This is a genomic window from Ruegeria sp. N10, assembly GCF_056531545.1.
This window is the reverse complement of record NZ_JBQFLY010000015.1, coordinates 1-55903: the sequence shown is the minus strand read 5'-3', so window position 1 is coordinate 55903 and position 55903 is coordinate 1. Positions and strand designations below refer to the sequence as shown.

Here is a 55903-nt window from a genome sequence, read left to right as displayed (position 1 = left end):
AGGTCGACTTGCCCGCGCCGTTATCGCCCAGCAGGCAGTGGCATTCACCCGGTTTGACGTCGAAACTGACGCCCGCCAATGCGATGATGTTGCCAAAGTGCTTCTCGATATCCTTCATTTCCACGATGGGGGCCTGATCGCCTGCCGCATCGCCATGGTGGAACTTGGTATCTTCGGTCATATCAGCGCTCCCCGGTTACGCGTTTGCGGATCGCGTTGTTGAACAGAACGGCAATCAGCAGCATCGCGCCCAGGAACACCTGGAACCAGTCCTGATCGAAATCCGTATAGGTCAGTCCGATGACAACCATGCCAAAGATGATCGAACCAAAGAACGCCCCGATGGCCGAGCCATATCCGCCCGTCAGCAGACAGCCCCCGATCACGGCAGCGATGATCGCCTCGAATTCTTTCTGGAAACCACGCCGTGCGTCGGTCGAGCCCGCGTCGATCACCGTAATGATGGCCACCAATGCAGCGCAACAGGCGGTCAGCATGAACAGAGACACCTTGATCTTGCTCACGGGAACACCGGAATTCGATGCCGCAGTGCTGTCACCGCCCGCCGCGAAAATCCAGTTCCCCGCCGGGGTTCGCAGCAACACATAGGTGGCGGCCAATGCCAGCACGATGAACCACAGGATTTCGACCGGAACGCCGGGCACCTTGGGTGCTCCGCTTTTGAAGGTGTCAATCATGCCGTTGGCCGCCAGCCAGGTAAACAAGCTGCCAAAGGCTTCGCCCGAAAAGAACGGTGCCAGCCAGTCGTTTTCAACCACGTCACGCACACCGCGCAACTGGGTCGACCCTCCGGTCGCCGCTTTGAGGCCAACAAGGGACAAGCCACGCAGAATGAACAGGAAAGCCAGCGTCACGATAAAGGACGGCAGGCCAGATCTTATGACGATATTGCCGTTCACTGCTCCGACGAATGCCGCGAATACAAATGTCATGGGGATCGCAATGATCAGTGGCAGATGCCATGTCACCACGCAGACGCCGAAGAACAGGCCCGCAAACGCCACCATCGATCCGATGGACAGATCAAACTCACCACCGATCATCAGAAGGGCCGCACCGATTGCTAGAATGCCCAGCTGTGCCGCAGGTGTCATGAAATTCATGACCCCGGCCAGGGTAAACATCGAATCGTCTGCTGTGATGGCAAAGAAGATGACCACCAGAACGACACCGGCCATCGCACCGAGTTCGGGCCGTTTCATGAGCTTGGTCATGAAAGGTTCTTTCTTGACCCTTTCGTCCCCGGCGATTTGCGCTGAGTCACTCATCGTTTCCTCCCACTTGGGTGGGAGCGGCGCCACCGCGCCGCCCCGTTTAGTTCAGGTTGCGGTATGGATCAGCGGATGCCCTGCGCGGACAGCTCGATCACCTGCGCGGCCTTGTCCTGAGTGATCAGGTTCGGACCCGAAGGAACGTTGCCACCGGGCATCAGGCCGTATTTGGCGTGCAGGCCCATGAAGTTCACCGACAGGTACCCTTGCAGATACTGCTGCTGGTCAATGGCAAAGGCCGCGTCGCCATCCGCAATCGATTGCAGGAAGTTGGCCGACAGGTCGAAGGATGCAACGTTCACATCACGGCCCGACGCTTTGACAGCGGCAACAGTCGGCTCACCGGCCGAGCTTGCACCCAGCGCCATAACCGTATCGACGGCTTCGTTAGCAGCAAGAGCAGCCGAGACCTTCGACTCGATTTCCGACGGATCGTTCGAGGTCGGCAGAACTTCGACATTACCGCCAAAGCCTTCCGCGAAACCTGCGCAACGCAGGTCCAGCGCAACGTTGCCCACTTCGTGGTTCACACAGATCGCGGTTTTGCCCCCCATCGAAGCCAGTTGTTCACCCGCAGCTTTCCCGGCGTCAAACTCGTCCTGACCCACGTGCAGCAACGCACCCAGCTGTTTCGACACATCCGACCCCGAGTTGATCGAGATCACCGGGATGCCTGCGGCAACGGCACGTTCGATTGACGGGCCAAGCGCATCCGCATCCGGGATCGAAACGATCAGGCCATCAGGTTCCTGGTTCACCGCAGCGTCGATCAGCTGCGACATGGCCACCATGTCGAAGGTTTCCGGTGCGCGGTATTCCACATTCACACCGACATCCTTGCCAGCCTGTTCAACACCGTTCTTCACGACGTTCCAGAATGCGTCATTGGCCTGGCCATGCGATACGACCACGATGTCCTGCGCAAGAGCGGGTGTAGCCAGGGCCAGTGCCCCCGCGGCAAGTGCACCTTTAACGAATTTCTTCATTTCAGTTTCCTCCCATTGGTTCAGTCTGATCTTCTGTTGGGGTACCGGCCCCAATCATCCGGCTGTGCCGAATCTCAGTGGCTGCGGCTCAGGGCCGAGCTGTCGTTAGTTTGAAGAATTTTGGTCATTTTGCAACCGGTTTCAAAATTTCCTCCATCCGGACGGGCATTCCCGTCTGCGCTGACAGGGTCGCGGCCTCGGCCATCGCCAGCGCCGCCACACCATCCTGCAACGTGACGGGAACGTCGGAACCGCCGCCGACAGCATCAACAAATGCGGCCCATTCCACGCGGTAGGCCGGCATGTAGCGTTCCAGAAAGAAATAAGTCGGCTTCGCGCCCACAACGCCATTTGCCGTCGATTTCACGACGGTGTTTTCCAGCATGTTATGCGCCTGCAACAACCCTTCCGAACCCAACAATTCGACCCGCTGATCATACCCATAGGCCGCCCGGCGCGAGTTCTTGATGACCGCAATCCGGCCGTCTGCGTAAGTCATTGTGACCACAGCCGTGTCCACATCGCCTGCCGCGCCGATCTCTGCATCCACAAGCGACGATCCCACCGCTGTGACGGTCTGGGGCACATCCCCCATCAGAAAGTTCGCCATGTCGAAATCGTGGATCATCATGTCCCGAAACAGTCCACCGGACACTTTTACATAGGCGACCGGTGGCGGGGCCGGGTCAAATGACGTGATCGACAACAGTTCGGCCTTGCCGATTTCACCTGCGTCCAAACCGGCCTTTAAAGCCGCAAAATTAGGATCGAACCGCCGGTTAAACCCGATCATGACAGGTTTGCCGCGCCCCGCGACGGCTGTCAGACAGTCCTGTGCCCTCTGAAGGCTCAGATCGACGGGCTTTTCGCACAGAACGGCTTTGCCAGCGCCCGTGGCCGCCTCGATCAGGTCGGAATGCGTATCCGTCGGCGTTGCAATCAGAACCGCGTCAATCTCGGGATCAGCGATAATTTCTTCTGAACTGCGTGCCTCGGCCCCATATTCATCCGCGAGGCTGTTCGCCGCCTCGGGCAGCGCATCGGATATCGCACACAGCCTGCTCCCCGGATGGGAAGATATGGCCTGCGCATGAACGCGCCCAATACGCCCGGCACCCAGCAATCCGACCCTCAACATGCAGCTCTCCCGAATCTTGTTGTTGTGCGTAACAATGATTTTCTTTGCAACCGGTTGCAATATATTTTTTGCATCACCCCCGGATTTGCCAGCGGCTTCTACAGCCTCAACACGAATACCGCGCAAAAAACCGGTCTGATCTCAACAGGATTGCACTGCCTGACACGCATATTTCCGCGCAAATACCAACCTACGGGAATCCCCCAATATCGCCGCACGGTGAATCACGTTAGATTGTACGTAAGGAACACATACTACCACTCTGTGACCCCCTTAGAGGGGCTGGCATGACCCCCTCGTCCAGCCCCTCATACCACACCAAACAGCCACAAGATCACGACGCGCCGACCAAAGCAGGCACTTGTCCGGAATTGATCTGGTTTGCAAATGGCGATCCCTGAAGGACTCGAACCCTCAACCTGCTGATTAGAAGTCAGCTGCTCTATCCAGTTGAGCTAAGGGACCGCTGCGCCCTTCTTGCGGTTTTTACCCGCGGGGTTCAAGAGGCAAGCGCATGAATGCGCTGTTGGGATCGTCAACATACCCAAAGATAGGCCCGCAATAGGAATATCCCAGCGACTCATACAACTTGCGGGCGGCATCATATTCGCGAAGATGGCTCGCCCCGGTCTCAAGAACCAATGCCGCACACCCCTCTGCGCCAGCCTGTTCAGCCAGATGCACCATCAGAACGCGCGCCAGCCCGCGCCCTCTTGCCTGCGCCAGAATATGCACCGATTTCACTTCGGCGGTTCCATCGGGCAGCGCCTTCAGCGCACCGCACCCCAATGGCTGCTGTCCGTCAAAAATGGCCCAGAACCGCACCCCCCGCCCGGCCAATGCTTCGGCGTCCATCGTGTGGTTGCTATCCGCAGGTCCCGCAGTTTCGCCATGGGCAAAATGCGCCTCCACTATCGGGCGCAATACGTCCGATGTCGGGTCAGCCTCGCGGATTTCGATCATTCAGTGCGTCCAGGGGCCACGCCGGTCGGTTGCGAAATTCTCGCCATAGCCCCGCGCGCGCAGATTGGGCTTGCGCTTGTGCGGCTCGCTGACCTGCGCATCGATACCGTGGGCCTTGGCATAATCCAGCGCCTCTTCCCGCGTGTCGAACTTCAGGCGTACCTGAGCCTGCGTGTCACTGGACGACGTCCAGCCCATCAGCGGATCAACCTCGCGCGCCGAGGCCGGGGCGTATTCCAGAACCCATTTGCGGGTCTTGGCCATCCCCGAGGTCATCGCATTTCTTGCGGGCTGGTAGATCCGTGCGCGCATGTCGCCTCTCCGTACTCACTTGGCTGAGCCCGTTTATGCGTCAGAGCGCGCCCGGGGGCAAGATTGCAATTGTCGCGGCCCTCGCCTGCGAACTCATGCCAGAAACTGTCATCAGGTCGGAATAGGGTCTCGCCAAACAAACCCAAGAACATCACACCGTCTCACCCGTCGCACGGCCTCAGACCGCATAGCGGGCAATGAATCCGGATCGGCCCTTGCAGTTGGACAAAATAAGAACAAATGTAAGGGCCTGACGCCTGGAGCCTACCAATGCCTTACGCCCATTCCGACAAGACCCAACTGACCACCGAAGACGTGCGCGCGCGTCTGAAACTGGAAGGCGGCAAGCAATTCGTGATGCATACCGAATTCAATCCGGCGGGCGATCAGCCCACGGCGATCAAGGAACTGGCGGGCGGCGTGCTGGACGGGGAACGCGATCAGGTGCTGCTGGGCGCGACCGGGACGGGCAAGACCTTCACCATGGCCAAGGTGATTGAAGAAACCCAGCGTCCGGCCATCATCCTCGCCCCCAACAAGACATTGGCGGCGCAGCTATATGGTGAGTTCAAGGGCTTCTTCCCCGAAAACTCGGTGGAATATTTCGTGTCCTATTACGACTATTACCAACCCGAAGCCTATGTGCCGCGCTCTGACACCTACATAGAAAAAGAATCCCAGATCAACGAACAGATCGACCGGATGCGCCACTCGGCCACGCGGGCGTTGCTGGAACGCGATGACGTGATCATCGTCGCCTCGGTCAGCTGCATCTACGGTATCGGCTCGGTCGAAACCTACGGGGCGATGACGCAGGATCTGAAGGTCGGTCACGAATACGACCAGCGGCAGGTGATGGCCGATCTGGTGGCCCAGCAATACCGCCGTAACGATCAGGGGTTTCAGCGCGGCTCGTTCCGGGTGCGGGGCGACAGTTTGGAAATCTGGCCCGCCCACCTCGAAGACCGCGCCTGGAAACTGTCCTTCTTCGGCGAGGAACTGGAACAGGTCACCGAATTCGACCCGCTGACCGGTGAAAAGACCGACACGATGGACCATATCCGGGTCTATGCGAATTCCCACTATGTGACGCCGAAACCGACGATGCAACAGGCGATCATCGGGATCAAAAAAGAACTGCGGATGCGCCTCGACCAGCTGGTCGGCGAAGGCAAACTGCTCGAGGCGCAGCGGCTGGAACAGCGCACCAATTTCGATCTGGAAATGCTCGAGGCCACCGGCGTCTGCAACGGGATCGAGAACTATTCGCGCTATCTGACCGGCCGCGCACCGGGCGAGCCGCCCCCGACCCTGTTCGAATTCATCCCCGACAACGCCATCGTCTTTGCCGACGAATCCCATGTCAGCGTGCCGCAGATCGGCGGCATGTACCGGGGCGACTATCGGCGCAAGTTCACGCTGGCCGAACACGGGTTCCGCCTGCCGTCCTGCATGGACAACCGGCCTTTGAAGTTCGAGGAATGGGATGCCATGCGCCCGCAATCCGTCTTCGTCTCGGCCACCCCCGCCGCGTGGGAGCTCGACCAGACCGGCGGCGTATTCACCGAACAGGTGATCCGCCCCACCGGCCTGCTGGACCCGCAGGTAGAAATCCGCCCCGTGTCGATGCAGGTCGACGACCTGCTGGACGAGGTGCGCAAGGTCGCCGCCGATGGCTATCGCACATTGGTCACGACGCTGACCAAACGCATGGCCGAGGATCTGACCGAATACCTGCACGAACAGGGTATCAAGGTGCGCTACATGCATTCCGATATCGACACGCTGGAACGGATCGAGATTTTGCGCGACCTGCGTCTGGGCGCGTTCGACGTGCTGGTCGGCATCAACCTGCTGCGTGAAGGGCTCGACATTCCCGAATGTGGGCTGGTCGCCATTCTGGACGCCGACAAGGAAGGCTTTCTGCGGTCCGAGACCTCGCTGGTCCAGACCATCGGCCGCGCCGCGCGCAACGCCGATGGCCGGGTGATCATGTATGCCGACAAGATCACCGGTTCGATGGAACGCGCGCTGGCCGAAACCGACCGCCGCCGCGCCAAGCAGATGGCCTATAACGAGGAACACGGCATCACGCCCGCGACCGTGAAAAAGAATGTCGAGGATGTTCTGGCCGGGCTTTATGAGGGCGACGTGGACATGAACCGCGTCACCGCCACCATCGACAAACCGATGCACGGTGCCAATCTCGAGGCGCACCTGAACGGGCTGCGCGACCAGATGCGCAAAGCCGCCGAGAACCTGGAATTCGAAGAGGCCGCTAACATCCGCGATGAAATCAAACGCCTGGAAGCGGTCGATCTGGCCATCGCCGACGACCCCATGGCCCGCCAATGGGCGGTCGAGAAAGCCTCGGAAGATGCCGTGAAATCGCGTGGGCGGTCTACGGCTGGACGGCCGGGGCAAAGGGGTGGGAATGTTAAGCGGCGGAAGAGGTAGGTTAAAACGCAACTGACGGTTGCAATTTGCCTCAAAGCAGGAAATCTATCTTCTTAGACAATCGGTTTAGGAAAGTTTTTTGATCACGCTTCTTATTGTAGTTGGACTGCTCGGAACAATTTCACTCCTAGCAATGGTTTGGGTATGGGTAAGTGTGCTCGCAGGATGGCGCGAAGCGTCGCCCGGCAGAAGTATATCAATGCTATGGTTCGTGCTCCTTTTGATGATCATCTGGGGACTTGGAGTAGATTCGAGCTTTAGCGGCTTACGAATGCTGGCGCTCGCTGTATGGCCCGCCTCAATCCTATTTTTACTGGGAGATGCTTTAACCGCGAGACTTTTTGTTTTTTTCTTTGCGGCGTTGATTTTACTGTTTTTGGTGGCCGCAGCCGCTGCGATCATGCCGGGCAAGGCAAAAATACCGACTATTATTGTTGGCGCAATGCTTACAGTGATAGGTCCGGTCGCGTTGCAAAGCCTGCAAGTGCAATGGCAAATGAAAAGATACGCGAAAGCATCCGAGTTACGCATCATAGAACGTTCGTCTTTGTTCAAGTCCATTCGAGAACGCTCCGACGGTTACCAGTCCCCACATGGCGTCGCGTGTAACAGCGAGAATTGGCCGTTTCTTTGGAGTTATCGGCACAGAGACTGGATCGCAATGCCGTCCAACACCCGTTACGGCGGTGATACTAAGGAAAGAGTTATGAGCGTTTGCCTGAGTAGGTAAGTCACATCCCACACTCCACCCTTGCAGCCCAGCGCGCACTGCTCCACGTTTGAATTCACAAATTGTGTTTCCAAGCGGTTGCCATGACGAACCCGAACACCCTGGCCAGACCACATGAGGTCCAAATCGCTGTTCTCTCCAAATAAAAGAAAGGGCGGGTCTATCCCCGCCCTAACCGCTACCCCTTATCCCAATGGGCAATCACGTCGTACCCAACCGGCGTCGGTGGGCCTTCCATGAATTCGGCGAAATGGCCCCACAACTCGGCCACTTTGGGTGCGTTTGCGTTCGAGGTCGCCTCGCTTTCGACCACCGAGATCACATAGCCTGAACCATCCTCGTTCATCACGTTGGTAAAGCTGTGCATGCCGGGCATACCCATGATGTCGGATTTCAATTCATTCATCTTCGCCGTCGCCGCCTCGCGCGTACCGGGCTTCATTTTGTATTGGGTAATTCGTGCAAACATCACTTTCCTCCGTCGTCTGGCGAAATTGCCATGTAACACGGCCGGAACGGCCCCGCCGCGCGCACCCTAGCACGACAACCCGAAATCTCGCATTGATACCGGCGATTTGCGCCGATTTTCAACCATACACCGCACTGCATCCGGGCGGCTGTCCCTTCAGGGTTGCAGCCTCGCCCCCAGTGCGGTTGTTTTTGCACCGATGGATGCTTGATCCCAATCAATGTCGAAACGCGAATGCGTCGGCAAAGTGGGTCCCATGCAAACACAGAACCCAACCGGAATTGACGCCTACAAACCCGCCCAGATCGCCGAGCTGGTTGAAACCGCTGGTGTTGCCAAGGCACATCTCACGGTCAGCCAGACACTGACTCTGGCGATACTCGCGGGCGTGTTCATCGGCTTCGGCGGGGCCGCCTATACCATGGTCATGACCGGCGTTGACCCGGGGTTTGGACCAGCCCGGTTTCTGGGTGGCGTCGTGTTCTCGCTGGGCCTGATCCTTGTGATCGTCGGCGGGGCCGAGCTGTTCACCGGAAATGCCCTGATGACCATCGCGGCGGTGGACCGGAAAATCTCGCCGCGCGCCCTGCTGCGCAACTGGGGCCTCGTGTATCTCGGGAATTTGGCCGGGGCCATCGCGCTGGCTCTGGCCTTCGCTGCAACCGGTTTGCTGGACGGGCCCATGGGGGCCACCGCATCAGCAATCGCAAATGGCAAGGCCGACCTCTCGGCCACCCAAGCCTTTACGCGCGGCGTTCTGTGCAACGCGCTGGTCTGCCTTGCTGTCTGGCTGAGCTTCGCGGCCAGATCGGTGGTGGGCAAGGTCATGGCGGTACTCTGGCCCATTGCAGCGTTTGTCCTGTTGGGGCTCGAGCATTCCGTCGCCAATATGTACCTGCTGCCGCAAGGCGCGCTTGCGGGTGCCGACCTCGGTTTTGGCGCGGCCATGGGTAACCTGTTCTGGGTCACGATCGGCAATATTGTCGGCGGCGCAGGCGGCGTCGCGCTTGCCTATCGCTTTGCCTATCTGCGCAATACGCCCGGCTGAGCACGCGGTTTATCAGGTTTAGGGCAGGGATATCCCCACACTCCACCCTTGCACCCCGCCCCACCCTCCTCCACGTTTGAAATCACAAATTGTGATTCCAAACGGCTGCCATGACGAACCCGAAAAACCTGCCCAGCGCGCATGAGGTACAAAACGCCATTCACAGGGTGCGCGGCACCCGTGTGGTGCTGGCCGAGGATCTGGCGCAGTTCTACGGAAAATCCGTCAGTGCCTTCAATCAGGCCGTCTCGCGAAACACCGACCTGTTCGAAGGCTACCGCTTTCAGCTGACCGATGCCGAGGTTGCCGATTTGCAATCACAGAATGTGATATCAAAACCCAAAGGCCGCGGCGGGCGGAGGGTCAATCCGTGGGTCTATACCGATTACGGCGTGGCCATCGCCTCGGCCCTGTTCAAGGATCCGCGCGCGATCAAGATCACGCGGATGATCACCGAAGCCTTTGTCGATGGCGCGAACGCCCTGGCCGAGGTTCCACGCAACCTGCCGGAAATCCTGCCCCCCGAACAGACCCCCGCCCCGCTGCTGCCCAATGGCGACCAACTGCGCGAACTGGCCGAAAACATCCTCGATTCCGGCCAGCAGAGCCTTGTCGATTACATCGCCAACCCCACCACCAAACGCCAACAGGCCGTGGCGGTGATCATGAAGACGCTGGCCGAAACCGCCGGGGAAGAGGTCCGCACCCAACAGGAACGCCTGCGCCTGCGTATCGCCGAACGGCTGGCCACCGGCGATTATGCCAGTGACGACGACCGCAAAGGGTTGTTGGAACTGCTACAGGCGATGAAAGGCTAGACCCTTCCCCCGAATTCAGGGGCGCACGAATTTGGCGCTTCCCACCGACCGTTCGCGCGGCTTCGGCTGGTCCTGTGCCTGCACGGTGGTCGCGCGTGGCAGCTCCAGCTCGGCATACCCGCAGGCCACCCCGTCACCATCCGGGTCGTTGCGCTCATGATAGCCCGGCTGCCCTGCGCGGAATGGCCCGATCCCCATGGCCTGTGTCGCATCACATCCCGCCAGCGCGATCAGGTGGATCACCGCCTCGTCCCGCTCATAGCCCGAGGTGCGCAGAAAGACGCCCGTGGCAATCAGCGCGGTCGTCAGCGGCAGCAGCAGAACCATGATCAGTATCCGCAGCGGGGACAGCGCCTGCCGCCGCGCCGCCTCGGCGCGCAGATGCCGTTTGGCCGAGCGCGGGTTCAGATCAGGTGCTTCCTGCGTTAGTTTCTTGAACAACATGCCCCGACCCATAAGGGCAATATGTGGCAAAGCCGAGGCAACGCAGTTCCACCGGGTTCAAAAAATCTGGCCCGGCCCAAAACCACCGCCCGCACAGGCACAATTTTGCTTACTGCCAGTGATGTCCGGCCGTCACCGAACCACATGCACCGCACAAGGGGCGTGGCGCACAATATGGGACGCAGTGGACCCCAACAGCAGATCCTGCATCCCCGGCCGGTGCGAGGCCACGATGATCAGGTCCGGGTGATGTGCCTCGGCCCAGTCCAGAATGGTCCGGCCGGAATGCCCTTCGACCACCACGCCCGTTGCATTCGGCAATTGCGACGCCAGCGTATCCAGCTCTGACTGAATCGCCTTTCGGGCCTCGGTCAGATATTCCGCCGGCATGTACGAGATTGCATAATTCGGAATATGCTCAACCACATGCAGCAATGTGACCTGCGCGTCCGGCGTGGCCAGAACCCGGGCCAGTTTCAACGGTCCGGACGTGTCTCTTTCAGCATCGAAAGAGATCGGAACGAGAATGTTGTGATACATAGCATGCGCCTCCGTTTTGCAGGCTTACTTTGAAACAGACATGTACGGCAGGCTTTGATTCAGGTCAGGTAGAGCCAAATGTCTCTGCAACGTCATACATGACCGGCTCAAAGCTCTTGCACAGCTCGTTGATCTTGCGGTTGCGGTCGCGCATCTCGGGGGTCCGCAGCATGGCCAGGAAATCCTCGCGACGTTGCCATTGCGAATAGTTGGCAATCCGGGTTTGCGCATCATTCACATGAAGCCCCGCAGAAACAAAGCCGGGCTGCTTCGAGATGAACTCGGAATAGGCGTCGGTCAGCGCCTCCAAAAGGTCCTGACAGGTGCCGGGCGTCATTTCAAACGTGGTGATAACTGTCTGAACACTGGCGTTTTTGGCGATTTTCGGCATCGGGATTCTCCATTTCTTTCCCCAAGCCTAGCACATCAGATTGAAACGTCGCCTATTTCCTTGCCGCTGCGCCAATCCGCGCTTTTCTGCGCCCGTTTGTCAGGCGGCTGGCCACCCGGTATGGGCGACCAGCCGCTGTTTCAACGCTCCATGCGCATCGTGACCGAGACTTCGCCTTTCAGGTGATCCGGCCAGCGCAGAATAAGACTGTCGCCACTGACCCCTTGTTCGGTCAGAACATGAGGGGCCGAATAGACAAGGTTGTTGAACACCCCGGTCAGCGACCCGATGGCAGTGACCCCGTCGCAGCCACGCGCCCGGCCGCCAAATGGCAATTCTCCGTTTGCCGAAACCGCCCAGATATTCGCAACCGAGTTCTGCTGGCTGCGGACGCGCAGCGGGTTCGAGGATCTCTTGCCAATCCCGTGATAGGTATTGTTGTGGTAGGTCACGTTCGAATGCCTGTTATTGTCCAGATCGGCAAAAGACGTATCGACCCGTTCCGCCCGCTCAATCGAACCGCTGGTGGCGCGGAACTTGTTGCCAGTTACCGTCACGCCATTCAGGTAATGGCCAGCGCCATAGGGGCGGATGATGATATAACTGAACCAGGCCGGTGCATCGCTTGAGAAAAAGATATTGTCCGTGATGCTCATCGAACTGAACGAGAATCCACTGGTATAGGTGGGTGCCGCATCGCGTTCATTGGTCCATTCGATAAAGCAGTTGTCGACATAGTTCTCGGCAATGGTCGAGGTGTTGTAGGTGCCGATCATGATCAGCCCTGCGGTGCGAACCCCTTGCGGGATGCCATCGCCCTGGAAGAAATGGTTGCCCAGAACCAAGTTGGTACCGCCGCCCAGAACGGCAAAATGCTTGAACCGCACCGCCCGATTGTGACGCAGCTTCACGTCGTTCGAGTTGGTGTTCAGCCCGATGGAATTCCGGTCCGTCACGTCAAGCGCTTCTTCTGAGGACAAGAACTGGCAATTGTCGATCAGCAGCCCCTTGCACCCCGTCGCGGTCGAGGTCAGTCCCCGATCCTTGGGGCGACTGATAAAACAGTCCTTCAACGAAAATGTGCTGCCCGAGGCCGCCAGACGAATGCCGCTGCACCGGCTGTTGCACTGAAACTCGATCTGTTCCATGCCGAATTTCCGCAACGTATCGAAACCGCTGAAATCCAGCAGGTATTTGAACGACTGAAAGGTAAAGGTCTGGGTACCGGCGGCGTCATAGATGGGTGCACTCAGGGTTATCTCACCGGCACCTATGTTTTTCGAGCGCACATAAACCTCGCGCCCGACACCACTGCCCTCAACCAGCGATCCTACCGGAATATTGGCCACATTGGCGACATTGGTCAGACGTGTCTTGTCCAGGGGGTCATAGGTGGCGACAGAGGTGAAGGTTTCTGTGTCCCAGGCGGTACCGCTTTTGACATCGAACTGCCCGTTACGGATCACGCGCCGCGTGGAAAAGCCGCTTTGCTTGTTGGGAACCGCAGCGGCCATGTCGATCGGCGCGGAAACGGAAATCTTGCGCCCGCCCAGATCCAGCGAGTCATGATCCGAATTGTTCAGCAGAGCCTGAAACGCCTTCTTGAAGGCCAGCTCCTCATCTCCGAACGCCTCGATATATGCGGGCAGATGGAAATCCTTGGTCAGCAACAGCATCTTGTCATCCGGCATGGTGACGGTGCCTTCGAATTCAATTTCCGCATCGATGCTGGTGTTCTCCGCAAGGTGATAGCTGCCTTGCGGAACAAAGACCCGGCGGCCACCGGCGGCCTGATCCGCCGCCTCAAACGCAACCGAGTCATCCGTCACACCGTCACCAACGGCACCAAAGTCGCGCACATCGACCAGGCTGATCATCTCGCGCAGAAAGAACCCGGTGACATCGGTGATCTCAAGATCATCGACGCGCACCAGCGCGCCGTTGGCCCCTTCGATATCCAGGCCGAAATGCCCGTAAAGGGCGGCCAGCCCCCAGGGCATGTCCACGCCCGGGCGTTGGCCGGTGCCGACAATCGCGGTGATCTCGTGAACCGTGCCATAGCCCGACAGCTGGGTGGCCGGCCCCTGCTCCACAACACCGGCCACATGCGCATCGCCCGCGCCACCGGCCCAGGCTGCGATGCGCACCGACGGCAACGGTCCACTGATCGCCTTGACCCGGGCTTTGATCTGCAAATAGCAACCGGGCAGGATCGGCGTCTGCCCCATGTAACGCAATTGCTGCGTTGTGTTGACCTTCAGGATCTCAAGACAACCGGCAAAATCCGCATCCGCCGGAACAAACGCGCCCGTGCCGGACCCGCCATATGTGGGCGATCCGGGCGTTCCGTCCCCCGCAGACCAGACGGTCAGACCATTCGCGAATTGAGGCGGCATGAACACGATGCCGTCGGTGATTGCCTTGTTCATTGAAAACCCTTTCCCAATCGCGCCGCGCAAATCCGGCGACGCGTTCAAACCCCGTGTTCAGGTCCGCCCCGAACGCGACAGTCTGGATATCGAAAAGGAATTAACCACGGCTCATCTCACCGTGACGGTGGTGTTGCCTCAGGCCGCAGGGTCGGCGGCACCCAACAGTTGCACCCCGTTGATCTTCCAGCCTTCCGTCAGCGGGATCATCTGATAGTCCAGAAGATGCACCCGCCCGTTACCGTCCGTAATCATCACCTTCTGCCACAGCGCGCCATCAACCTCGCGCAGTTCCAGAAAACGCACATCGGCAGGACGCCAGACCATGGGATAGCCATTGCGCACCATCGCGCCGAAATTGTCGGGGTTTCGAAACAGACGCTGGATGCTGGGGCTGGCAAAGGTGAAGGCGGTCGCAAAGTCATCCGCCCGGAAGGCCTGTATCTGCGCCGCGATATTGGCCTCGATCTCGGCACTCTGCGCAAACGCGCCCGACGCCAGCCCGGCGCTCAGGGATAATGCAAGCAATAATTGACGCATGGGGCCACCTCCTGTGCCAAGGATAGCCCCATGCCGGTTCAGGTCAAATCAGACCAGCTCTCCGGCCAGTGCCTTGTCGATCAGCGCGATGGTCTCGGGCACGCCGTAAAGCGCGATAAAACCCCCGAAGCGCGGCCCTTGCGAGGCCCCCAGCAGCACCTCATAAAGCGCCGAGAACCATCCTTTCATTGGATCAAACCGCTCGCGGCCGATGGCATAGACCACCGATTGCAACGCTTCATCCTCGGTCGGGCCATCATACGCCTCAAGCGCCGCTTTCAGAGCTTCCAGCGCCTCGCGCTCCTGATCCGTCGGCGCGCGATGCTTGCGCGTCGGCTTGACGAAATCGTTGAAGTACCGCACGGCGAAACCAGCAGCCTTGTCCAGATCGGGATGGCTCTCTGCCGTTGCCTCGGGCGCATAGCGGCGAATAAAGCCCCACAGCGCCTCCTTGTCTTCGGCACCGGAAACCGATGCCAGATTCAGCAGCATCGCAAAGGGAACGATCAGGGTCGATTCAGGGACGTCGCCGCCGTGAATATGCCAGACCGGGTTGTTCAACTGTGCCTTCAGGTCCTGCCCCGGATAGGCGCGCAGCTGCTGATGATACTCATCATAGGCTTTCGGGATCACGTCGAAATGCATCCGCTTGGCCGTCTTGGGCTTTTGGTACATGAAATAAGCCAGCGACTCGGTCGGCGCATAGGTCAGCCATTCGTCAATCGACACACCATTGCCCGACGATTTCGAAATCTTCTGTCCGTTCTCGTCCAGAAACAGCTCATAGCTGAAATGCTCGGGCGCGCGGCCACCCAAGGCCCGGCAGATCCCGTCATAGATCTTTTCGTTGGTCGCGTGTTCCTTGCCGTACATCTCGAAATCAACGCCCAGTGCCGCCCAGCGCGCCCCGAAATCCGGCTTCCATTGCAGCTTCACGTTGCCACCGGTCACGGGAACGGTCCATTCCTTGCCGTCTTCATCATCGAAGGTAACGGTATAGGTTTCGGCGCAGACCTTTTTCATCGGCACATACAGAACCCGCCCGGTTTCCGGGTGGATCGGCAGGAAGATCGAATAGGTCTGCTGGCGTTCTTCCCGCAGGCTTTTCAACATGATGGCCATCACGTCGTCGTAGCGTTCAACCGCACGCTTCAGAATCTCGTCGAACTGGCCCGAGCGATAAAAGTCGCGTGCCGAGTAGAACTCGTATTCGAACCCGAAGGTATCAAGGAACCGGCGCAACATCGCGTTGTTGTGTTCGCCAAAGCTGTCAAATTCGCCAAACGGATCAGGAACCGAGGTCAGCGGGCGCTGCAAATGCTCTTCCAGCGCCTCGGGGTTCGGCACGTTGCTGGGAACCTTGCGCATCCCGTCCAGATCGTCCGAAAAACAGATCAGCTTGGTCGGGATATCCGACAGCGCTTCAAAGGCGCGCTTGACCATTGTGGTCCGCGCCACCTCGCCGAACGTGCCGATATGCGGCAGGCCCGACGGGCCGTATCCGGTTTCAAACAGCACATACCCCTTTTCCGGAGCACCTTTCTGATAGCGTTTAAGCAACCGGCGCGCCTCTTCAAAGGGCCAGGCCTTGGACGACATCGCGGTTTCGCGCAGTTCAGACATTTCAATGTGCTCCATTGGGGAAACGGTCGCGGCTGCACCACGCAACCCGACCGGCTCCTCCTATTGTGCCAGTGCAGCATGAGTCAATAAAGCACCCGTGTTTTAACTGCCCGGAACCCGTGGAAAACCGCCTTGTCACGGGGTTTTGCCGCTAAATGACTGTACTGCCCGCCCTCAGCCTCTGATCCACGCCCGGAGCGTCCGCAATCCCGTACCGGTTTTTCCATCCGCAAGCCTTACTCCAGCCACACTCATAAGATGGGTTTGGCGCGCGAAACATAAAAGACACGGGCGACAGGCTTTGACCTGACCCGGATATTTCACGTGTTTGCATTGCGGTGCTACGATGGAAAGACGCCGGGAAACCTCCCCGGACCAAAGGAAACGAGATGCGACGCGAAACCACCAACCTGATCCGCTTTGTGCTCGAGGATATCGTCCCGCCGATCCTTCGCGACAGCGCCGCTTTTCACTGGCTTGCGCGCCGTGTCTGGGGGGAACACATTACCCGGCTGGCAGCGTTCCGCGAACGCGCGCCTTTTCTGACGGACGAAGAATACGAAACGCTCTACCGGGAACACCCGCGCGTGCATGATGGTACTGACAATTCCGACGCCTGCATTGACCGGATCGCCAGCGACATTGTTGGCAACAGCATCTGCGACGTCGGCTGCGGCACCGGGGCTCTGCTGCAACGCATCCGCGCCCTGCGCCTGGACATCACGGCCATGACCGGTGTCGATTTCGTTATCGATGACGCTGAAGCCATCGAAAACATCAGATATGTTGCCGCCCGGATCGAAGACCTGCCTTTTGAGGATAACAGTTTCGACACGGTCATCTGCACCCATGTGATCGAACATCTGCTGGATTACCGCCGTGCCATCGCTGAATTGCGCCGGGTCGCGCGCAAGCGGGTTATCATCGTGGTCCCGCGCGAACGGGAATATCGCTACAGCTTCAACCCGCATTTCAATTTCTTTCCCTACACCCACAGCTTTCTGCGCGCCGTGCATCCCAGCCCCAGCCTTCACACCTGCGAGGATATCGGGCGTGACATCTATTACTGCGAGGATCGACCGACCGAGGAATCCACCGGAAAGCCCCTCAAGGATCAGGCTGCATGAGCGCAACCGCACCCACAGCACTGGTCTGGACCGGGCTGCTTCTGACACCTGTCATGATTTCGGTCGGACAGGTATTGTTCAAACTCGCTGGCGGGCGGATCGAGGGTCGCACCGCGACCGGTGCGATGGGGCTGTTGCATACCCTGCTCGACCCTTTCTTGCTCGTCGCGCTGGCGATTTACGGCACTGCAACGATACTCTGGATTTACGTCCTCAGGCATGTGCCGCTGTCGCAGGCCTATCCGTTCATGGCCCTCAGCTTTGTCTTGGTCCCCCTCGCCTCGTGGCTGTTCTTCGGGGAAACGCTGGGGCTGCGCTATTGGATCGGGGCGGGCCTTTTGCTCAGCGGTATGGCGATTATGAACACCTGACCGGTTCAACCTGCCGCACAGTTGGGGCAAAACAAGATGTTGAACCTGCCCTGCCCCCCTTCTATCCTGCGCCATTGACGAACCCCAAGCAGGATGCACCGAATGACCGAGCAAGTTCCCCACCCGATGTCCCCACAGGATTGCCTTGTGGCGATCATGGTTGCGATCTCGGCCTCCGACGAAAACATCCGAACTGCCGAGCTGGTCAAGATCGAGGTCGCCGTGAACATGTTGCCGGTCTTCGCCGGGTACGACATCGACCGGATGCGCCACGTGTCGCAGGTCGTGTTTGACCTGTTCGAACAGGAAGACGGGCTGGATGCGCTGTTTGGCCTGATCCGGGACAACCTGCCCGAACGCCTGAACGAAACGGCCTATGCTCTGGCCTGTGACGTCGCTGCCGCTGACGGAACGCTGGCCGAAACCGAACTGCGCCTGCTGGAAGAAATCCGGTACGAGCTGAACATCGACCGCCTGCACGCGGCCGCGATCGAGCGCGGGGCCAGGGCGCGCCATACCGTCTGACGCCCGCTTCAGGCGGGTTTCAGGTTTCAGCTTCCATAAAGTGACCCCCAGCGCTCCAGCAAAGCGCGCTGCAATTTTCGCGATCTGCTGTTCCAGCTGCGTGCACCGTCCGGGCGCTCACGCTGCGCGCGTGGGATCGTTGCGCGATGGTCCACGTCGGCGGTGAATATCGCAAAGGCCAGATCGACCCCGTCCGCAGTCGTCAGGAAACCGCCCAACCCGGATACAAAGTTCAATGTCCCTGTCTTGGCATCAACCTTGATCGGGTGGTTCTTGACGGGCCGCCCGTTCCGGTCGGTCAGTGCAAAAGGTTTCATCAAGGGCCGCAACATCCCCGACTTCTGTGTTGCGACAAGGGCCGCAACCAAATCCTCCGGTACCATGCGCGAGGCATCGCTCAGACCCGAATGATCGACCATGGCGATTCCTGTCACGCCGAAACGACTGGCGGCCCACCGGTTCATCTCGGCTGCCGAATCCGCCAGGGTGTGCGGGTTAACACCGCGCGCCCTGGTCGCGGCCAGCCCGACCATCTCGGCCGTCAGGTTGGTCGAGTATTTCAGCATCCCGCGCAGGACACGATCCAAACTGTCGCTGCGATGCACCACAAGATCGACACCCTGCACGCTCTGGCGTGTCACCTGAACGCGCTTCAAAACGATCCCGTTCGACCGCGCCAAGGTGCGAAATACATCGCCCGCGTACAAAGCGGGCTTGCGCACCGGCAACCAGCGGGCCCCGCCATTGCCCAGCGCGCCCTTGGCCACGGTCCAGCGATCCTGCCGCGCGCTTGCCTGATAGGTATAGATCGGCAGGCTACGATCCTCGACCCGCATGGCCGAGACATCCACCGCAGGCACATAACGCTCGCTGCGGGCATCCATGGTTATGTCATAGCCACTCCCTGCGCGTTTCCATTCGAAATGGACGCGATTGAAGTTCAGGGAAATGCCGCTGACGGCCGGGCTATAGCCCACATGATCCGGCTGCTCGGGATCGATGCTGAACACATAAGGCAACGCCCCGTCGTAAACCCTTAACGCGCCGCGCACTTCGATAATCCCGGCCTCGCGCAAATTGGCCGCCATCGTAGCCAGCGCATCCGTATCCAGCAGCGGGTCGCCGCCCCCAACCAGAATCAAATCGCCGTGCAAAACGCCCTTCTCGATCCGGCCATCCGCCACCAGACGGGTCTCGAACCGGTGTTCCGGCCCCAGAACGTCCAGCGCATAAAGCGCGGTCATTGCCTTTCCGACGCTGGCCGGGGGCAGACTTGCGCCCTCGCCAAACACTTCCAGCTGCGCCCCGGTCGCCACATCCGCAACCGCAAACACAACCTCGCCCTTCAGGCCTGCTGCGGCCACCAATCGCTCGGCACCGCTTAATATGACCCCGCGCGCCTGCGGCCTAAGCGATACAAGCGGCGCCTGCGCAAGGCCCGCTGCCGGGATCAGGGACGCCCCTAATCCCCCCAGAAATAAACGACGTGAAAAACGACCAGCCATAGCCGAATTAAAATCCCACAGATCAAAAGCACACAACCACCGTGTTAGATTATGCGCCCGTTGGGGCTATTCCGGCAACACTTCTGCGCCCCATTCGCCGCGTGTCCGGAGTTCGGTCGAACTGACATCGATCATCGGCACGTTCACGAAACACCAGGCCGGAGCCTGCGCCTGCCCCAAAAGGTGCCGCGCCTGCCCGTCAATCCGGTACTTCGCATAAACCCGCGCCGCAGGTGACATCCGGGCCGAGATCCGCTCACCCGGCCGCGCCACCACGCCCACCGGCACAGTGTCCATGATCAGCCGCCAGTCTTTCCAGCGATGAAACTGCGCCAGATTGTCCGCGCCCATCAGCCAGACAAACCGCACCTGCGGGTAAAGCCGCCTGAGCGCTGTCAGAGTGTCCGCCGTTGCCCGCGTGCCGACCAGCGCCTCGATATCCGTCACGTCGACCTTCGGATGCTGCATCACCCGCCGCGCTACCGTCATCCGCCGCGCGATCGGCGCAGGCCCCCGATCTTTCAACGGATTGCCGGGTGACACCAGCCACCACACCCGATCCAGCCCAAAGGCCTTCATCGCCTCACGCGTCACATGCACATGGCCCTGATGCGGCGGATCGAATGACCCGCCGAACAACCCAACGACCTGCCCGGGCCGCGCGTAAGGGATGTCGTACCGCTCCATAACCTGCTGATGTTCAGAACCGGGCCGCGTTGTCAATCAATCGGTTGCACGGCGTCGCCCAGCGCAACCCGCCCCGGCCTGACAACTTCGGCGCACCATCCCCCATGCCCCCGCACGGCAGAATAGCCGCCCTTGCCCAGCGCCTCTTCCATCCGGCTGCATGGCGCACAGATCACGGTAAAGCGCAAAACCGCCTCACCCACCTGCACCTCACGCCCCTTGAGCGCGGCCAGATTGATCCCCGAAACCACCAGATTGCGCCGCAGGGTTTCGGGGGCAACCGGTCCTTGCCCCAGATAAGAGCCAATGGCCGCCAGATGCTCCCGCTGGATCAAAGAAACCGCCCGCTTACCCGCACGGCCCCGGTCACCGTCGAGCCCATCGGCCGAGACCACCGCCTCCCTCACCACCTCCACCCCAACCCGCCGCTCGGGCCGGACGCCAATCCACTCCACCCGCCCCGGTTGCGCCCAGCCTGATATCAGTTCCGCCAGTTCCACCACTTCATGCCCCTCATACAGCCCGGCAAACCTAGCCCATGCAGATACGGGACGAAATTCACAAAACCACCAGCTTGCCCCGCCCGCCCCGCTCGGATATCCAGCGTTTCAACCCAATTTCCCGACCCAGAGGACGCGACATGGCCGCCTATCAATATGTCTACCACATGCAGGGTGTCTCCAAGACCTATCCCGGTGGCAAGAAGTGCTTTGAAAACATCCACCTCAGCTTTCTGCCCGGCGTGAAAATCGGTGTTGTCGGCGTCAACGGCGCGGGTAAATCGACGCTGATGAAGATCATGGCCGGGCTCGACACCGACTTCACCGGTGAGGCCTGGGCCGCCCAAGGTGCCAAGGTCGGTTACCTGCCGCAGGAACCGCAGCTGGATGAATCGCTCACCGTCCGTGAAAACGTGATGCTGGGCGTCGCGGCGAAAAAGGCCAAAGTTGACCGCTTCAACGAGATCGCCATGGAGATCGCCGAGAATTACTCGGACGAGCTGATGGAGGAAATGACCACCCTGCAGGACGCGATCGACGCGGAAAACCTCTGGGACCTCGACAGCCAGATCGACGTCAGCATGGAAGCGCTGCGCTGCCCGCCGGACGATGCCAACATCGCCAACCTCTCGGGCGGTGAGAAACGCCGCGTGGCGCTCTGCAAGCTGCTGCTGGAAGCGCCCGACATGCTGCTCCTGGACGAACCGACCAACCACCTGGACGCCGAAACCATCGCATGGCTGCAACAGCACCTGATCGACTACAAGGGTACCATCCTGATCGTCACCCACGACCGTTACTTCCTGGATGATATCACCGGCTGGATCCTCGAACTCGACCGCGGCCGCGGCATTCCGTACGAAGGCAACTATTCCGCATGGCTGGAACAAAAGGCCAAACGGCTGGAGCAGGAAGCCCGCGAGGACAAATCCAAGCAGAAAACCCTGCAGCGCGAATTGGAATGGATGCGTCAGGGCCAGAAGGCCCGTCAGGCCAAATCCAAGGCCCGGATCAACGCCTATAACGAGCTGGCCGAACAGTCCGAACGCGAAAAGCTGACCCGCGCCCAGATCGTCATCCCCAACGGCCAGCGCCTCGGCGGCAAGGTGATCGAGGTCGAGGGCCTGTCGAAGCACATGGGCGACAAGCAACTGATCGAAGGGCTGGATTTCGCCCTGCCCCCCGGCGGCATCGTCGGCGTCATCGGCCCCAACGGCGCGGGTAAATCGACGCTCTTCAAGATGCTCACCGGTCAGGAACAGCCCGACAGCGGCACCATCACGCTGGGCGACACGGTCGAGCTGTCTTATGTCGACCAGTCCCGCGACGACCTGAAAGACAACGACACCGTGTGGGAGGCGATCACCGGCGGCGCCGAGATCATTCAGCTGGGCGACGCGCAGGTCAATTCCCGCGCCTATTGCTCGTCCTTCAACTTTAAGGGCGGCGACCAGCAGAAAAAGGTCTCCTTGCTGTCAGGGGGTGAGCGCAACCGCGTCCACATGGCCCGCCTGCTGAAAGAGGGCGGCAACGTCCTGCTGCTGGACGAACCCACCAACGACCTCGACGTCGAAACCCTGCGCGCACTGGAAGACGCGCTGGTCGATTTCGCTGGCTGCGCGGTCGTCATCTCACACGACCGCTTCTTCCTCGACCGGATTTGTACGCATATTCTGGCGTTCGAGGGCGACGCCCATGTGGAATGGTTCGAGGGCAACTTCGAGGATTACGAAGAGGACAAAAAGCGCCGCCTGGGACCGGACGCGCTGGAGCCCAAGCGGTTGAAGCATAAGAAGTTTGCGAGGTGAGGGTTTGAACCACATCTCTAAGGACAGGAGTGAGTAGGCTTCGACCACACCGATTAAACCCACCTACACGAACTATGATGTTAAATCTGGGCCTTCCGTTGCCGCTTTTTGAGTACTGATGGTTCGACTATTTAGCTTCTGCCTAGCTCAGCATGTAGCATGAGCCCTTCCTCATACACTATCCTGTCGAGTTCCTTGATCATGTCCCCAAGGAACCCGACAGTACTAAGCTGAAGGGCCCGCGCGATTTCTGATGGCCTCTTGCCCTCGACGCTTCGAGAAAAAAGATCCGGCGAAATCGAATTGAAATCTTCATCTCCATGTATATCCTCCCAAATTTTCAATGTTCTTCCATACAATTTTTCTCTTGAGATATATGTTACTAGTATACTTTGCTTTCCCCCAAATCTTACAAAGAATAGACCATCCAATGTTGGTATTGGCACCGTCGACTGATGACCTAGAAGGTTTATAGTTGAAACCCATCCAGAAATTTTTCTGATAAATCCACTAACCTCCCTAAGTGATTTTGCGCCACCCCTTAGATACAATCGCTGCAACGCGTGATTTGAAATGACAGAATGCGGGCTTTCGCAATGCGTCCAACGGCCCAAAGTTTCTTGGTCAAAAAAGTGATTTCGCAAAACTAAACGTGGAAAATCCCCCTGTTCTTGGTGCGCAACCATAAATCTAAGTTTGCGATAGTTTTTTTGGCATTGAAATCCAAATATTTCGTCTTGAAAAGGTCTCCTTAAAGACAAAACCAATCTCTTTCGGTCTCGTTGGCTGTTGTCCTTCCAATTCAATTTTCTCATTTCTTTTTCTGAAAACCTAAGGAAATCGCCTTCAAACAACTGGCACTCCTCAACGATTTGACGGGCATGACCTTTCGCCAAATAATCTTTCTCTTTCAATAGATAACTCCATGATTCTGCTGATCTCACCAGTCAGATGGCTAACAGCTCATTGCAATTCAAGACGTGATAGCAAACGTAAGTTGAGCACTCGCACCCCTCACACCAACCCGTAGGCCGGGCTTCAGCCCGGCACCCCTCGAAACACCCGCACCTTTACCAACATCCGCCGATGAATGGCCTCAAAACCCTTCAATCGTTCTGAGGGGAATGGTGGATGCCGGGCTGAAGCCCGGCCTACGGGGGGTGTTCGTTGTATCACGGCTCTCCGAACGCGCCGTCCGTCACACCGCCGCTCCATTCCGGATCAACCCGACCTGCGCGGATATCACGATGGATCGACGAATACGGCCAATCGGTTGCATGCTCCACCAACCCCCGGTGTCCCATATCACAGCATTCAAGGATGGTTGCAGACGCGGCGCTTACCCGAACCGGTTGCCACGCAGCCGTCCGACGCCGAGCAACCCCGTCAGCGCCCCAAGCAGCAGCAGCCAACTGGCCGGAAGCGGCACGGCCGAGACGTTCACGTCCACCGGCGTTTCTTCGGACCCGGGCTCATTGCACCACAGCTCGCAAAACTCGGGTCCGGATTCCGCCACGACCTCCGTCCGTTCAGTCAGTATCTCGGGCAAATGCTTGGGTCCTCCAAGCTCGACAAGACGAGGGCGTCTTTCCTTACGGCGCGGGTTCTCCTTCGCGAAGACCGGAGCCTTCAGCTCGTGTTCAAATTCGAACATGTTGTAGAGTTTGAGCCCGCCTTCACGCGCGCCCGGCATCGAACCCTCTGTCCCAAATGGAACAGTCAGGGCTTGCGAGGCACCGGCCCAGCACATCAGCGTTATCGTGAATACAACTTTCATATACGCCCCCACGCCTGCTTGATAGTATAGCACCGGATCGCAGATTTTCCAAACATAGTGATTGGCAAATTAAAACCGTCAGTTGTGAGCGCACCCCCCGCTCAACCGATCAGAATGGCGCTGGTCCTGAACACGTGCCTGCAACCAAAAAGTGTCCCCCTCCCGCGCAGGCGTGGCATGTGGTGACCGCTCCGCATGGCCGACCGGGAAGGTGTGGGTCCGGGTTCTCATTGCCGTCGCGCGCGTCAACAGACAGGGTGACCAGAGCACCCGGAATGCTGTCAAACACCGCCAAAATCAGCCTGAAACCCATCGGCGGATTCTTGTACAAATTGGGCTTTCTGCCCTCTGGCCCTAGTACAATCCGTACAAACCACTCTTGCCACAGGCTTACCTCAATGCCATATGCAGGGTGCTAACGTTTTTCTATTTCGACCTACTGTCTCCTTCTACGGCGCTCAGTCTATCGATACAGACATACGACGCCAGGCTGCCGCAACTCCGTGGGCAGCACCAAACAGGAGACACGGATATGCCAGCAGGCACCGTAAAATGGTTCAACACCACTAAAGGCTACGGCTTTATCGCGCCCGAAGATGGCGGCAAGGACATCTTCGTCCACATCTCGTCCGTCGAACGCTCGGGCCTGACCGGTTTGGCCGACAACCAGAAAGTCACGTACGAACTGCGTTCGGGTCGTGACGGCCGCGAGAGCGCCGACAACATCCAGCTTGCATAAGCTCTTGAAAGGGTGAGAGAAATTCCTCACCCTTTTGTTCAACCGCTGCCGTTTCAGGTGGCCGATTGATCACATCACGGATGCGTGATGCTTGCCCCAGAATTGACCAAATAACATATCATGATGAAACTGGTTCTTGGGTTTCATTGGTCAATTGATGAGGGTTTCGATGTTTACACGCCGAGTTTTTCTGGCCGGAACAGCAGCCACGCTGCTGCCGGGCATCGCCAGCGCCAAGAAAGCGGTCGAGTATGATCCGACACCGCAATTCGTGCGCATCAAAAAGCAGTTCCTGCCCGGGCAGCTGCTGGTCGCCCCCCGTTCATTCTATCTTTACTATGTCACCGAACCACGCAAAGCGATCCGCTATGGCTGCGGTGTCGGCAAGGCAGGTCTGGAATTCACCGGCACCGCTACTATCGATGTAAAAAAGGAATGGCCGACCTGGCGCCCGACCCAAGAGATGATCCAACGCGATCCGGTGGCCTATGCAAAATTCAAGGACAATGACTATGTCCAGCCGGGAGGTGGGGATAACCCCCTCGGCGCGCGTGCGATGTATTTGTTCCAGAACGGTGTCGATACCTATTTCCGAATCCATGGCACGACCCAGCCACAAACCATAGGCAGGGCGGTGTCAAACGGGTGTATTCGGATGCTGAATGAACATGTCATCGATCTGTATAACCGGGTCCCTATCGGAACGGTGGTCACGGTCGTCTGATCGCCACAGCGGGGATGGCTAACCTTCCCCGCCCGCCTGCGTCACAAGTTGCAACACAGAGGGGCCCAGCGCTTCGACGATCTTCGCCACCCCGGCCGCATTTGGATGAATGCCGTCCGATTGCATGAATTGCGATACGGCTGCGGGGTCACCCTCCGCTGCAAGCCCTTCAAAGAAACTGCTGAAAAACAGAACTTCAAACTCCTGCGCCAGTACAGGGTACATGCCATCGAATGCCTGCTTGTATTCAGCGCCGTAGTTGCCCGGCGCCTGCATTCCGATCAACAAGACAGGAACCTTTGTATCGCGTGCAACCTGAAGTATCTTGCGCAGATTGGCTTGCGAAACTGCAGGATCGATCCCGCGCAACACGTCATTCCCGCCTAAGGCAACGATCAGTCCGTCCACATCGGGTGTCAGGGTCCATTCTACCCGCGCAGCGCCACCCGCCGTTGTATCGCCCGAAACGCCTGCGTTGATAACGCGAACATCTTCGCCCTTCGCCTGCAACCAACGGTCAAGCTGGGGAACAAACCCGTTCTCTTCCACCAGCCCGTAGCCTTGCGTCAGCGAGTCCCCAAGGGCTGCAATCGCCACCTGATCGGCTGTGGCCGCAAAACCGCAGAACACAAATGGACTTGCCATCAAAACCTTGCGCAATACGGTGATCACTCCATATCCCAAAAACCGCTCCTTTATCGGGAAGACCCATGACGCCTGCTGTTCTCGCTCTTCAGAATGCCGCTTTATCGCTGGATGGCAATGCCGGGCGGGTCGATATTTTGCATGACATCACGTTGACCGTGAACAGGGGGGAAACGCTGGGGCTGATCGGGCCATCGGGGTCGGGAAAATCGTCGCTGTTGATGCTGATGGGTGGGTTGGAACAGGCAACAAGTGGTCAAATCTTGGCCTTGGATCAGAATTTGACAAGCATGGACGAGGACACCCTGGCGCGGTTTCGGCGCGACAACATGGGCGTGGTGTTTCAGAATTTCCACCTGATCCCAACGATGACCGCGTTGGAGAACGTGGCGACACCGCTGGAACTGGCGGGGCACAAAGATGCGTTCGACCGTGCCGAGACTGAACTGAATGCCGTGGGGTTATCCCATCGTCGCGATCATTACCCGGCGCAGTTGTCGGGCGGCGAGCAGCAACGAGTTGCCCTGGCGCGTGCATCGGCACCACGCCCCAAGATCTTGCTGGCGGACGAACCAACCGGGAATCTGGACGAGACAAACGGTGCCGCGATTGTTGATTTGCTGTTCGGGCTTCGGCGCAAATATGATGCGACGCTGGTTCTTGTAACGCACAGCCGTTCACTGGCTGAACGATGTGACCGGGTGATCCGGCTGCGCGACGGCAGGATTGCCGAAATGACCCGGCAGGAGGCCGCAGAATGAGCCTTCGGCTGGCCGCGCGGCTGGCCCACCGAGAGCTGCGCGGGGGCCTGCGCGGGTTTCGCATCTTTCTGGCCTGTCTGGCCTTGGGCGTCGCAGCCATCGCAGCCGTCGGATCGGTGCGTCAGGCGATTCAGACCGGGCTGACCCGTGAAGGCGCATCCCTTCTGGGCGGCGATGCCGAGCTTGAGTTCACCTATCGTTTTGCTACTGAGGTTGAACGCAGCTGGATGCAGCAGTCATCCGAGCAGGTGTCAGAGATCGTCGATTTCCGCTCGATGGCGGTTGTGCCCCGCGACTCCGGGCCGGAACGTGCGTTGACCCAGATCAAATCCGTCGATAAGGCTTACCCGCTCATCGGATCGGTCAAACTGAAACCGGATATCACTCTGGACGACGCCCTGAACGGCAAGTCCGGATTACCCGGTGCCGTTATGGAACCCGTACTGATCGACCGGCTTGGTTTGTCGGTCGGTGATCATTTCGCGCTTGGCACGCAAGAGTTCATTCTGATGGCCGCACTTCGGAATGAACCCGACAGCGCCGCGGCTGGTTTTGCCTTGGGGCCACGTACAATGGTGCGTACCGAAGCGTTGCAGGCATCTGGCCTGCTGGAGCCCGGAACGCTTTTTTCGACCAGGTACCGGCTGACCTTGCCCCAAGACGCAAACCTGTCGGAGGTGGCCGCACGTGCCAGCGCGGCGCTTGAGGGCTCGGGGATGCGCTGGAGCGATGCGCGCAACGGCGCACCGGGCATATCGGAATTCGTCAACCGCCTGAGTGCCTTTCTGGTCCTTGTCGGGTTGTCGGGGCTTGCCGTCGGTGGCATCGGTGTGTCCGCCGCCGTACGGGCCTATCTGAGCCAGAAAACGGAAACCATTGCGACATTGCGGACATTGGGGGCGGATCGCTCCACCATTTTTCAAACTTACATGATTCAGATCGGGGTGCTGTCCCTGACTGGCATTGTAATTGGGCTGGTACTGGGCGGGATGGCTCCGCTTTTGCTGGCGCCGCTGCTGGAAAACCGGTTGCCGGTTCCAGCAGTGTTTTCTCTGTATCCGCAACCGCTGATCGAGGCTGCGCTTTATGGCCTGCTGACAGCATTTCTTTTCACGCTCTGGCCGCTGGCCAGAACCGAAGATGTGCGCGCCGCAACCCTGTTTCGCGATGCGCTGACCGCAGCTCGTCCCGTCCCACGCGCAATTTACGTCGTGGCAAGCGGGATTGGATTGGCGTCCCTGATCGCGATTGCGTCCTGGTTCAGCGGCTCAACGCGCCTAACCCTGTGGACCAGCGGCGGACTTGCGGGCGCACTGATCCTGCTGGCGCTCGCAGCCTATGCCATTCGCAAACTGGCACGGGCTGGGACACCTTTGGCGCGGGGCCGCCCTGCCCTGCGATGGGCTTTGTCCGCCATCTCTGATCCGCGTGAGGGTGCGGGGTCAGTGGTTTTGTCACTTGGTCTAGGTTTGTCAGTGCTGGCGGCGGTTGGGCAGATTGACGGCACGCTGCGCAATGCGATCTCCGGCAATCTGCCGGATGTCGCGCCCTCATACTTCTTTGTCGATATTCAAAAAGACCAGATGCCCGGTTTTACCGAACGGCTGCAAACCGATCCTGCTGTCAGCCGCATTGAAAGCGCACCAATGCTGCGGGGCATCATCACCCAGATAAACGGTCGCCCTGCGCGCGAGGTGGCCGGAGATCATTGGGTTCTGGAGGGAGATCGCGGCGTCACCTATTCAGCCCGCCCCCCGGCAAATGCACGGGTGACAGCGGGGGAGTGGTGGGCAGAGGATTATTCTGGCGCACCACAGATCAGCTTTGCAGCCGAAGAAGCCGAAGAGATGGGTCTGAAACTGGGCGATCAGGTAACTGTCAACATCCTGGGGCGGGATATCACCGCAGAGCTGACCTCAACCCGAGAGGTGGATTTTTCCACAGCGGGTATGGGTTTTGTCATGTCGATGAACCCGTCGGCACTGGCGGGTGCGCCACACAGCTTTATTGCGACGGTATATGCAGAAGAACAGGCCGAGGCCGCCATTCTGCGAGATCTTGCAGGCCAGTTCCCGAACATCACGGCCATTCGTGTGCGCGACGCAATTGACCGTGTTTCGGGCCTTTTGGCAGGGATCGCCGCCGCAACCTCGTATGGCGCGGGCGTGTCTTTGTTGACAGGATTCCTGGTGCTGATCGGGGCGGCAGCCGCCGGCGAACCCGCCCGCAGATACGAGGCGGCAATCCTCAAGACGCTGGGGGCTGACCGTGGCCGCATCCTGCGCAGTTTTGGACTACGCTCGGTCCTGCTGGGCGCCGCAGCGGGCTGCGTCGCCTTGCTGGTCGGCATCCTGGGCGGATGGGCTGTGGCCACCCATATCTTCGACACAGGTTTTACCGTGATCTGGTCTTCGGCCTTTGGCATCGTTCTGGCCGGTGTCGGCGTCACGCTCTGCGCAGGTTTCGCATTCGCGCTGCGCCCTCTCTCTGCCCGGCCAGCCCGAATTTTGCGGGCCAGCGACTAAGGTCAGCGTACGCAGGCCACGGGCTGCAACAGCTTCAGCAACGGGTCGTTGTCACAAACCAGCGCATCCAACGACACTTCGTCCAGAGATGCATAGAAAACTTCCGCCGCATCCTGCAATGCCAGCCGCAGCCTACAGGCATCGGTCAAAGGACAGGTGTTGTCCGCATCCGCAAAACACTCGGCGATGGGCAAGGCCCCTTCGACGTGCCTGAACACCGCGCCGATCCGGATTTGGCTTGCCGGACGCGCCAACGACATACCGCCGTTGCGGCCGCGCTGAGTGCTCAGGTAATTCAACTGGCTTAACTGGTTGATCACCTGAGCCAGATGGTTTTCCGAGATGTTGCAGACTTCGGCGATCTCGGCTTTGGTGACCAGCCGGTCCGGGTGTGCGGCGCAATACATCAATAGGCGCACAGCGATATTCGTCCGTTTGGTAATCCGCATGAAGGCCTCCCTGAATAAAAGATGAAGCCATATTGCATGTCGCGGAAAAAAGCGGTTTGACATACATCAATCGACCCAAAGGACACCTCTCGCATGGCCGACCCCTATTTCTTTGGTTATGGAAGCCTTGTGAACCTCGCCACACATGATTTTCCCGACCCCCGCCCAGCAAAACTGAAGGGGTGGAAACGCGCATGGCGACACACTGATCTGCGCCCGGTCGCGTTCCTGACAGCTGTCCCGGACCCCGAGTCTGAGATCGAAGGCATGATCGCACATGTCCCCAAGAACGACTGGGCTGCGCTGGATGAACGGGAATGGGCCTATGACCGAATTCCGGCAACCCGGTCGGTTTCACATCCGCTGAAACATGAAGTTGAAATAGCTGTCTACGCCGTCCCGCAGGATCGGCACAACGAGCCCAGCAACCGCCATCCCTTGCTGCTCAGCTATATCGACGTTGTTGTTCAGGGTTATTTGCGGGCGTTTGGAGAAGACGGGGCAGACCGGTTCTTTGCAACAACCAGCGGATGGGATGCCCCGATCCTGAATGACCGGGCCGAGCCACGTTACCCGCGACATCAACAACTCAAACCTGTCGAGCGTGATTTTGTCGATGACCGCCTGACCGGTTTGTCGGTTCGGATTGAACAACCGGTTTGACGACAAAGGGCCACGCCGAGGGCGTGGCCCTTAAATGTCGTGTACTACCGCGTTAGCCGCGCGCGCGGATCACCTGCAGCAACGGCAGCAACGCCGCCATTTCCGGGCCACGTTCTGCACCTGTCAACGCCTTGCGCAGCGGCATGAACAGGCCTTTTCCCTTGCGGCCTGTTGCCTCTTTCACGGCATTGGTCCAGGCTCCCCAGGTCTCACCATCGAACGGGCCTTCGGGCAGCAGCGACATGGCCTTAGCGATGAATTCGCGATCTTCATCTGCAACCAACGGTTCGGCGCCGTCACGGCACAGGTCCCACCACCCTTTGAGGTCGGCCAAAGTGGTGATGTTTTCGCGCGCCATGGCCCAGAACGGTTCGGCCAGTTCGGCAGGCACCCCGGCATCCGCGACAGCATCGGCCACATTCGCCAGCGGCAGCGATTGCAGGTATTTGGCGGTCAGCGGGAACAGGTCCTGCACGTCGAACTTGGTCGGCGCGGCACCAAACCGGCTCACGTCAAAGCCGTCGATCAACTCGGCCATATCCGAGCGCAGCTCGACCGGATCGGACGAACCCAGTCGCGCCATCAGGCTCAGCAGTGCCATCGGCTGCACGCCCTGTTCACGCAGATCGCGCAGGGCCAGCGTACCCAGGCGTTTCGACAGAGCTTCGCCCTGCGGGCCGGTCAGCAGCGAGTGATGCGCAAAGCGCGGGCAATCCCCGCCCAGTGCCTTGATGATCTGAATCTGGGTCGCAGTGTTGGTCACGTGATCCGAGCCGCGCACGACATCAGTCACGCCCATTTCAGTGTCATCCACCACCGACGCAATCGTATAAAGAACCTGCCCATCACCACGGATCAGAACCGGATCAGAGACCGAGGCCGCATCGATCGAGATGTCGCCCAGAATTCCATCGGTCCACTCGATCCGTTCGTGATCCAGCTTGAAACGCCAGACACCGTTGCCACGTTCAGCGCGCAGCGCATCCTTCTCGGCATCCGACAGGTTCAGCGCGGCTCGGTCATAAACCGGAGGTTTGCCCATGTTCAGCTGTTTCTTGCGCTTCAGGTCCAGCTCGGTCGGCGTCTCAAACGCTTCATAGAACCGCCCCATCGCGCGCAACTTGTCAGCCGCTTCGGCGTAGCGGTCCAAACGCTCGGATTGACGCTCGACACGATCCCAGTGCAAACCCAGCCATTCAAGATCCTGTTTGATGGCATCGACATATTCCTCTTTCGAGCGTTCGGGGTCGGTGTCATCGATGCGCAGGATGAACGTACCGCCCGACTTGCGGGCGATCAGATAGTTCATCAGGGCGGTGCGCAGGTTGCCCACATGGATGTAACCGGTGGGCGACGGGGCGAAACGGGTGGTTGTCATGGGTGTCTCCTGTTGGCGCGGCTCTTGTCACATGGGCGCGTTTTTGTCCAGCCGCCGCTTGATCCATCAGGTGATTCAACGCGGTTCCACAGGCCATATCCTGCCAAGGTCGTCCAACCCGGCGCGAATGAGTTTCGACAGAACCTGCATGTCGATATCCGCCAGCTTGTTCACATACAGGCAGGACTTGCCCAACTTGTGCTTACCCAACCGGGCCAGAATGCCGCCAAAATCCGCGTAACCCGGCATGATATAAATCACCAGCGCCGACTTGCGCGGGGAAAATCCGGTTGCCAGAAAATCGCCCTCTCGGCCCGAGGCGTAGCGATAGTGATAACGGCCATACCCTATCATCGACGGCCCCCACATGACCGGATCAAATCCGGTGGTAGCCCGAAACAGGTCGTCCAGAGCGCGCGTCTCTTCGGCCCGACGTTCTGATTGGACCGAATTAAGGAAGTCTTCTACACTTTGATCCGTTGGAACGGTTTTGTTCTGCGATCGCGACATGAACAAAAATTAACACGTATTGTTCATCCATGCACCCTGCGTGGATGTCGTAACATCTGGTCAGAATCTCACACCGTTCTAGTTTTTCTAAAGGTGTTCTGACAGGGAGAACGATAATGACGATCAAACTTACTCGCCGCGCCGCCTTGGGAACTGCTGCCGCCTTACCCTTTGCCACGGCAGCAGCGCCGGTTTTGGCCGCAGGCTCTGACGCCAAGGCCAACTCGACCATCGCCAAGTCATTCCATGTCGGCGACTTTACCGTCACGACCTTGCTGGATGGCAGCCTGCCCCGCGATGGCGCCCAGGATATCTTTGGCGGCGGAGCGTCAGATGAAGACTTCGCAAAGGTTTCGGCCGAGAACTTTATTCCCGCCGACACCGCCCAATTCTTCTTTACCCCCTCACTGGTCAACACCGGATCGGAACTGGTATTGTTCGACACCGGTCTGGGGCAAGGCGGCATTCAGGCCGCTTTGGCCGATGCAGGTGTCAGCCCGGATCAGATCGACGTTGTCGTGCTGACCCATATGCATCCAGACCATATTGGCGGCATGACAACGGATGGCGCACCAACCTTTGCCAACGCACGCTATGTGACCTCGGCAACGGAATACGATTTCTGGTCCGCGCAAGAGGCCGGAAACAATGTCGGTGATCTTGTAGCCGCAAAAGTCACACCGCTGGCCGAGAAGATGAGCTTTATCGGCGATGGAGAGCAAGTGGCGTCGGGCATAACTGCGGTTGCGGCCCACGGCCATACCCCGGGTCATACGGTTTATCATCTGGAGAGCAACGGACAGCGCCTTCTGCTGACAGCGGACTTGGCCAACCATTACGTGTGGTCATTTGCCCATCCGGAATGGGAGGTTCGGTTTGACATGGACAAGGCCGCCGCAACCGCCGCGCGCCGAAATGTTCTTGGCATGCTGGCAGCCGACAAGGTGCCGATGGTCGGCTATCACATGCCCTTCCCTGCCGCGGGCTTTGTCGAGACACGGGGCGAGGGCTTCCGCTTTGTTCCAGTCAGCTATCAGATGATGGGCTAAGCCCCTAGTAACCCGGATCCGGTCGCACTTTTGAGCCGTCAGTGAACCGAGACAGACGGAACGCGGTCGGATCCACACAAGGGGTTGAATCAGTGACAAGGTCCGCTGTCAGGCGGCCGGCGCCGGGACCGATGCCAAAGCCGTGGCCGGAAAAGCCCGTGGCGATATACATACCCGGCATGTCATCCACGCCCGAGATTACGGGAATGGCGTCGGGGGTGACATCAATCATACCCGCCCAACTTTGGACGATTTCACTATCCAGCAAGGCAGGAAATCCTTTTCGTGCACTGGCCCAGGCTTGTCGCAAAAACTTCTGCGAAGGTTCAGGATCCAAAACCCGGCACAGCTCGAACGGGGTTATGTCGGTCGGCAACCATCTTCTGTTTTGACGGGCCTCGATAGCCCACTGATTTGACCAGCGAAAGCGCAGGGATTTCCATTCCTGCGCAAAGGCAAAGCGAAACTGCAACCCCAGCCGGAAACTGTCCGGTACGATATCGACCGTGTTCTGATGTCCGGACGCGATGGTGTGCCCCCCATCAGCGCGCTTTCGGATCGCAACATCATCCGACCATAGCGCAGTTTCGGGTCCATCTTTCACCGGAGAAGTCCGCAGAACCGTATTCAGAACCTTAAGCTGCGGCAGGTTGATACCTGCATTTCCCGCAAACAAACGCGACCACGCGCCCCCCGCCAGAACCACGCGCCCGCAGGCGACCTTGCCGCGCTCGGTGAATACACCAGCGATACGCCCATCCTGAATGTCCACACTTCGCACGGCGCAACCTGTCATGATTACAGCACCCAGACGCCGTGCGGCTTCGGCTATGGCCGGGGCGGCCCATTGCGGCTCGGCGCGCCCGTCCTGCGGCATGTACAGGGCAGATGTCAGGCCGGTTTCATGCCCGTGCAACAACTCTGCCAACTCGCGTCCCGACACCATTTTTGCCCCGGTCTGCAATCCTTCTACATGGCGCATCCAACGCTTCAGATTGACTTCGCCCCGCTTGCCGGACGCGCCAAAAAGAATGCCGGATTGCGTATATCCGGTATTGCCATCCAGGCGGGCATCAAGGGTCGGCCATATCCGCAACGCCTCTTGCATCAGGGGAATTTCGCGGGGGTCTCGCATACCCAAACGCACCCACCCCCAATTGCGCGAGCTTTGTTCAGCCGCAATCTGTCCCTTTTCGCACAAAAGGACGGAAGCGCCGCGCTCTGCCAGTTCCAGCGCTGTTGAAACGCCGATTATGCCGCCGCCAACAACGACGACATCAACAGATTTGGGAAGGGCAAGATCGGATTCTACGGGGTTCGGTTTTGGTGCCGTCATAAATACGCATTACTCTGTCGCCTGAACCCGTATGGGGACCAAGGTCTAGAAGTTTGGCAACACAAATTGTCGCAATGTTGGCACTATTCATGACGCCTGTGGCCCAGACGCCAACGGCATCGAAAATCCTCAGCACATCACGCTGCGCCGGACAGTTCCGCCCATTTCTGACGCAGCTTCGCGGTCAACCCGGTGTCTTTTTGCACGGTCTGGGCGGTTACGTCCTTCTGCGGCAACAAGCTTGGAAACTCAGCCCGAAGCGACGCCGCTGCCTGTTCGTCGGACAGCCGCTGTTCATTCAGGACACCGGCAATCGCCGCTTCCAGCTTTTCCTCATCCAACTCCTGCGGCGGAGATTCCATCGTCCGCCGTTTCAAAAGAGCATGATGCGATCTCTGATATTCACTATGCATGTCAAAACCAAACCATTTACTCAGACATCCAACCCCGGATGCGCCACACATTATCAAAATCAGCTTGCGACTTTGAGAATTGCGCCGCATCCGCCCCACATGGGGCAATTTTCAAGCCAAAATGTGGCAGAAACTTGGCGCAACAGCAAGTCAGAGGCCGGTTTTAGCGCCCCTGGCGGATCAAAGAAGAAAAATATGAAAACAATAGGCGCGCTAAGCCTCTCACAGTTTCCAATTCAGCGCGCGAATTGCGGCAATCAAGGGCGATCACGCCAGCGATTCACAATCGGATACCGCCGGTCCAGCCAGAACGCGCGGTTGCTCAGGCGCGTACCGGGGGCGGACTGGAACCGTTTATACTCGCTGATATAGACCAGATGTTCGACCCTCTGAGCATCTGCTTCGTTGTACCCGGCGGCGACGCAATCCGCGATCGATCCGTCCTGATCAACCAGGATCTCAAGTATTCCGTCCAGCACCGGGTAATCCGGCAGGCTGTCGCTGTCTTTCTGATCTTCGCGCAGTTCCGCACTGGGCGGTTTGTCGATGACAGAGGGACGGATCACTTCGCCTGCAGGGCCCATCATCCAGTTGCGGTGATTGGCATTGCGCCAGCGGCAGGTTTCAAACACACGGGTCTTGTACAGATCCTTGATCGGATTATAGCCGCCGTTCATGTCGCCATAGATCGTGGCATAGCCCACGGCGACCTCGGATTTGTTGCCGGTGGTCAACAGCATTTCGCCGAACTTGTTCGAGATCGCCATCAACAACAACCCGCGCAGGCGGGATTGAATGTTTTCTTCGGTCAACCCTTCATCCAACCCTGCAAACAAGGGTGCCAAAGTACTGGTGACGGCTGCGCGGCTGTCCGAGATCGGCACGTAGTCATAATGCACGCCCAGCGCTTTGGCGACCGCCTCGGCATCGTCAAGCGAGGCCTGACTGGTGTACTCCGACGGGAGCATCACGCAGCGGACATTTTCGGCCCCGATGGCATCGACTGCAATGGTCGCGACCAGCGCGGAATCAACCCCGCCGGACAAGCCCAGCAGCGCCTTTTTGAAACCGGTTTTCCCCATGTAGTCGCGAAGAGACTGCACCATCGCGCGGTAATCCTGCTCCCACTCATCCGGTTGGGGCACGATTTCACCTGATGCGATCCGCCAGCCGTCTTCGCCGCGCTCAAGGTCGACTTGAGAGAGTAGCTCGTCGAAAACAGGCATCCGGAACGCCAATTCCCCGCCCGGGTTTAGGCCAAAACTGGCACCGTCAAAGACCTGATCATCCTGCCCGCCAACCATATTCAGGTAAATCAGTGGCAGTCCCGTTTCGACCACGCGCGCGACCATATGGTTCAACCGCACATCGTATTTATCCCGGAAATAGGGCGACCCGTTGGGGATCAACAAAAACTCGGCCCCGGTTTCCTCCAGCGTTTCTGCCACGTCCGGGTGCCAGCTGTCTTCGCAAATCGGGCTGCCAATCCGGAAATTCCCTACCGAATACGGCCCACCCAGAGGTCCCGCATCGTAAAGGCGCACTTCGTCGAACACCGTCTCGTTCGGCAGGTGGTGCTTCAGAACCTTGCTGGTGATCCGGCCACCCTTCAGGATCAGGTAGGCGTTGTACAGCTTTCCATCATCGACCCAGGGACCACCTATGGCAATTGCAGGACCTTCGGCGCATTTTGCAGCCAGCGCTTCAACCGCAGACATGGCTGCGCGGTGGAATACCGGTTTGAGAACCAGATCCTGCGTGTTGTAGCCGGTGATGAACATCTCGGGGAAAGCCACCAGATCCGCGCCCGCTGCCTTGCCTTGTTCCCATGTCGCAAAGGCCTTTGCTGCGTTGCCTTCGATATCGCCAACGGTCGGGTTCAGTTGCGCCAGAGTGATGCGGAAACGGTCGGCCATGCTGCCCTCTTGCCTCGTAAGTCCTATTGCCATTTAGCAGATCACCGCGCGAGTAAAAGACCAATGCGGCAAAAGCCGTTGCTCTGCCTGCAACGGTACCTTAGTTTTGCGCAAGAGATATCACCAGCGGCGACCGGGCAGACAGGACCAGAAATGAACGTGATCCGAAACTCAATTTTGGCGGCGGGGATGAGCCTGGCAGCTGCCACTGCTTTCGCGCAGGACGGGACTGTCATCGTCAAGGATGATGAAGTTGGCGGTGTCTATGAAGGCACTTACGAGAACGGGTTGCGGCACGGGACAGGAACGTATCGGCTGCCGAATGGGTTTGAATACACGGGGCAGTGGGTAGAAGGCGAAATTCAGGGTCAGGGTACGACACGCTACCCCGACGGGTCAGTCTACGAAGGCATGTTCGCCAAGGGTCAGCCCGAAGGGCGCGGCAAGATCATCTATGCCAATGGCAGCAGCTACGAGGGCGATTGGTCCAACGGGTCAATCAACGGCACCGGCATCGCTGAATTCGCGAACGGCACGCGCTATGAGGGTGAATTCAGGAACGCCCAGCGACATGGCAAAGGCGTGCTGAGTTTTCCCGACGGATATATCTATGATGGCGACTGGGTCGACGGTGAGCGGCAGGGCAAGGCCAGGATCACCTATACGGATGGCAGCGTTTACGACGGCGACGTCAACGCAGGTTTGCGCGATGGAACCGGCACGCAGACGATGCCCGACGGAATGGTGTATTCAGGGGATTGGTCCGGCGACCAGATCACCGGGACGGGCAGCCTGACTTATTCCAATGGCGATATATACGAAGGCGAACTTCAAGAAGGGCGCCGCTACGGTAAGGGCAAAGTGACCCACGCGCAGGGGGATGTGTACGAAGGCGATTTTGTCGACGACCGTCGCCACGGCAAAGGAACGTTCACCGGAACAGACGGCTTTGTGTATACCGGCGACTGGAACGCCGGGCAGATTGAAGGCCTAGGCGAAGTGACCTATCCGGATGGCTCTGTCTATGTCGGCGATTTCGTTGCCGATCTGGCCGAAGGAAACGGCAGCATCACCTATCCGGACGGATCGACCTATGAAGGCGAATGGATCGCGGGTGTTATCGAGGGTCAAGGCACGGCCACGTATACCAATGGTATGATCTACAAAGGCCAATTCAAAAACGCGCAAAGCCACGGCAAAGGTGTGGTTACGCGCGCAGATGGCTCGGTATATGACGGCGACTGGGTTGAAGGTGTGCGTCAGGGCAAAGGCAAGGCGACCTATTCCGATGGCACGGTCTACATCGGTGATTTCCTGAACGGAAAACGGCATGGCAAAGGCGAAATCGTAACCCCCGCCGGGTTCAAATATTCGGGCGACTGGTCGGACGGAAAAATCAACGGCGTGGGTACCGCCACCTACTCGAACGGCGACGTGTATGAGGGCAGCTTTGTTGACAACAAACGGCAGGGCAGTGGGACGATGCGCTATGCCAACGGCCAGGAGGAAAGCGGTGTCTGGGAAAACGGCGTGTTGCCGGACCAGACCTCGGACCAGCAGAGTGACGCTGACACCCCTGCCCCGCAACCCAGCCCGGATGCAAATACTGAGGCAACCGGAAGCTCGGACGGGTGAAGGCTCACCACGGGACCGGCTTACCGGCCCAATCATAGAACCCACCGGTATCAGCCAGCGTTAACCCGCGTATCACGTTCAACAGGTTGTCGGCGGCTGCTTCAGGTTCGACGGCAGGATGACGACCCAGGTATTTGTTCGTGAACTCTGTTTTTACCGTGCCGGGGTGAAGGGCGACGCAAATTGCTTGTTTATGTGTTCGGGCCAATTCAATTGCGGCGGTATGGACGACCTGATTGACCGCTGCCTTAGCCACACGGTAGCTGATCCAACCACCTGTCCGATTATCCCCGATTGATCCCACCCGCGCCGAAAGCACCGCGAATACAGATCGTCTATGTCGCGGCAACAGCTGATACGCGCGGCTTAGCACCAATGCCGGACCAACGGCATTCAACGCAAACTGATCCATCATGGCTTTGGCTGAAATCGCCCGAATGGTCTTTTCCGGCACAGCGCCGTCTATCTCTAACGCGCCCGAAGCCACCAGAATCAGATCAAACTGGTCTTGCAGGCTTTCAAGCATCAGCATCACCCTGTCCCGATCAGTCAGGTCAAAGCCGTCCTCCGACCGGGACAAACGCGTGACCGAAACGCCCTGCTCAACCAGCCGTCCGGTAACAGCTGCGCCAATTCCGCCAGAAGCACCAATTATCAATGCAGTTTCCATCCGTGACCAGCTAGCGGCGCTGTGCGAACAATCAAGGCTGTCGAAAAAGGGCAGTTGCCAGAAGTTCGCGTATTGCAAATTGGTTCTTTCCATTCCCGGCGGGCTCTGTATAACCTCAATCCCATGATCAACCGCGCAGATATCCCTTGTGTCGACACCGCCCTTCGCGGTGCGTCGCTGCGTGGCCTACTGATCCTAATCCGCCTCTGAGCGTGCCATCCGGCGCGCCCGCTCAGAGGAGGACGCCAGCGCGCCATAGGCTTTAGGACAGAAGAAGAAAGAGAACCCCATGACCAACGTGACCGACCAAGACCGCGTCTTGATCTTCGATACCACTTTGCGCGACGGCGAGCAGAGCCCCGGCGCCACCATGACCCATGACGAAAAACTCGAGATCGCCGAGCTGCTGGACGACATGGGCGTCGATATTATCGAGGCCGGCTTCCCCATCGCGTCGGAAGGCGATTTCAAGGCTGTGACCGAAATTGCACAACGGTCGAAAAACAGCCGCATCTGCGGTCTGGCCCGCGCGAATTTTGCCGATATCGACCGCTGCTGGGAGGCGGTAAAACACGCCGAGAAGAACCGCATTCACACGTTCATCGGCACTTCACCGCTGCACCGTGCCATCCCCAATCTGACGATGGACGAAATGGCGGACAAGATCCACGAAACGGTCAGCCATGCGCGCAACCTGTGCGAAAACGTGCAGTGGTCTCCGATGGACGCGACCCGAACCGAATGGGATTACCTGTGTCGTGTGATCGAGATAGCGATCAAGGCCGGGGCAACCACGATCAACATCCCGGATACGGTGGGCTATACCGCTCCGGTGGAAAGCGCGGACTTGATCAAGCGGCTGATCGAAACGGTGCCGGGGGCGGATGACGTGATCTTTGCTACCCATTGCCACAACGACCTTGGCATGGCGACCGCGAATTCGCTGGCCGCTGTCGCAGGCGGTGCGCGCCAGATTGAATGCACCATCAACGGTCTGGGCGAACGCGCAGGCAACACGGCGCTGGAAGAAGTGGTCATGGCGCTGCGCACGCGCAACGATATCATGCCGTGGCACACTGGCATCGACACCACCAAGATCATGCACATCTCGCGTCGGGTTGCGACGGTCTCGGGTTTTCCGGTGCAGTTCAACAAGGCAATTGTTGGCAAGAACGCTTTTGCCCATGAAAGTGGCATCCATCAGGACGGGATGCTGAAAAACCGCGAAAACTTTGAAATCATGCGTCCTGAGGACATTGGTCTGTCGGGAACATCCCTGCCGCTTGGTAAACATTCGGGTCGCGCTGCCTTGCGCGACAAGCTGGAAACGCTTGGGTTTGAGGTTGGTGACAACCAACTCAAGGATATCTTCGTCCGGTTCAAGGATCTGGCGGATCGCAAGAAAGAGGTGTTCGACGACGATCTCATTGCGCTGATGACGCTGGACGAGGCTGACGACCACCTGCAACTGGTTTCGATGAAGGTGACTTGCGGCACGGGCGGTAAGGCGGAATCGACGGTCGAGCTGGAAGTTGAAGGCGTGGACAAAATCGCCACCGAACATGGCGACGGCCCGGTGGATGCAACCTTTAAGGCGATTCGTGCGATTTATCCCAACACGGCGCGTCTTCAGCTTTATCAGGTTCATGCCGTAACCGAGGGCACGGACGCGCAGGCAACGGTTTCCGTGCGCCTGGAAGAGGATGGCATGATCGCAACAGGCCAGTCGGCAAACACCGATACCGTCGTGGCGTCAGCTAAGGCTTATATCCACGCTCTCAACCGCCTGATCGTGCGCCGTGAAAAGGCTGGACCGGGCGCAGATGCGCGCGAGATCAGCTATAAAGACCTGACCTGATCGACGAAGCTCCAGAAAACGGCCCGAACTTCCGGGCCGTTTTTTACCTCAGGACAATCCGGCCTTAGCCAGCCCCTGGATAAGATGCTGCAAATCCTCTTCGCGTCCGTAATGAAGGTTCGCGACAAGGTCCTGAACAGTCAAATCCGGCTGTGACACATGGATTTCCTTGACATGTTGGCGGGCTTTGGCCTCGTTGCCCAGCCAACTGTGACACGCCGCAACATAGGCGTGCTGAACCACATCCAATGCCGGCAAGCGCGAAAAGTCCTCGATCGCAGCTTCATATTGCTTTGCGCCGAAATGGGCTTTGCCCAAATGGCTCCAGAACCGGGCCGGATGATGGGGGTTCAGCCGCATCGCTTTTTCGATCCACTCGGCGCCTTCCTCGGGCCGACCAGACCAGGTCAGCAACTCTCCCATCTGCACCACGACCAAATCGTAGTTTGGATTCAAAGACAGCGCGCGTTCCTGATGGTAGCGGGCGCGCCCAAGGTCATTTTGCAAAATTTCCACCGCCGCCATCAGTCTGTGTACGTCGGCATCGTTATCGTCCAGTGATGCCGCCTTCTTGGCCGAATCCAGCGCCAGCATCTTCATCGCCTCGCCGTCCTCGGCCCAGCCGTACCCCCAGGCCTGACCGCGAATGCAACCGCGCCAGGCATGGGCATGAGCATATTCCGGGTCCAGTTCGATGGCCCGCTCGATCAGTTTCATCGCTTCGGCATTGTCCTCACGTGTGCTGCGGTGGTGCAGAACCTTTGCGGCCAGAACGCATTCATACGCCGCGAAATTTGAAGGGGTCTTTCGCTTTAACTCTTCCTGTTGCGACGCTTCGATGCGGCCCGGCAGTGTCGCCACAACTGCCGAAGTGACCTCGTCCTGGATGGTAAAGATATCATCCAGGTCACGGTCGTATTTCTCGGCCCAGATATGGGCGTCGTTCTGACTGTCGATCAACTGTACCGTGACGCGCAGGCGATTTCCGGCTTTGCGCACACTGCCTTCGACGATGTATTGCGCGCCCAGAGTCTCGCCGACTTGGCGAAGGTTCACGGCCTGCCCCTTGTAGACGAAACTGGAATTGCGCGAAATCACGAACAACTCGTGCCGACGGCTGAGTTCGGTTAACAGGTCTTCAGTCAAACCGTCGACGAAGAACTCCTGTTCGGGATCGCCGCTCATGTTCTCGAACGGCAGAACCGCAATTGTCGGTTTGACGACTCTGGTTGAGCCGTCCTCTTTGGAATTTTCACCAGCCGCCGCAGCGGGCGCGTCCAGTTCAACGCGGAAGGCATGAACCGGCTGGGAAATATTCTTGAGCGAAATCTCCCCCAGATCCTGAAAGCGAAGATCCAGCCGACTGGTCACCTGGTTGTGCACCGCGCCGGAAATCAACACGTCACCAGGAGAGGCAGACTGTTCCAGACGCGCGGCCACATTGACCCCACTGCCGAAAATATCCCCGTCTTCAAAGATGATTTCATCCAGATTGATGCCGATCCGAAATTGGATGCGCTGATCCTTAGGCACATCTGCATTTCTGCGAAACATCCGGTTCTGGACTTCGACGGCACAAGCCACGGCATCGCAGGCGCTGGTGAACTCGACCAACATCCCATCGCCGGTTGTCTTGATAACAGTGCCTCGGTTTTTTTCGATCGACGGGTCGATTAATTCGATCCTATGAGTGCGCAAACGGGCCAAGGTGCCTTGTTCATCCGCTTCCATCAGGCGGCTGTAACCCACCATGTCTGCTGCCAGAACTGCTGCGAGTCTGCGATTCATTGCGATCCCCCCAGCGCCAAGTCTAGTGCCGCATGCCCTGACCGAACAAGAATTTTAATCGGTACATGCAAGGCGTGTATCGGCGAGGTGGCGTGCGCCTTCAACATGTCGTCTGGTGTCAGCCGAGACCGGAAAACAGCGCATCCAGTTTTTGCGTTTCTTCGGCAAACCCGAATGGCGCATTCACAAAGAACATCCCGGACCCCACCATCCGATGCCCCGCGCGCGCGGCGGGAAAGCGGACCTCATGACGCACAGATTTCGGCATATTCTGAGCCTTCAAAGCAGCGACCATCCTGACGTGCCTCTCATCTGTCAGGATCGGGTACCAAAGGGCAATCACGCCCACATTCCACTTGCGGTGCAGCTTGGCGATAATGCCGGGCATGCGGTCGTAATCGGTTTTCACCTCGTAACTGGGGTCAATCAGCATCATGCCCCGGCGCGGAGTCGGAGGCAGCAAAGACTGTGCCAGATCGAACCCATCCTGCTGATAGACCTTCGCCCCAAACGGCGACATCGCCAACGACAGGGCCGCAAATTCCTGCGGGTGCAGTTCCGCGAGGTTCAAACTGTCCTGTTCCCGCAACATAGTCGCGGCAATCATCGGCGATCCCGGATAGGCCGTGTCGCCGTACCGGGCCTGTACCTGCTTCAGGACCCGCTCCATCGGGTGGTCGGACCCGAACCACCCTTCCCGCTGTGCGCGACCGATCCCTGCCGCTGCCTCTCCTGTCCGAATGGATTCGTCTGCATCCAACCGGTACAACCCGCGCCCGGAATGCGTCTCGATATAGCTGAGCGGCTTGTCTTTGCGTGTCAGATAATCCAGCACCCACGCCAGTAATGCGTGCTTTTGGACATCCGCCAGATTCCCGGCGTGGTAAATGTGTTGATAAGAGAGCATTTTGCCTTCTAAAGTCCCATTCAATAAGGCGGAAAGGTGCTGATTGTCGCGGAATCAGCCCTTTTACCAGGCGTGATGGCACCCTATAAGTCATCCGTCCCGGAACCGTCGAGTCGCGGGCAGTAGAAAACCGACATTACAGGATCAGGGAAAACATGGGGATCTTTGGCAATCTGGGCGGCCTGTTCACAGCGGACATGGCTATCGACCTTGGAACAGCAAACACGCTGGTTTACGTCAAGGGGCGCGGTGTCATCCTGTCTGAACCTTCGGTTGTGGCCTATCACGTCAAGGACGGTGTGAAGAAAGTTCTGGCCGTTGGCGAAGATGCAAAGCTGATGCTGGGTCGGACACCCGGTTCGATCGAGGCCATCCGTCCGATGCGCGAAGGTGTGATCGCCGATTTTGATACTGCCGAAGAAATGATCAAGCACTTCATCCGCAAGGTGCACAAGCGCTCGACTTTCTCGAAACCCAAGATCATTGTCTGCGTTCCCCATGGCGCAACCCCGGTCGAAAAGCGCGCAATTCGTCAGTCGGTCCTGTCAGCAGGTGCCCGTCGCGCGGGCCTGATTGCCGAACCGATTGCGGCCGCGATCGGGGCCGGCATGCCGATCACCGACCCGACCGGCAACATGGTTGTCGATATTGGCGGGGGCACCACCGAGGTTGCGGTTCTGTCGTTGGGCGACATTGTCTATGCCCGTTCGGTCCGTGTTGGTGGTGACCGGATGGACGAGGCCATCATTTCCTACCTGCGTCGCCAACAGAACCTTCTGGTGGGTGAATCCACGGCTGAGCGCATCAAGACAACCATCGGCACCGCCCGCATGCCCGACGACGGGCGCGGTCAGTCGATGCATATCCGGGGGCGTGACCTGTTGAACGGCGTGCCCAAGGAAATCGAGATCAGCCAGGCCCAGATAGCCGAAGCGTTGTCAGAGCCCGTGCAACAGATCTGCGAGGCGGTTATGACCGCACTTGAGACAACGCCCCCCGACTTGGCTGCGGACATTGTCGACCGCGGTGTGATGCTGACCGGTGGCGGTGCGCTGCTGGGCGATCTGGACCTGGCCCTGCGCGAACAGACAGGCCTGGCGGTATCCATTGCGGACGAAAGCCTGAATTGTGTGGCTTTGGGCACCGGCAAGGCACTGGAATATGAAAAACAGCTGCGCCACGCGATTGACTACGAAAGCTAAGGCGCGCACCCTCGGAAGATAGGGTTATATCGGCGCGAGCAGCACGGGAAGGTAACCTGTGGCAAAAGACCGATCACAGCGCGATGAGTACACGCCCCCCCTGCGACGCTTGTTGCTGGGGATCGTTGTGCTGTGCCTGCTTGGTATCTTCCTTTTGTGGCGGATCGACAGCCCGCGCGTAGAACGGTTCCGCGCGCGAATCGTGGATACGGTTGTACCATCGATGGAATGGGCCATGGTCCCGGTGACTGCCGCCGTCAATCTGGTGCGTGACTTCCAAAGCTATCAGCGCCTGACCGAGCAAAACAGGGAACTGCGTAGCGAACTGCGCCTAATGCGCGCCTGGAAAGAGGCTGCTTTGCAGCTTGAACAGGAAAACGCGCGATTGCTGGATCTGAACAATGTCCGCCTTGACCCTCGTCTGACCTACATCACCGGCGTTGTCATGGCCGACAGCGGGTCGCCATTCCGGCAATCCGTTCTGCTGAATGTCGGAGAGCGTGACGGGATCGTAGATGGATGGGCCACGATGGACGGCATTGGCCTGGTGGGCCGGATATCAGGTGTTGGCCCTGACACGGCACGCGTGATCCTTGTGACGGACGCGACCAGCGCCATTCCCGCAACCATTCAACCTTCTGGGCAGACCGCTCTGATCAAAGGCGACAACAACCCCGCGCCCGCGGTGGAGTTTCTTGAGAACCGCGAGTTGGTTCGCCCCGGCGACCGGGTGATCACTTCGGGTGATGGCGGCGTGTTTCCTGCGGGCCTGCTGATCGGTCAAATCGCGGCAGACCCCGGGGGGCGCCTGCGGGTCCGACTGTCGGCAGATTTCGAAAGGCTCGAGTTTCTCAGGGTTCTGCGGTTTCACTCGGCTCCGCCCATTCAGGATCCGGGCAGTATCGTAGGCCCCACCCGCCCAGAGGTGGCATTGACCCCGGATGAGGTCAGCGATGGATAGACCGACTTCGCAAATCTGGGCCATGCGCAGCCTTTATGCCTTGCTGGCTTTTGCTGTGCTGTTTCTGCACCTGTTGCCATTGGACGCTCAACCCGATCGTTGGCCTTTTCCCGACGTCCTGATTGCCCTGACTTTTGCCTGGGTGTTGCGGCGGCCCGATTACGTCCCGACTGTTTTGGTCGCGCTTGTCATGCTGATGGCCGACTTTCTGCTGCAACGTCCACCGGGTCTATTGGCAGCGCTGACCGTAGTCGGGTCGGCCTATCTGCGGTCAGCGGCTTTGGGTATGAGGGATGCGGGATTTGCCGGGGAGTGGATGTCTGTCGGCATTGTGATCACGGCGGTCATCTTGATGAACAGGTTAGTACTATCGGTGATGTCCGTGCAGCAGGCTGCAATGGGGCCGGTCGTGGTTCAGCTTGTGCTGACGGTCGCTGTCTACCCGTTGGTCGTGTTGCTTAGCCAAAGCGCGTTGGGGGTTCGCCGCATATCCGCTGCTGATGTCAGCGCTGTGGGAAGCCGGGCATGAAACAGCGCAAACCCAAATCCCAGGGCCTTGCCTATAAGCGTCTGCCACGCAGAGCGCTGTTGCTGGGCGGTCTACAGGCGGTGTTCATAGGCAGTCTGGCGGCACGAATGCGGTTCATGCAGGTAGAACAGGCCGACGAATATCGCTTGTTGGCCGAAGAAAACCGCATCAACATCCGGCTTATCCCACCGACCCGTGGGCGTATCTATGACCGGAACGGTCAGATCATCGGCCAGAACTCACCTTCCTATCGCATCGTCATTGTGCGTGAGGATGCCGATGACGTGGAAAAAGTCATCGCCAAACTGTCGGAACTGATCCCTCTGAACGAAGATGAGATCGAGCGCGCCAGGACTGAAATGCGCCGCTCGGCCCCGTTTCTGCCGGTGACGCTGGCGGATCAGGTTACGTGGGAGGATATCTCGAAGGTTGCGGTCAATGCTCCGGCGCTGCCGGGCGTAACGCCCGAGGTCGGCCTGACGCGGCAATACCCACGATACGAGGATTTCGCCCATATCGTCGGCTATGTCGGCCCGGTCAGCGACTATGACCTCAGCAAAATCGAAGACCCTGAGCCGGTATTGCGCATCCCAAGATTCCAGATTGGAAAGGTCGGCCTTGAGGCAAAGCAGGAAATCGAACTGCGCGGCAAAGCCGGTGCAAAGCGGGTCGAGGTCAACGCGACGGGGCGTGTCATGCGCGAGCTTGACCGGCAGGAAGGACAACCCGGGGCAGATCTGCAACTGTCCATCGACGCTGAACTGCAACAATATGCACAGGCGCGACTGGCGGGCGAAAGTGCGGCCGCAGTTGTCATAGACTGCGAAACCGGCGACCTGCGCGCGGTCGCCTCGGCACCCAGTTTTGATCCGAACCTGTTTGTTCGCGGCATTTCGGTCGCCGATTACCGGGCACTGACAGAAGACAAGTATCGTCCGCTGGCGAATAAGTCCGTGCAAGGCACATATCCTCCGGGATCGACCTTCAAGATGGTCACCGCGCTGGCCGCGTTGGAAGCTGGCGTAGTCTCCCCCGGCAACACCGTGTACTGCCCCGGGCACCTGAAGGTCGGCAGTCGTCGCTTCCATTGCTGGAAACGTGGTGGGCACGGGACGGTCGACCTCAACCTCTCGCTGAAACGCAGCTGCGATGTCTATTACTATGACGTGGCTCTGCGGGTTGGCATCGACAAGATCTCTGACATGGCCCGCACTTTGGGACTGGGGGTCAAGCATGATATCCCGATGTCTGCAGTGGCAGATGGGCTGGCCCCCAATCAGGAATGGAAGCAGCGCGCGTATGGTCAGGAGTGGCTTGTGGGCGATACGGCAAACGCGTCCATCGGTCAGGGCTTCATGCTGGCTTCGCCGCTGCAACTGGCTGTGATGACCGCCCGCATCGCCACCGGTCGTGCAGTCACGCCGCGCCTGGTGCGCTCGATCGACGGTGTTGAACAACCCTCGGGCGCCGGAGAACCACTGGGCCTCAATTCCTACAATCTGGAACAGGTCCGCAAGGCCATGTTCTCGGTCTCGAATGACAGGCGGGGCACGGCATATCGAAGCCGCATCATCGCGGATGAGTTCCGGATGGCAGGGAAAACCGGAACCAGCCAGGTTCGAAACATAACCAAGGCCGAACGGGCGGCAGGCGTGATCCGCAACGAGGACCTGCCGTGGGAACGCCGCGACCACGCACTGTTCGTTTGCTTTGCACCGTTTGATAACCCGAAATACGCCGTAGCCGTGGTTGTTGAGCATGGCGGCGGCGGGTCCACGGCCGCAGCCCCGATTGCACGCGACATCATGCTGCAAGCTCTTTATGACGGCACTCCGCCGCTTGAAGCCTACCCCGTCGCCGACCGCGAACACATCAAAGAACAGCAAAAACGGCTGGAGGGTGAAAAACGCCCCAAGGCGCGACCGGATGGAAAGGACCGTGCATGAGCTATCTTGAATATGCCGTCAAATCCACGCCGTCGGGGTTTCGCAAATTCCTGTATATGAACTGGCCGCTGACGTTGCTGTTGATCAGCACCGCCAGCGCGGGCTTTCTGATGTTGTATTCCGTTGCGGGCGGTTCGTGGACGCCCTGGGCCGAGCCGCAGATGGAACGTTTCGGGCTTGGTCTGGCAGTGATGTTCATCATCGCACTGGTTCCGATCTGGTTCTGGCGCAACATGTCGGTGCTGGCCTATCTCGGCTCGGTGGCTTTGCTGGTATTTGTTGAACTGTTCGGCACCATCGGAATGGGTGCGCAGCGCTGGATCGACCTTGGGTTCATGCGCCTGCAACCCTCGGAGGTCATGAAAGTCACGCTGGTCATGTTGCTTGCGGCCTATTACGACTGGCTTCCCTCGCATAAAACATCCCGCCCGCTTTGGGTTCTTATCCCGGTTGTCCTGATCATCCTGCCTACATTGCTGGTTCTGAAACAGCCCGATCTCGGCACATCTATCCTGCTTCTGGCCGCAGGAGGTGGGTTGATGTTTCTGGCAGGGGTTCACTGGGCCTATTTTGCCGCCGTTATTGCTGCTGTCGTGGGTCTGATCGCCACTGTTTTCAACAGCCGTGGGACCGACTGGCAATTGCTGAAGGACTATCAGTTTCGGCGCATCGACACCTTTCTGGACCCGTCCACCGATCCCCTGGGGGCCGGTTACCACATAACCCAATCCAAGATTGCCTTGGGTTCCGGGGGCTGGAACGGGCGTGGGTTCATGCAGGGCACGCAGTCCCGCCTGAACTTCCTGCCCGAAAAGCACACCGATTTCATTTTCACGACGTTGGCCGAAGAGTTCGGATTTGTCGGGGGAACGACCCTGTTGACCCTTTATGCCTTGATTCTGGTTTTCTGCATGGTCACGGCACTGGCAACCAAGGACCGGTTTTCATCTCTGGTCACGCTGGGTATCGCGCTGAACTTCTTCCTGTTTTTTGCCGTCAACATGTCGATGGTGATGGGCATGGCTCCTGTCGTGGGTGTACCATTGCCGATGGTCAGCTATGGTGGCTCGGCCATGCTGGTTCTAATGGCAGCCTTTGGCATCGTCCAAAGCGCCCATATTCACCGCCCCCGTTGATCTGAAAGGTCTCTGATGTCTGTGAACGTCCTGTTTTCCGCGCGCCCTGCCCTATGGCCGGTGTATGAGCCGCTGCTGACACAATATCTTGATGAGGCGGGTCTGGACGTTCAGCTTGGAACCGAGTTCGAACCGGATCAGGTCGACTACGTTGTTTACGCCCCAAACGGAGGGGTACAGGATTTCAGACCTTTCACGCGCCTGAAAGCGGTGCTGAGCCTTTGGGCCGGGGTCGAAAAAATCGTGGGTAACGAAACACTGACCGTTCCGCTGGCGCGGATGGTGGATCACGGTCTGACGCAGGGTATGATCGAGTGGGTGGTTGGCCACGTGCTGCGCTACCATCTGGGGATGGACCGGCACATCATGGTACAGGACGGTGTCTGGACCCCAGACGTCCCACCGCTGGCGCAAGAGCGCAACGTTTGTATTCTGGGGATTGGAGCATTGGGTGAAGCCGTGGCCCGCGCGCTGACAGCGCTTGAGTTTCGGGTCTCAGGCTGGAGCCGTACAGCCAGGGACATCCCCGGTGTAACCTGCCTGCATGGTGCCGAAGGGCTGCGCCAGGCGCTTTCTCATGCCGAAATCGTAGTCTTGTTGCTGCCCGATACACCTGCCACTGAAAACGCGCTGAATGCGGAAACGCTGGCCCTGCTTCCCAAAGGTGCGCGTATCATCAACCCGGGACGCGGGCCGCTGATTGATGATGATGCGCTATTGGATGCCCTGAACTCGGGCCAGGTGGGCCACGCAACGCTGGATGTGTTCCGTGTCGAGCCCTTGCCCACCGATCACCCCTATTGGGCGCATCCGAATGTCACCGTGACCCCGCATATCGCGTCCGAGACCCGCCCGATCACTGCCGCACAGGTCATTTGCGAAAACATCCGGCGCGGGGAATCCGGCGAGCCCTTTGTGCACCTTGTCGACCGCACGCTGGGCTACTGACGTCACGCCGCAATCAGACCGCGGCCTTTCAACAGGGCATCCACGCCCGGCAATCGCCCCCGGAACGCCAGATACAAATCCTCTGCCTCGCGCGAACCGCCGGTGGACAAGATATTGTCTTCCAGCGCTTTGGCCCGTTCAGGATCAAAGGCACCACCTGCTTCTTCGAAGGCCGCAAAGGCGTCAGCATCCATCACCTCGGACCACATATAGCTGTAGTAGCCCGAGCTATAGCCATCGCCTGCGAAAACATGCGCAAAGTGGGGCGTGGCGTGGCGCATTCCAATGGCTTGCGGCATCCCCAACCCGGCTAGAACCTCGGCCTGTTTTGCCATCGGGTCTGCCGGGGCGTCGCCATCGTGGAAGGCCAGATCAACAAGGGCCGAGGCGACATATTCAACCGTCTGGAATCCCTGGTCGAAATTGGCGGCATTCAGCACTTTTTCAAGCATCACCTGCGGCATCGGTTCGCCCGTTTCGGCATGGGTGGCAAACTCGGCCAGAACTTCGGGCACTTCCAACCAGTGTTCATAAAGCTGGCTGGGCAGTTCGACAAAATCGCGCGCAACCGAAGTCCCCGAGATGCTTTCATAGGTCACATTGGACAGCATCTGGTGCAAGGCATGGCCAAACTCGTGGAACAGGGTGCGTGCATCGTCATAAGACAGCAGCGCCGGATCACCCTTGGCGAAGTTGCAGACATTGATGACAATCGGTGCCTGTTCTTTCGGGAATCTGGCCTGTGCCCGCATCGCGCTGCACCAGGCACCTGATCGCTTTGACCCCCGTGCAAAGTAGTCACCGATGAACACGGCGACATGCCGACCGTTGCGCGTAACTTCCCACGCGCGGCAATCCGGGTGATAAAGCGGCACGTTCAAAGGCTTGAATTCCAGCCCGAACAGGCGGTTTGCACAAGCAAACGATGCCTCGATCATCCGGTCCAGTTGCAGGTAGGGTTTCAGTTCCGCCTCATCCAGATCATGTTCTGCCTTGCGCCGCTTTTCAGCGTAATAGCGCCAGTCCCATGCTTCCAGCGGGCCGTTGACACCGTCTTCCTGCATCATCCGGGTCAGGATTTCCGCGTCCGCATCGGCGCGGGCCTTGGCAGGTTCCCACACCTGCATCAACAACTCACGTACCCGGTTCGGAGTACGAGCCATTTCAGTTTCCAGCTTGTAATCAGCAAAATTGTCATAGCCCAACAGCTTGGCGCGTTCCTCACGCAAGCCCAGAATCTCAGCCGCGATGTCGCGATTGTCGGTCTCGCCGCCATTCGCCCCGCGGGCAGCCCAGGCGCGATATGCTTTTTCGCGCAGATCCCTACGGGGTGAAAACTGAAGAAACGGCACGATCAGCGACCGGGAGAGGGTAACAACCGGCCCCTCCGCACCCTTTTCTGCACCAGCAGCGCGCGCCGCATTCACAACGAAATCCGGCAGGCCCTGCAGATCTTGTTCGGTCAGATCCATGAACCAATCCCGCTCATCCGCCAGCAGGTTCTGGGTAAAGGACGTCCCCAACGAGGCGAGGCGCGACTTGATTTCTTGCATACGAGCATCTTCGTCCCCGTCCAACGCCGCGCCTGCACGAACAAAACCCCGATGGGTAAGCATCAGCACACGCGCCTGTTCCTCGGTCAAGTCAAGATCATCGCGCCGTGCCCATAGGTCGGCCACACGCTTGAACAGCGCCTTGTTCGAAGAAATTCCCGAGAAATGCGCCGATAGCTTGGGTGAAAACGCGCGCTGCAACTCTTCCCGCTTGGAGTTGCTGTCTGCGCCTGCAACAGTGAAGAAGACCGACAGAACCTTGTCCAGCTGCTCGCCCGCAGCCTCAAGGGCTTCGACCGTGTTAGCGAATGTAGGGGCCTCTGCATTTGCTGCAATCGCGTCGATCTGCGCGTTATGCGCAGTCATCGCCTGATCCAAAGCCGGTGCAAAATCTTCGTCCGAAATATCGGCGAAAGGGGCTATTTCGAATGGGGTGGTCCATTTGGACAGGATCGGGTTGGTCATGCGGATCTCCTTTGACCCTATAGCTAGTTCGCCATGGCCGGGTGTTCCAGAACCTCCAGCCCACGTTAAGAAAGGTTAATTGCTTGCGGTACCGCAAATGGGGCAATCGGCACGGCGGGTCAGCGTGATCTTGCGGCTTTCACCGTATAGGGCGTCGTAGATCAACATCTCGCCCCGCAGCGCCATGCCAGCGCCCGTGATCACCTTTATCGCCTCAACCGCCATCATCGATCCGACGACGCCCGGCAACGGGCCAATCACACCTGCCTCGGAACAGGACGGGGCCAGACCGGGGGCCGGGACTTCGGGAAAGATACACTGATAGCACGGGCTGCCATTGGCTGGGTCAAACACGCTGAGCTGCCCTTCCCACTGCGACAAGGCCCCCGAAATCAGTGGCTTGCCCAGCGCGGCGGCAGTCCGGTTGGCCAGATAGCGGGTCTCAAAATTGTCCGTGCCGTCAAGGATCAGATCGAAGTCGGCAAAAAGTTCTGCCGCGATTTCATCGCTCAATCTGCGATGAAAGGGCAGAACTACCACATTCGGGTTCTGCGCCTCCATCGCTTGCTGGGCGGAAAAGACCTTGGGCATATCGATATCTGCATCGCGGTGGATCACCTGCCGCTGCAGGTTCGCATTCTCGACTATGTCGTCGTCAATGACCCCGATTGTACCCACACCTGCGGCCGCTAGGTATTGCAGCGCCGGGGCGCCCAAACCTCCTGCACCGATCACCAGAACACGGGCTTGTTTCAACTTTTTCTGACCCGGCCCGCCCAATTCGCGCAGCACGATGTGGCGGGCATACCGGTTCAGCTCGGTTTCAGTGAAACGGTCAGAGGGCATGGTAGATTCCGGCTTGGAGGCTTGTACTGCACGGTTGCGCAGGGCCTTCAGCACACGGCCATATAGCAAAACGATGGCAGCGAATCCCGCAAGGATCAGCCACAGTGCCGCGGACCCACCGGTTGCTTCGCGCAGGGGATGCCCATCCGGAAAGATCAGATGAGACAGGATCACCCCGACCAACAACACACTCACCGACACCACACGCGCGGTTTTTGACGCGCCCGCGATATAGCCGACGCCCCATAGCCCAGCTGCCAGAACAAGAACCAGCAGCATCAGCCGCGCCCGGTCGAGCCGAAACCACCAGCCCCGCGATCTGTTTCACCCAATGCCTCAGCCAGTTCGAATGCCGCCTGCACGACAGGGGCAACTACCAGCTGCGCGATACGATCGCCATGGGCAATCTCGAACGGTTCCTGACCGGCATTCATCACGATTACCCCCAGAGGTCCGATGTTATATTCACCAAAAGGCGGTTTACACACTTGTTTGTAAGGTTCTTGCACGTCTAAACGCTTTCGAGACCGTTGACACAATATTGTTTTCAGCATTTGACCTTCGCTAGCCATCGTCACGAGTAGAAGCCCTTTAGGCGGGTTCTCCAAAATGTAGGAACTTGGTTGGACAATGTACTTATCTAACTTTCTGCGAGAGCATTCCTCACCACTAATCCTTGGGCAACCTGACATCGAATAATCACCTGCTCCAAGATTTCTTCAACATTGTCGTTCTTGACGCCCAACCAGGACATATTAAGCTTGCTACCTTTTGGGGTTAGAAATTTCAGCCTCCATTTCCATCACTAGCTGGCTCAAGGAAAGATCCAACGCGCCACTTATACGTTGAAGCGTATCGAGAGTTGGTTGGTGTCGGCAGCTTTCCAGTAGTGAGATGTAACGCATGCTTCTACCTGCCAGATGCGCAAGTTCTTCTTGCGAGAGTTTTCGCGCCTGCCTGTGACGTCTCAGCACGATGGAGAGTGCGGTTACCATTGGGTCATCGATTCTTTCAGGGTCCATTTAAGGACAAAGGCGGTAAAGAGTGGCTTGCGGCTATGAAGTATACTATGAATACTGAGTAGAACCGAAAGAAACTGTTTGGTAACACAGATCCGGCAACTCGCTTGGTCTGGCTCGTGTAAGGAAAGATGGAACATGTCAAAAAAGTTGTCTGAAGATCAGATTGCTATGTTGGTCCAAGTCATCACTCAAAATGTATTGGACGCGGTTTCAAGCCCCGAAGAGCAGACCAGAAAACGCATGGAGAAAACAGCACAGACTGTAGTCCTCAATCGTGACCGCGGGCGTCAATTATCGCCCTACACGGGACAGCTTCACTTAAAGGTTCTGCCGGAAGATGAGGAGTGGTTCAAAGAACTAAGAAAACAGATTAACGTCCAGAATGGAAAACTCTTTCATCTTTTCCGTAGGTTCATTGACGACAACGCGTCTATCAGTGCTTCTGAGTTTCAATATATTAATCGAGTGCAGTGAGACTGCGGATGGGCTACTGAAACGGTGAAATTCGCTCACACAACGTCGTATGCCATCTCCAATGGGTGCCCGAATTCCGAAATATGCGACGAACTGTTTAGCAATACCGTAGATCAAGTTTCAGTCGATGCTGAGGCGCGTTTGGCCGCGCAGGCTTTCTACTGCCGAAACAATAGTACCTTCTTCTGGTTGCAGCTTTGCCCAGTCAGTCCAAAAGTCTCGCGTAGCGCTATCTGGCTCTATTCTAGGTATATCGAGCTTGATGCGTGTTGGCAAAAGGACGGCTGTTGATTTCCGCTGAGAAGTGACCCGGTAAGCCAGATAATTTTCACTGAGAATTGACCCATGTGAGCACATTGCCCCGACGTTTTCGTT

The 55903-nt window shown here is 58.5% G+C and carries 55 protein-coding genes, 1 tRNA gene and 1 pseudogene (1 of these 57 cut by a window edge); 23 read left to right on the top strand and 34 right to left on the bottom strand.

Features of this window, described 5'->3' with window-relative positions:
• The 7 genes from ACR0JI_RS17535 to ACR0JI_RS17505 all read right to left on the bottom strand — a co-directional run.
• Positions 1 to 181 carry the 5' portion of an ATP-binding cassette domain-containing protein gene (locus tag ACR0JI_RS17535; RefSeq protein WP_480475274.1) on the bottom strand. The gene continues 641 nt to the left of window position 1, outside the view, so the window shows 181 of its 822 coding nt (coding positions 1-181); its start codon is at positions 179 to 181; its stop codon lies off the left edge, out of view.
• A 1-nt stretch (position 182) separates the two neighbouring features.
• Positions 183 to 1289: an ABC transporter permease gene (locus tag ACR0JI_RS17530; protein ID WP_480495523.1), complete on the bottom strand. Its 1107-nt coding sequence runs from the start codon at positions 1287 to 1289 to the stop codon at positions 183 to 185.
• Between the two features lie 68 nt (positions 1290 to 1357).
• On the bottom strand, positions 1358 to 2278 hold the full coding sequence (locus ACR0JI_RS17525; protein ID WP_267364100.1) for a sugar ABC transporter substrate-binding protein: 921 nt from the start codon (positions 2276 to 2278) through the stop codon (positions 1358 to 1360).
• A gap of 124 nt (positions 2279 to 2402) precedes the next feature.
• Complete coding sequence (gene iolG / locus ACR0JI_RS17520; RefSeq protein WP_480495521.1) at positions 2403 to 3416, bottom strand: inositol 2-dehydrogenase; 1014 nt, start codon at positions 3414 to 3416, stop codon at positions 2403 to 2405.
• Between the two features lie 388 nt (positions 3417 to 3804).
• Positions 3805 to 3881 (bottom strand) — tRNA-Arg (locus tag ACR0JI_RS17515).
• A 21-nt stretch (positions 3882 to 3902) separates the two neighbouring features.
• Positions 3903 to 4379 carry a GNAT family N-acetyltransferase gene (locus tag ACR0JI_RS17510; RefSeq protein ID WP_480495519.1) on the bottom strand — a complete coding sequence of 159 codons (477 nt, stop codon included), beginning with the start codon at positions 4377 to 4379 and terminating at the stop codon, positions 3903 to 3905.
• Positions 4380 to 4691: an ETC complex I subunit gene (locus ACR0JI_RS17505; RefSeq protein ID WP_209507877.1), complete on the bottom strand. Its 312-nt coding sequence runs from the start codon at positions 4689 to 4691 to the stop codon at positions 4380 to 4382.
• Between the two features lie 270 nt (positions 4692 to 4961).
• Between ACR0JI_RS17505 and uvrB the strand changes: the two genes are divergently transcribed.
• Entirely contained in the window at positions 4962 to 7148 is a 2187-nt protein-coding gene (gene uvrB, locus ACR0JI_RS17500; RefSeq protein WP_480483291.1) for an excinuclease ABC subunit UvrB, read from the top strand.
• A 79-nt stretch (positions 7149 to 7227) separates the two neighbouring features.
• Positions 7228 to 7878: a hypothetical protein gene (locus ACR0JI_RS17495; RefSeq protein WP_480495517.1), complete on the top strand. Its 651-nt coding sequence runs from the start codon at positions 7228 to 7230 to the stop codon at positions 7876 to 7878.
• A gap of 178 nt (positions 7879 to 8056) precedes the next feature.
• Here ACR0JI_RS17495 and ACR0JI_RS17490 read toward each other — a convergent pair whose 3' ends face one another.
• Entirely contained in the window at positions 8057 to 8347 is a 291-nt protein-coding gene (locus ACR0JI_RS17490) for an antibiotic biosynthesis monooxygenase family protein (RefSeq protein WP_209507883.1), read from the bottom strand.
• A gap of 256 nt (positions 8348 to 8603) precedes the next feature.
• On the opposite strand from ACR0JI_RS17490, the gene ACR0JI_RS17485 reads away from it, so the two are divergent.
• Together ACR0JI_RS17485 and ACR0JI_RS17480 are read left to right on the top strand one after the other, a co-directional pair.
• A complete protein-coding gene (locus tag ACR0JI_RS17485; RefSeq protein ID WP_480495515.1) occupies positions 8604 to 9395 on the top strand; it encodes a formate/nitrite transporter family protein in 792 nt (263 codons plus the stop codon).
• Between the two features lie 110 nt (positions 9396 to 9505).
• Complete coding sequence (locus ACR0JI_RS17480; protein ID WP_480495513.1) at positions 9506 to 10213, top strand: ORF6N domain-containing protein; 708 nt, start codon at positions 9506 to 9508, stop codon at positions 10211 to 10213.
• Between the two features lie 15 nt (positions 10214 to 10228).
• Here ACR0JI_RS17480 and ACR0JI_RS17475 read toward each other — a convergent pair whose 3' ends face one another.
• The 6 genes from ACR0JI_RS17475 to ACR0JI_RS17450 all read right to left on the bottom strand — a co-directional run bounded on the left by ACR0JI_RS17475 (position 10229) and on the right by ACR0JI_RS17450 (position 16180).
• Entirely contained in the window at positions 10229 to 10657 is a 429-nt protein-coding gene (locus ACR0JI_RS17475; RefSeq protein WP_480495511.1) for an excalibur calcium-binding domain-containing protein, read from the bottom strand.
• 132 nt (positions 10658 to 10789) lie between these two features.
• Positions 10790 to 11197, bottom strand: a complete 408-nt coding sequence (locus tag ACR0JI_RS17470; RefSeq protein WP_480495509.1) for a universal stress protein — start codon at positions 11195 to 11197, stop codon at positions 10790 to 10792.
• 64 nt (positions 11198 to 11261) lie between these two features.
• The gene (locus ACR0JI_RS17465) at positions 11262 to 11588 is read right to left on the bottom strand and encodes an antibiotic biosynthesis monooxygenase family protein (protein WP_209507893.1); all 327 of its coding nucleotides are present in this window, start codon (positions 11586 to 11588) and stop codon (positions 11262 to 11264) included.
• A 140-nt stretch (positions 11589 to 11728) separates the two neighbouring features.
• Positions 11729 to 14017 carry a glycosyl hydrolase family 28-related protein gene (locus ACR0JI_RS17460; protein WP_480495507.1) on the bottom strand — a complete coding sequence of 763 codons (2289 nt, stop codon included), beginning with the start codon at positions 14015 to 14017 and terminating at the stop codon, positions 11729 to 11731.
• A 138-nt stretch (positions 14018 to 14155) separates the two neighbouring features.
• Complete coding sequence (locus ACR0JI_RS17455; RefSeq protein ID WP_480495505.1) at positions 14156 to 14557, bottom strand: DUF4864 domain-containing protein; 402 nt, start codon at positions 14555 to 14557, stop codon at positions 14156 to 14158.
• A 48-nt stretch (positions 14558 to 14605) separates the two neighbouring features.
• Complete coding sequence (locus ACR0JI_RS17450) at positions 14606 to 16180, bottom strand: lysine--tRNA ligase (protein ID WP_480475248.1); 1575 nt, start codon at positions 16178 to 16180, stop codon at positions 14606 to 14608.
• A gap of 389 nt (positions 16181 to 16569) precedes the next feature.
• Between ACR0JI_RS17450 and ACR0JI_RS17445 the strand changes: the two genes are divergently transcribed.
• From ACR0JI_RS17445 to ACR0JI_RS17435, 3 genes are all read left to right on the top strand, one after another.
• Positions 16570 to 17307, top strand: a complete 738-nt coding sequence (locus ACR0JI_RS17445) for a class I SAM-dependent methyltransferase (protein WP_480495502.1) — start codon at positions 16570 to 16572, stop codon at positions 17305 to 17307.
• Positions 17304 to 17678, top strand: coding sequence for an EamA family transporter (locus tag ACR0JI_RS17440; protein ID WP_480475244.1), 375 nt, complete (start codon positions 17304 to 17306; stop codon positions 17676 to 17678). The genes ACR0JI_RS17445 and ACR0JI_RS17440 overlap by 4 nt, the downstream gene beginning before the upstream one ends.
• 102 nt (positions 17679 to 17780) lie before the next feature.
• Positions 17781 to 18203 carry a tellurite resistance TerB family protein gene (locus ACR0JI_RS17435; RefSeq protein ID WP_480475242.1) on the top strand — a complete coding sequence of 141 codons (423 nt, stop codon included), beginning with the start codon at positions 17781 to 17783 and terminating at the stop codon, positions 18201 to 18203.
• A gap of 26 nt (positions 18204 to 18229) precedes the next feature.
• Here the strand turns inward: ACR0JI_RS17435 and dacB are convergent, their stop codons facing one another.
• The 3 genes from dacB to ACR0JI_RS17420 all read right to left on the bottom strand — a co-directional run bounded on the left by dacB (position 18230) and on the right by ACR0JI_RS17420 (position 20898).
• Positions 18230 to 19708 carry a D-alanyl-D-alanine carboxypeptidase/D-alanyl-D-alanine endopeptidase gene (gene dacB / locus ACR0JI_RS17430; protein WP_480495500.1) on the bottom strand — a complete coding sequence of 493 codons (1479 nt, stop codon included), beginning with the start codon at positions 19706 to 19708 and terminating at the stop codon, positions 18230 to 18232.
• Between the two features lie 66 nt (positions 19709 to 19774).
• Positions 19775 to 20395: a nicotinate-nucleotide adenylyltransferase gene (locus ACR0JI_RS17425; protein WP_480495498.1), complete on the bottom strand. Its 621-nt coding sequence runs from the start codon at positions 20393 to 20395 to the stop codon at positions 19775 to 19777.
• 32 nt (positions 20396 to 20427) lie between these two features.
• Entirely contained in the window at positions 20428 to 20898 is a 471-nt protein-coding gene (locus tag ACR0JI_RS17420) for an MOSC domain-containing protein (protein WP_480495496.1), read from the bottom strand.
• 137 nt (positions 20899 to 21035) lie between these two features.
• Here ACR0JI_RS17420 and ettA point away from each other — a divergent pair, with 137 nt between their 5' ends.
• Positions 21036 to 22703 (top strand): energy-dependent translational throttle protein EttA, encoded by a 1668-nt coding sequence (gene ettA, locus ACR0JI_RS17415; protein ID WP_209507912.1) that lies wholly within the window; start codon positions 21036 to 21038, stop codon positions 22701 to 22703.
• 131 nt (positions 22704 to 22834) lie between these two features.
• Here the strand turns inward: ettA and ACR0JI_RS17410 are convergent, their stop codons facing one another.
• Together ACR0JI_RS17410 and ACR0JI_RS17405 are read right to left on the bottom strand one after the other, a co-directional pair.
• Positions 22835 to 23617, bottom strand: a complete 783-nt coding sequence (locus ACR0JI_RS17410) for a hypothetical protein (protein ID WP_480495494.1) — start codon at positions 23615 to 23617, stop codon at positions 22835 to 22837.
• A gap of 425 nt (positions 23618 to 24042) precedes the next feature.
• On the bottom strand, positions 24043 to 24480 hold the full coding sequence (locus tag ACR0JI_RS17405) for a hypothetical protein (protein ID WP_480495492.1): 438 nt from the start codon (positions 24478 to 24480) through the stop codon (positions 24043 to 24045).
• A gap of 532 nt (positions 24481 to 25012) precedes the next feature.
• Between ACR0JI_RS17405 and ACR0JI_RS17400 the strand changes: the two genes are divergently transcribed.
• Together ACR0JI_RS17400 and ACR0JI_RS17395 are read left to right on the top strand one after the other, a co-directional pair.
• Complete coding sequence (locus ACR0JI_RS17400) at positions 25013 to 25219, top strand: cold-shock protein (RefSeq protein WP_209506380.1); 207 nt, start codon at positions 25013 to 25015, stop codon at positions 25217 to 25219.
• Between the two features lie 169 nt (positions 25220 to 25388).
• Positions 25389 to 25943 (top strand): L,D-transpeptidase, encoded by a 555-nt coding sequence (locus ACR0JI_RS17395; protein WP_209506382.1) that lies wholly within the window; start codon positions 25389 to 25391, stop codon positions 25941 to 25943.
• A gap of 18 nt (positions 25944 to 25961) precedes the next feature.
• On the opposite strand, the gene ACR0JI_RS17390 is transcribed toward ACR0JI_RS17395, so the two are convergent.
• Positions 25962 to 26588 carry an arylesterase gene (locus ACR0JI_RS17390; RefSeq protein WP_480495581.1) on the bottom strand — a complete coding sequence of 209 codons (627 nt, stop codon included), beginning with the start codon at positions 26586 to 26588 and terminating at the stop codon, positions 25962 to 25964.
• A gap of 65 nt (positions 26589 to 26653) precedes the next feature.
• On the opposite strand from ACR0JI_RS17390, the gene ACR0JI_RS17385 reads away from it, so the two are divergent.
• Positions 26654 to 27349 (top strand): ABC transporter ATP-binding protein, encoded by a 696-nt coding sequence (locus ACR0JI_RS17385; RefSeq protein WP_480495489.1) that lies wholly within the window; start codon positions 26654 to 26656, stop codon positions 27347 to 27349.
• On the top strand, positions 27346 to 29874 hold the full coding sequence (locus ACR0JI_RS17380) for an ABC transporter permease (RefSeq protein WP_480495487.1): 2529 nt from the start codon (positions 27346 to 27348) through the stop codon (positions 29872 to 29874). The genes ACR0JI_RS17385 and ACR0JI_RS17380 overlap by 4 nt, the downstream gene beginning before the upstream one ends.
• Positions 29875 to 29876: 2 nt before the next feature.
• Here ACR0JI_RS17380 and ACR0JI_RS17375 read toward each other — a convergent pair whose 3' ends face one another.
• The gene (locus ACR0JI_RS17375; RefSeq protein ID WP_267366061.1) at positions 29877 to 30323 is read right to left on the bottom strand and encodes an RrF2 family transcriptional regulator; all 447 of its coding nucleotides are present in this window, start codon (positions 30321 to 30323) and stop codon (positions 29877 to 29879) included.
• Positions 30324 to 30416: 93 nt separating this feature from the next.
• Between ACR0JI_RS17375 and ACR0JI_RS17370 the strand changes: the two genes are divergently transcribed.
• The gene (locus tag ACR0JI_RS17370) at positions 30417 to 30986 is read left to right on the top strand and encodes a gamma-glutamylcyclotransferase family protein (RefSeq protein WP_480495485.1); all 570 of its coding nucleotides are present in this window, start codon (positions 30417 to 30419) and stop codon (positions 30984 to 30986) included.
• Positions 30987 to 31038: 52 nt separating this feature from the next.
• On the opposite strand, the gene gltX is transcribed toward ACR0JI_RS17370, so the two are convergent.
• The gene (gene gltX, locus ACR0JI_RS17365) at positions 31039 to 32364 is read right to left on the bottom strand and encodes a glutamate--tRNA ligase (RefSeq protein WP_480495483.1); all 1326 of its coding nucleotides are present in this window, start codon (positions 32362 to 32364) and stop codon (positions 31039 to 31041) included.
• Between the two features lie 75 nt (positions 32365 to 32439).
• Positions 32440 to 32874: a DUF1801 domain-containing protein gene (locus tag ACR0JI_RS17360; protein WP_480475214.1), complete on the bottom strand. Its 435-nt coding sequence runs from the start codon at positions 32872 to 32874 to the stop codon at positions 32440 to 32442.
• Positions 32875 to 32990: 116 nt separating this feature from the next.
• On the opposite strand from ACR0JI_RS17360, the gene ACR0JI_RS17355 reads away from it, so the two are divergent.
• Positions 32991 to 33923 (top strand): MBL fold metallo-hydrolase, encoded by a 933-nt coding sequence (locus tag ACR0JI_RS17355; RefSeq protein ID WP_480475212.1) that lies wholly within the window; start codon positions 32991 to 32993, stop codon positions 33921 to 33923.
• 4 nt (positions 33924 to 33927) lie between these two features.
• Here ACR0JI_RS17355 and ACR0JI_RS17350 read toward each other — a convergent pair whose 3' ends face one another.
• From ACR0JI_RS17350 to ACR0JI_RS17340, 3 genes are all read right to left on the bottom strand, one after another.
• Complete coding sequence (locus tag ACR0JI_RS17350; protein WP_480475210.1) at positions 33928 to 35259, bottom strand: NAD(P)/FAD-dependent oxidoreductase; 1332 nt, start codon at positions 35257 to 35259, stop codon at positions 33928 to 33930.
• 137 nt (positions 35260 to 35396) lie between these two features.
• Positions 35397 to 35621: a hypothetical protein gene (locus ACR0JI_RS17345; RefSeq protein ID WP_245220582.1), complete on the bottom strand. Its 225-nt coding sequence runs from the start codon at positions 35619 to 35621 to the stop codon at positions 35397 to 35399.
• 308 nt (positions 35622 to 35929) lie between these two features.
• On the bottom strand, positions 35930 to 37588 hold the full coding sequence (locus ACR0JI_RS17340; RefSeq protein ID WP_480495481.1) for an NAD+ synthase: 1659 nt from the start codon (positions 37586 to 37588) through the stop codon (positions 35930 to 35932).
• Positions 37589 to 37741: 153 nt separating this feature from the next.
• Between ACR0JI_RS17340 and ACR0JI_RS17335 the strand changes: the two genes are divergently transcribed.
• Entirely contained in the window at positions 37742 to 39223 is a 1482-nt protein-coding gene (locus ACR0JI_RS17335) for an MORN repeat-containing protein (protein WP_480495479.1), read from the top strand.
• 4 nt (positions 39224 to 39227) lie between these two features.
• On the opposite strand, the gene ACR0JI_RS17330 is transcribed toward ACR0JI_RS17335, so the two are convergent.
• Complete coding sequence (locus ACR0JI_RS17330) at positions 39228 to 39893, bottom strand: SDR family NAD(P)-dependent oxidoreductase (RefSeq protein WP_480475204.1); 666 nt, start codon at positions 39891 to 39893, stop codon at positions 39228 to 39230.
• Positions 39894 to 40182: 289 nt separating this feature from the next.
• Between ACR0JI_RS17330 and ACR0JI_RS17325 the strand changes: the two genes are divergently transcribed.
• Positions 40183 to 41751: a 2-isopropylmalate synthase gene (locus ACR0JI_RS17325; protein WP_480475202.1), complete on the top strand. Its 1569-nt coding sequence runs from the start codon at positions 40183 to 40185 to the stop codon at positions 41749 to 41751.
• A 48-nt stretch (positions 41752 to 41799) separates the two neighbouring features.
• On the opposite strand, the gene ACR0JI_RS17320 is transcribed toward ACR0JI_RS17325, so the two are convergent.
• Together ACR0JI_RS17320 and ACR0JI_RS17315 are read right to left on the bottom strand one after the other, a co-directional pair.
• Positions 41800 to 43539: an adenylate/guanylate cyclase domain-containing protein gene (locus ACR0JI_RS17320; protein WP_480475200.1), complete on the bottom strand. Its 1740-nt coding sequence runs from the start codon at positions 43537 to 43539 to the stop codon at positions 41800 to 41802.
• A gap of 118 nt (positions 43540 to 43657) precedes the next feature.
• Positions 43658 to 44446, bottom strand: a complete 789-nt coding sequence (locus tag ACR0JI_RS17315; protein ID WP_480475198.1) for a 23S rRNA (adenine(2030)-N(6))-methyltransferase RlmJ — start codon at positions 44444 to 44446, stop codon at positions 43658 to 43660.
• 155 nt (positions 44447 to 44601) lie between these two features.
• On the opposite strand from ACR0JI_RS17315, the gene ACR0JI_RS17310 reads away from it, so the two are divergent.
• From ACR0JI_RS17310 to ACR0JI_RS17285, 6 genes are read left to right on the top strand one after another with little or no spacing between them, the layout of a single operon-like run.
• A complete protein-coding gene (locus ACR0JI_RS17310; protein ID WP_480475196.1) occupies positions 44602 to 45648 on the top strand; it encodes a rod shape-determining protein in 1047 nt (348 codons plus the stop codon).
• 58 nt (positions 45649 to 45706) lie between these two features.
• Positions 45707 to 46609 (top strand): rod shape-determining protein MreC, encoded by a 903-nt coding sequence (mreC, locus tag ACR0JI_RS17305; RefSeq protein ID WP_480475194.1) that lies wholly within the window; start codon positions 45707 to 45709, stop codon positions 46607 to 46609.
• Positions 46602 to 47138: a rod shape-determining protein MreD gene (locus ACR0JI_RS17300; protein WP_480475192.1), complete on the top strand. Its 537-nt coding sequence runs from the start codon at positions 46602 to 46604 to the stop codon at positions 47136 to 47138. Before mreC ends, ACR0JI_RS17300 begins: the two co-directional genes overlap by 8 nt.
• The gene (gene mrdA / locus ACR0JI_RS17295) at positions 47135 to 49084 is read left to right on the top strand and encodes a penicillin-binding protein 2 (protein WP_480475190.1); all 1950 of its coding nucleotides are present in this window, start codon (positions 47135 to 47137) and stop codon (positions 49082 to 49084) included. Before ACR0JI_RS17300 ends, mrdA begins: the two co-directional genes overlap by 4 nt.
• Positions 49081 to 50220, top strand: a complete 1140-nt coding sequence (gene rodA / locus ACR0JI_RS17290) for a rod shape-determining protein RodA (RefSeq protein WP_480475188.1) — start codon at positions 49081 to 49083, stop codon at positions 50218 to 50220. Before mrdA ends, rodA begins: the two co-directional genes overlap by 4 nt.
• Before the next feature lie 15 nt (positions 50221 to 50235).
• Positions 50236 to 51168: a 2-hydroxyacid dehydrogenase gene (locus ACR0JI_RS17285; RefSeq protein WP_480495477.1), complete on the top strand. Its 933-nt coding sequence runs from the start codon at positions 50236 to 50238 to the stop codon at positions 51166 to 51168.
• A 2-nt stretch (positions 51169 to 51170) separates the two neighbouring features.
• Here the strand turns inward: ACR0JI_RS17285 and ACR0JI_RS17280 are convergent, their stop codons facing one another.
• The 4 genes and pseudogenes from ACR0JI_RS17280 to ACR0JI_RS17265 form a co-directional block, all read right to left on the bottom strand.
• Positions 51171 to 53186, bottom strand: a complete 2016-nt coding sequence (locus ACR0JI_RS17280) for a M3 family metallopeptidase (protein ID WP_480495475.1) — start codon at positions 53184 to 53186, stop codon at positions 51171 to 51173.
• A 75-nt stretch (positions 53187 to 53261) separates the two neighbouring features.
• A complete protein-coding gene (locus ACR0JI_RS17275; protein WP_480495473.1) occupies positions 53262 to 54311 on the bottom strand; it encodes a HesA/MoeB/ThiF family protein in 1050 nt (349 codons plus the stop codon).
• A pseudogene (locus ACR0JI_RS17270) lies at positions 54311 to 54487 on the bottom strand (dUTP diphosphatase); the annotation flags it as partial. The pseudogene ACR0JI_RS17270 and the gene ACR0JI_RS17275, both read right to left, overlap by 1 nt.
• 309 nt (positions 54488 to 54796) lie before the next feature.
• Positions 54797 to 55027 (bottom strand): helix-turn-helix domain-containing protein, encoded by a 231-nt coding sequence (locus tag ACR0JI_RS17265; protein ID WP_480495471.1) that lies wholly within the window; start codon positions 55025 to 55027, stop codon positions 54797 to 54799.
• A 162-nt stretch (positions 55028 to 55189) separates the two neighbouring features.
• Here ACR0JI_RS17265 and ACR0JI_RS17260 point away from each other — a divergent pair, with 162 nt between their 5' ends.
• On the top strand, positions 55190 to 55528 hold the full coding sequence (locus ACR0JI_RS17260; protein ID WP_480495469.1) for a hypothetical protein: 339 nt from the start codon (positions 55190 to 55192) through the stop codon (positions 55526 to 55528).
• A 120-nt stretch (positions 55529 to 55648) separates the two neighbouring features.
• On the opposite strand, the gene ACR0JI_RS17255 is transcribed toward ACR0JI_RS17260, so the two are convergent.
• Positions 55649 to 55903: hypothetical protein (locus ACR0JI_RS17255; protein ID WP_480495466.1), on the bottom strand; the 255-nt coding region annotated here is incomplete at its 5' end.

What these genes read in the sequence shown, in the direction of transcription:
- ACR0JI_RS17530 (WP_480495523.1), bottom strand. Translation starts at nt 1,289, where the DNA reads ATGAGTGACTCAGCGCAAATCGCCGGGGACGAAAGGGTCAAGAAAGAA.
- ACR0JI_RS17525 (WP_267364100.1), bottom strand. Translation starts at nt 2,278, where the DNA reads ATGAAGAAATTCGTTAAAGGTGCACTTGCCGCGGGGGCACTGGCCCTG.
- iolG (WP_480495521.1), bottom strand. Translation starts at nt 3,416, where the DNA reads ATGTTGAGGGTCGGATTGCTGGGTGCCGGGCGTATTGGGCGCGTTCAT.
- ACR0JI_RS17510 (WP_480495519.1), bottom strand. Translation starts at nt 4,379, where the DNA reads ATGATCGAAATCCGCGAGGCTGACCCGACATCGGACGTATTGCGCCCG.
- ACR0JI_RS17505 (WP_209507877.1), bottom strand. Translation starts at nt 4,691, where the DNA reads ATGCGCGCACGGATCTACCAGCCCGCAAGAAATGCGATGACCTCGGGG.
- uvrB (WP_480483291.1), top strand. Translation starts at nt 4,962, where the DNA reads ATGCCTTACGCCCATTCCGACAAGACCCAACTGACCACCGAAGACGTG.
- ACR0JI_RS17490 (WP_209507883.1), bottom strand. Translation starts at nt 8,347, where the DNA reads ATGTTTGCACGAATTACCCAATACAAAATGAAGCCCGGTACGCGCGAG.
- ACR0JI_RS17485 (WP_480495515.1), top strand. Translation starts at nt 8,604, where the DNA reads ATGCAAACACAGAACCCAACCGGAATTGACGCCTACAAACCCGCCCAG.
- ACR0JI_RS17480 (WP_480495513.1), top strand. Translation starts at nt 9,506, where the DNA reads ATGACGAACCCGAAAAACCTGCCCAGCGCGCATGAGGTACAAAACGCC.
- ACR0JI_RS17475 (WP_480495511.1), bottom strand. Translation starts at nt 10,657, where the DNA reads ATGTTGTTCAAGAAACTAACGCAGGAAGCACCTGATCTGAACCCGCGC.
- ACR0JI_RS17470 (WP_480495509.1), bottom strand. Translation starts at nt 11,197, where the DNA reads ATGTATCACAACATTCTCGTTCCGATCTCTTTCGATGCTGAAAGAGAC.
- ACR0JI_RS17465 (WP_209507893.1), bottom strand. Translation starts at nt 11,588, where the DNA reads ATGCCGAAAATCGCCAAAAACGCCAGTGTTCAGACAGTTATCACCACG.
- ACR0JI_RS17460 (WP_480495507.1), bottom strand. Translation starts at nt 14,017, where the DNA reads ATGAACAAGGCAATCACCGACGGCATCGTGTTCATGCCGCCTCAATTC.
- ACR0JI_RS17455 (WP_480495505.1), bottom strand. Translation starts at nt 14,557, where the DNA reads ATGCGTCAATTATTGCTTGCATTATCCCTGAGCGCCGGGCTGGCGTCG.
- ACR0JI_RS17450 (WP_480475248.1), bottom strand. Translation starts at nt 16,180, where the DNA reads ATGTCTGAACTGCGCGAAACCGCGATGTCGTCCAAGGCCTGGCCCTTT.
- ACR0JI_RS17445 (WP_480495502.1), top strand. Translation starts at nt 16,570, where the DNA reads ATGCGACGCGAAACCACCAACCTGATCCGCTTTGTGCTCGAGGATATC.
- ACR0JI_RS17440 (WP_480475244.1), top strand. Translation starts at nt 17,304, where the DNA reads ATGAGCGCAACCGCACCCACAGCACTGGTCTGGACCGGGCTGCTTCTG.
- ACR0JI_RS17435 (WP_480475242.1), top strand. Translation starts at nt 17,781, where the DNA reads ATGACCGAGCAAGTTCCCCACCCGATGTCCCCACAGGATTGCCTTGTG.
- dacB (WP_480495500.1), bottom strand. Translation starts at nt 19,708, where the DNA reads ATGGCTGGTCGTTTTTCACGTCGTTTATTTCTGGGGGGATTAGGGGCG.
- ACR0JI_RS17425 (WP_480495498.1), bottom strand. Translation starts at nt 20,395, where the DNA reads ATGGAGCGGTACGACATCCCTTACGCGCGGCCCGGGCAGGTCGTTGGG.
- ettA (WP_209507912.1), top strand. Translation starts at nt 21,036, where the DNA reads ATGGCCGCCTATCAATATGTCTACCACATGCAGGGTGTCTCCAAGACC.
- ACR0JI_RS17405 (WP_480495492.1), bottom strand. Translation starts at nt 24,480, where the DNA reads ATGAAAGTTGTATTCACGATAACGCTGATGTGCTGGGCCGGTGCCTCG.
- ACR0JI_RS17400 (WP_209506380.1), top strand. Translation starts at nt 25,013, where the DNA reads ATGCCAGCAGGCACCGTAAAATGGTTCAACACCACTAAAGGCTACGGC.
- ACR0JI_RS17395 (WP_209506382.1), top strand. Translation starts at nt 25,389, where the DNA reads ATGTTTACACGCCGAGTTTTTCTGGCCGGAACAGCAGCCACGCTGCTG.
- ACR0JI_RS17390 (WP_480495581.1), bottom strand. Translation starts at nt 26,588, where the DNA reads ATGGCAAGTCCATTTGTGTTCTGCGGTTTTGCGGCCACAGCCGATCAG.
- ACR0JI_RS17385 (WP_480495489.1), top strand. Translation starts at nt 26,654, where the DNA reads ATGACGCCTGCTGTTCTCGCTCTTCAGAATGCCGCTTTATCGCTGGAT.
- ACR0JI_RS17380 (WP_480495487.1), top strand. Translation starts at nt 27,346, where the DNA reads ATGAGCCTTCGGCTGGCCGCGCGGCTGGCCCACCGAGAGCTGCGCGGG.
- ACR0JI_RS17375 (WP_267366061.1), bottom strand. Translation starts at nt 30,323, where the DNA reads ATGCGGATTACCAAACGGACGAATATCGCTGTGCGCCTATTGATGTAT.
- ACR0JI_RS17370 (WP_480495485.1), top strand. Translation starts at nt 30,417, where the DNA reads ATGGCCGACCCCTATTTCTTTGGTTATGGAAGCCTTGTGAACCTCGCC.
- gltX (WP_480495483.1), bottom strand. Translation starts at nt 32,364, where the DNA reads ATGACAACCACCCGTTTCGCCCCGTCGCCCACCGGTTACATCCATGTG.
- ACR0JI_RS17360 (WP_480475214.1), bottom strand. Translation starts at nt 32,874, where the DNA reads ATGTCGCGATCGCAGAACAAAACCGTTCCAACGGATCAAAGTGTAGAA.
- ACR0JI_RS17355 (WP_480475212.1), top strand. Translation starts at nt 32,991, where the DNA reads ATGACGATCAAACTTACTCGCCGCGCCGCCTTGGGAACTGCTGCCGCC.
- ACR0JI_RS17350 (WP_480475210.1), bottom strand. Translation starts at nt 35,259, where the DNA reads ATGACGGCACCAAAACCGAACCCCGTAGAATCCGATCTTGCCCTTCCC.
- ACR0JI_RS17345 (WP_245220582.1), bottom strand. Translation starts at nt 35,621, where the DNA reads ATGGAATCTCCGCCGCAGGAGTTGGATGAGGAAAAGCTGGAAGCGGCG.
- ACR0JI_RS17340 (WP_480495481.1), bottom strand. Translation starts at nt 37,588, where the DNA reads ATGGCCGACCGTTTCCGCATCACTCTGGCGCAACTGAACCCGACCGTT.
- ACR0JI_RS17335 (WP_480495479.1), top strand. Translation starts at nt 37,742, where the DNA reads ATGAACGTGATCCGAAACTCAATTTTGGCGGCGGGGATGAGCCTGGCA.
- ACR0JI_RS17330 (WP_480475204.1), bottom strand. Translation starts at nt 39,893, where the DNA reads ATGGAAACTGCATTGATAATTGGTGCTTCTGGCGGAATTGGCGCAGCT.
- ACR0JI_RS17325 (WP_480475202.1), top strand. Translation starts at nt 40,183, where the DNA reads ATGACCAACGTGACCGACCAAGACCGCGTCTTGATCTTCGATACCACT.
- ACR0JI_RS17320 (WP_480475200.1), bottom strand. Translation starts at nt 43,539, where the DNA reads ATGAATCGCAGACTCGCAGCAGTTCTGGCAGCAGACATGGTGGGTTAC.
- ACR0JI_RS17315 (WP_480475198.1), bottom strand. Translation starts at nt 44,446, where the DNA reads ATGCTCTCTTATCAACACATTTACCACGCCGGGAATCTGGCGGATGTC.
- ACR0JI_RS17310 (WP_480475196.1), top strand. Translation starts at nt 44,602, where the DNA reads ATGGGGATCTTTGGCAATCTGGGCGGCCTGTTCACAGCGGACATGGCT.
- ACR0JI_RS17300 (WP_480475192.1), top strand. Translation starts at nt 46,602, where the DNA reads ATGGATAGACCGACTTCGCAAATCTGGGCCATGCGCAGCCTTTATGCC.
- mrdA (WP_480475190.1), top strand. Translation starts at nt 47,135, where the DNA reads ATGAAACAGCGCAAACCCAAATCCCAGGGCCTTGCCTATAAGCGTCTG.
- rodA (WP_480475188.1), top strand. Translation starts at nt 49,081, where the DNA reads ATGAGCTATCTTGAATATGCCGTCAAATCCACGCCGTCGGGGTTTCGC.
- ACR0JI_RS17285 (WP_480495477.1), top strand. Translation starts at nt 50,236, where the DNA reads ATGTCTGTGAACGTCCTGTTTTCCGCGCGCCCTGCCCTATGGCCGGTG.
- ACR0JI_RS17280 (WP_480495475.1), bottom strand. Translation starts at nt 53,186, where the DNA reads ATGACCAACCCGATCCTGTCCAAATGGACCACCCCATTCGAAATAGCC.
- ACR0JI_RS17275 (WP_480495473.1), bottom strand. Translation starts at nt 54,311, where the DNA reads ATGCTGCTGGTTCTTGTTCTGGCAGCTGGGCTATGGGGCGTCGGCTAT.
- ACR0JI_RS17265 (WP_480495471.1), bottom strand. Translation starts at nt 55,027, where the DNA reads ATGGTAACCGCACTCTCCATCGTGCTGAGACGTCACAGGCAGGCGCGA.
- ACR0JI_RS17260 (WP_480495469.1), top strand. Translation starts at nt 55,190, where the DNA reads ATGTCAAAAAAGTTGTCTGAAGATCAGATTGCTATGTTGGTCCAAGTC.